The following is a 55,706-nucleotide window of genomic DNA, read 5'->3' on the forward strand; positions in this document are numbered from 1 at the left end:
TGCGGCAACACCTCGGCGATCACATCGCCGGAGTCGATACCGACGGCGCGCGCCACGGCCTCGGCCACCGCCCGGTTGTCCCCGGTCAGCAGGACCGGCCGCAGCCCCAGGGCGCGCAGCTCCCGTATCGCCTCGGCGCTGGTCTCCTTGATCGTGTCGGCGACGGTGAGAACACCGAGGGCCACTCCGTCCCGGGCGACCACGACGGCCGTGCGTCCCTCCGCCTCGGCCGTGTCCTTCGCGCGGGCCACCGCCTCCGGCAGCGCGTCCGGGAACCGGCCCACCGTGACCTCGTGGCCCTCGACCCGTCCGCGCACCCCGAGACCGGGCACGTTCTCGAAGTGCTCCGGCACCGGGAGGGCGCCGGTGCGCTCCTGGGCGCCCGCCGCGACGGCCCGGGCGATCGGGTGCTCGGAGGCGTGTTCCAGGGCTCCTGCGAGCCGCAGAACCTCCTTCTCGTCGGCCTCTTCGACGACGTACACGTCCTGGAGGGCCATCCGGCCGGTGGTGACCGTTCCGGTCTTGTCCAGGACCACGGTGTCGACGCGGCGCGTGGACTCCAGCACCTCGGGGCCCTTGATGAGGATGCCGAGCTGGGCGCCGCGGCCCGTACCCACCATCAGCGCCGTCGGGGTGGCGAGGCCCAGGGCGCAGGGGCAGGCGATGATCAGCACCGCGACGGCCGCGGTGAAGGCGGCGACCGTGTCGCCCGTGACGCCCAGCCACACCCCGAAGGTGCCGAGCGCGATCAGCAGCACGACGGGCACGAAGATCCCGGAGACACGATCGGCGAGGCGCTGCACCTCGGCCTTGCCGTTCTGCGCGTCCTCGACGAGGCGCGCCATCCGCGCGAGCTGGGTGTCGGCGCCCACCCGGGTCGCCTCCACCACCAGCCGGCCCCCGGCGTTCACGGTCGCGCCGGTCACGGCGTCCCCGACGGCCACGTCGACCGGCACCGACTCGCCGGTGAGCATCGACGCGTCGACGGCGGAGGCGCCCTCGACGACGGTCCCGTCCGTGGCGATCTTCTCCCCGGGCCGTACGACGAACCGGTCGCCGACGGCCAGCCGCGCCACCGGGATGCGTACCTCCCGGCCGTCCCGCAGCACCGCCACGTCCTTGGCGCCCAGTTCCAGCAGCGCCTTCAGGGCCGCACCCGCGCGCCGCTTGGAGCGGGCCTCCAGATACCGGCCGAGCAGGATGAACGCGACGACCCCCGCGGCCACTTCCAGATAGATGGCCTCTGATCCGTCCGTACGGGAGACGGTGAGATCGAAGCCGTGGCGCATGCCCGGCATCCCGGCGTCCCCCCAGAACAGCGCCCACAGCGACCAGCCGAAGGCGGCCAGCGTGCCTACCGAGACGAGGGTGTCCATGGTGGCGGCGCCGTGCCGGGCGTTGGTGAACGCCGCCCGGTGGAAGGGCAGCCCGCCCCAGACCACGACGGGCGCGGCGAGGGTCAGCGAGAGCCACTGCCAGTTGTCGAACTGCAGGGCCGGGACCATCGACATCAGGACCACGGGCAGGGCGAGCACGGCGGAGACGGTCAGCCGTGTGCGCAGCGCCGCCGTCTCGGGGTCGTCCTCGGGGGCCCCGGCCCCCTGCGGTCCGGGTTCCTCGGGCCGTGGCGGCGGGGGTGCCTCGGCCGTGTAGCCGGTCTTCACCACGGTGGCGATCAGGTCGGCGACCTCGATGCCGTCGGCGTAGGAGACCTTCGCCTTCTCCGTCGCGTAGTTCACCGTGGCGCTGACGCCGTCCAGGCGGTTGAGCTTCTTCTCCACGCGGGCCGCGCACGAGGCGCAGGTCATGCCGCCGATCGTCAGCTCGACCTCGGAGTGCGCGGCAGGGTCTATCGGGGCTGGTGCTGCGGTAGTGGTCATGTCCGGACTCCAGAAGGGGGACCGGGACGTACGGAGCCGGTATCAGTCGGTCGGTACGGCCCGGTGCGGAGATCGGGGAGGGGTGGATCAGGCCTTGCCGACGAGCTCGAAGCCCGCCTCGTCGACCGCGGCGCGCACGGCCTCGTCGTCGAGGGGTGCGGCGGAGATCACCGTGACCTCGCCGGTGGACGCGACGGCCGTCACCGAGCTGACCCCGGCGATGCCGGAGATCTCACCGGAGACGGAACCCTCGCAGTGTCCGCAGCTCATCCCGCTCACCCGGTAGACGGTCGTCACGGAGGCGGAGATGTCGGTCTGCGCGGTCATGTCGTTACTCCTTGGGAGACGTGTGGGGCCTACGTGCTTCAGATTATACCCCTAGGGGGTATGCCCCCAAGGGGTTCCTCGCAGGGGCCGGGCGGTGGGACGCCTTGGGGGACATGATCGGGCCGGGATCCGCCACCAGCAGGGCGGACCGCACGGTGGCGGCGACCGGTGCGCCCGTCCGGCGGAACGCCCGGCGAAACGGCGTCCGGTGACCGTTCCTCGGCCCGCGTCCCCCTCCTCGGCTAGCGTTCCGCCGGAGAGGCGCCCCCGGGGCCGCCCGGGAGCGCGGGACGAGGGCGGAGGGTGCGGTCGTATGCGTGCGGTGGTGTTCGAGCGGTACGGGGAGCCGGCCGAGGTGCGCGAGGTGCAGGATCCGGAGCCTTCGGAGCACGGGGTGGTGGTACGGGTCGAGGCGACGGGCCTGTGCCGCAGCGACTGGCACGGCTGGATGGGGCACGACCCGGACATCGCGCTCCCGCATGTGCCCGGGCACGAACTCGCCGGCGTCGTCGAGGCGGCGGGTTCCCGGGTGACCCGCTGGCGCCCCGGCGACCGGGTCACGGTCCCGTTCATCTGTGCCTGCGGCGGCTGTCCGTCCTGTGCGGCGGGCGACCAGCAGGTGTGCGAGCGCCAGACCCAGCCGGGGTTCACCCACTGGGGATCCTTCGCCCAGTACGTGGCCCTGGAGCACGCGGACGTGAATCTGGTCGCGGTGCCGAAGGAACTGTCGTTCCGGACGGCCGCGGCACTCGGGTGCCGGTTCGCCACGGCGTTCCGCGCGGTCGTGGGGCAGGGCCGGACGGCGGCGGGGGAGTGGGTCGCCGTGCACGGCTGCGGGGGCGTCGGCCTGTCCGCGGTGATGATCGCGGCGGCCGCGGGGGCGAGGGTCGTGGCCGTCGACGTGTCGCCCCGGGCCCTGGAACTGGCACGGCAGTTCGGGGCGGCGGAGTGCGTGGACGCGACACGCACCGAGGACACGGCGGAAGCGGTCCGGGAACTGACGGACGGCGGCGCCCATGTCTCCCTCGACGCGCTCGGCTCCCCGGCCACCTGTGCGGCATCGGTGAACGGCCTGCGCCGCCGCGGCCGTCATGTCCAGGTCGGCCTGCTGCCGTCGCCCGCCGGCACCACCCCGGTCCCCATGGCCCGGGCGATCGCCCTCGAACTGGAGCTGCTCGGCAGCCACGGCATGGCGGCCCACGCCTATCCGCCTCTGCTGGAGCTGGTCCGCTCGGGCGTCCTGCGCCCCGACCTCCTGGTCACCTCGGCGATCTTGCTGGAGGCGTCCCCGGCGGCCCTGGCCGCCATGGGGACGGCCCCGGGCAGCGGAGTGACCGTCATCGAACCGTGGGCCTGACGCTCCCCCGTGAGCGGCCCGCCCCTCGGCCGGGGACGGGCCGCTCACGGGGAAGGAGGGGTCAGGGCTCCCCGCGGCCGCGGTTGCCGGGCCGGGCGGCGACCCAGGCCCGGACCGTGTCGGCGTACCAGTAGGGTTTTCCGCCCTCCACATGGTCGGGCGGGGGAAGCAGCCCGTGTTTGCGGTACGACCTCACGGTGTCCGGCTGCACCCGGATGTGCGCGGCGATCTCCTTGTACGACCAGAGGTGGCGGTCGGCCATCAATAGCACCTCCCCGCGCGCGCCGCGGTGACGACCGGGGGAGGCCGACGGGGGAGCCGGGCGCTGCGCTGGTGATCACGAACCTGTGCTCCGTCAACGACGGGGGGTCCGAGGCGGGCAGGGCCTGTGAACGGGGTGTGACAGAACAGCGGTCCGCGCGGGACATGTGTGACGCGCCGGAGTTCTTTGTGACACGGCTGACGAACGGGGCCGGTGTGCCGCGTTCCGGGGACGGCGAACGGCCCGGGGGCGGCACCCCTGTCACGGGTGCCGCCCCCGGGCCGTGGACTGCGGAGGACGGGGTGCGGGTGCCGGACGCGGACGCCCGGCACCCGTCGTGCTAGAAGCGGGACGCGACGCGGCCCCGCCGGTACAGGACGAGCCCGCCGGCCAGCATCGCGACGCTGACGGCCGAGGCCGCGATCACGCCTTCGCTGCCGGTCTGGGCCAGGGCCGGCGCCGGGTGCGCGGCGGTGACGGGCGTGCCGGCCGGAGTGACGCCCGGCGCCTGCGGCTCGTGGGGCGTCGTCATCTGCGGCGGCGTCTGCGGGTTCTGCGGAACCGTCTGCGGCGGCGTCTGCGGGTTCTGCGGAACCGTCTGCGGCGGCGTCTGCGGGTTCTGCGGCGGCATCTGCGGCGGCGTCTGCGGGTTCTGCGGCGGCGTCTGCGGCGGCGTCTGCGGGTTCTGCGGAGGCGTCTGCGTACCGTGGTCGCCCGGACCGCCGTTCGAGGTCTGGCCCGAGCCGGTGTCGGGGCCGCACGAGTTGCCGGTGACCTCGTTCAACAGGCCGCCCACGTTGACGCCGTTGCCGCAGGCGTTGACCGGGACGTGCACCGGGACCTGGACGTTGTTGCCCGAGCCGATACCGGGCGAGCCGCTCGTGCTGCCCGTGGCGTGCGCGCCCGTGGAGGAGGCTCCGGTGTCGGAGGCCTCGCCGCAGGAGTTGCCGGACGCCTGGTTCAACAGAGCGGCCACGTTGACGCCGTTGCCGCAGGCGTTGACCGGGACGTGCACCGGGACCTGGACGTTGTTGCCCGAGCCGATACCGGGCGAATCGCTCGTGGCGCCGGTGGCGTGCGCGCCCGTGGAGGAGGCCGGCCCGCCGGAGGCGTGGCCGCAGGCGTTGCCGAACGCGGGGTTCAACGCGGCGATCACGTTGACCGTGTTACCGCAGACGTTGACCGGGACGTGCACCGGGACCTGGAGGCTGTTGCCGGAGGCGACGCCGGGCGATCCGTTCGCAGTGCCGTCGGCGTGCGAGTCCGCGTACACCGGGTTGCCGCACAGGGACAGAATGCCCGTCGCGGCGGCTGCCGCGACCATTCCCCTGCTCAGGGTCTGTCGCAATCTCGTTGTCTTCCTGCTGGTAGAAGTGGGTGAAGTGGGAAGGCCGGCCCTGGAACCGGGAAGAGGAGTCCAAGGCCGGCCGAGACACAGCCGGGCAGCTGATGCATGACGACGTCAGCCGTCGGCGGCCATGGCGTCAGGTGGTCGCGCAGGCGTTGTTGGCGGCCGGGTTGAGCAGCCCGAGGACGCTGGCGGTGTTGCCGCAGGCGTTCACCGGAATGTCCACGGGGACCTGGATGACGTTGCCGGAGGCGATGCCCGGGGAGCCGGTCGAGGAACCCTCGGCACCCGAGTCGGCCATGGCCGGAGCGGCCATGCCGAGCGCCATGATGGCGCCGGCGACAACGGCCGCGCTCTTCTTGTGCTTCACGTATTTTCCCTTCTTTGCGGTCGTGCCCCTGTGACGGCCGAAACCGAGCGAGCACAGCTTGAACGGCTCGCCGCACGACCTGCAGTCTGTGAAACGAGGAATAGACGACCGAAGCAACTCCCGATCGGAGGGCGCCGGGCAATTCACCCGAATGCCATCGTCGAATTCACACCCAAGGCGAATACCGGGTATTGACGCGGGGTACTCAGCCGGCGCTCGCGCGACCGCCCGTCAGAAAGGGCGTGCCTTGGGTGGAAACCGGTACGGCACTGACCACCGAACCGGTGTCGGTCCGCGTCGGCAGACCGGCCCCCAGTCGGTCCAAGGAGCCCTGCACCAGGGAGGATTGGGGACTCGTGCCGTCCCCGGTCGCCTGGTCGGTGAGCGCGCCCTGGACGGTGGCCGAGTCGACGGCCGGGGCGGCTGCCGCCCCGGCGGGCGTGGTGCGCCCGTCGTCGCCGAGGGCAAGCGCCCCAGGTGCGGCCACCGCCGTGGCACCGAGGACGGAAGCGACGACCGCTGCCACGGCCATTGCCTGCTTGAGCATTTTCTCGCGTTCCTTTCCTGGCAGAGACATGTGTTCTGCTCTGCCACCAACCAGGTGTGTCGCCGATGGTTTCGGCGATTCACCCGGTCGGCCGTTCGGGGAACGGCAATTGCGCTCGCAGTGGCCCGGGCGGTTGCCCCGGCGCGGCCCGGCCGCTCAGTTCTCGTACAGTTCCTCGATCTCCCGTGCGAACGCCGTCGTCACCGCCTGGCGCCTGATCTTCAGGGACGGCGTGAGCAGCCCGTTCTCCTCGCTGAACTCGCCCTCGACCAGCCTGAATCTGCGGATGGACTCGGCCCGGGAGACCGCCTGGTTCGCATGGTCGACGGCCTTCTGGACGTCCGCGCGGATCCGGGGGTCACGGACGACCTCCGACAGCGGGGTGTCCGCGGGCAGCCCCCGTACGGCGAGCCAGTGGGCGACCGCCTCGGGATCCAGTGTGATGAGGGCGGCGACATACGGGCGGTTGTCGCCGACGACGATGCACTGGCCGACGGGCGAACGGCTGCGCAGCCGGTCCTCCAGCACGGACGGGGAGACGTTCTTGCCACCCGTGGTGATGAGGATGTCCTTCTTGCGTCCGGTGATGGTGAGATAGCCGTCCTGGTCGAGGGCGCCGAGATCACCCGTGGCGAACCACTCCCCGGCGAGCACGGCGTCCGTGGCGGCCGGATTGTTCCAGTACCCGCCGAAGACCAGTCCTCCCTTGATCAGGACCTCCCCGTCGTCGGCTATGCGGACGGCCGCGCCCGGGACCGGGAGGCCGACCGTGCCGGGGCGGGGGCCGAGGGGCGGGACGAGGGTGGCGGCCGCGGTCGTCTCGGTGAGTCCGTAGCCCTCGTAGACGACGATCCCGGCCGTGTAGAAGAACAGGCTGAGGTCGCGGTCGAGCGGGGAGCCGCCGCTGATGGCGTAGCGCATCCGGCCGCCCAGTTCCTTGCGGACGCGCCGGTACACCAGCAGGTCGTACAGCGCCCACGCCGCGTACAGGCCGGGACCGGGTCCCTTGCCGGTGCCCAGGAACCTGTTCAGATGCGCCTCGCCGAAGCGGACCGCGACCCGGTCGGCGCGGTCGAAGGACGCGCCGCGGCCGATCCTCTCGGCGGTGGCCCGCCCGGTGTCGTGGATCTTCTCGAAGAGATACGGCACGCCGACCAGGAACGTGGGCCGGAACGACCGCAGCGCCGGCCGGAGTTCGTCGGGCCTGACGCTCGGGAAGTGGCCCACCTCGATGCGGGCCAGCAGACAGGCGATCTGCAGGGTGCGGCCCAGGATGTGGGCGAGGGGCAAAAACAGCAGGGTCGAGGCGTCCTGGCCGGTGACCTCCTTGAAGACCGGATGCAGCAGTTCGACCGTGTTGGCGGCCTCCGCGTGCAGGTTGGCGTGGGTGAGGACACAGCCCTTGGGCGCTCCGGTGGTCCCGGAGGTGTAGCAGATCGTCGCGGGTGTGTCCGGGGTGAGTGCGCCACGGCGCTTGGCGACCTCCTCGCCGGGGACGTCCCGGCCCTGTTCGGGGAGCCCGCCGAGGGCGTCCGCGTCCAGGCACCACACCCGCGGGGGCTCGGGGTGGCGGGCCGTCGCCGCGGCGACCGTGGCCGCGTTCCGGGCGGTCTCCACGACCACCAGGCGGACCCCGGCGTCCCGCACGATCCACTCGACCTGCTCGGCGGACGAGGTGGGATAGACGGGAACCGTCTGGCCGCCCGCCGCCCAGATCGCGAAGTCGAGGACCGCCCACTCGTAGCGGGTACGGGACATCACCGCGACCCGGCCGCCCGGCTCCAGACCCGCCGCGATCAGCCCCTTGGCGGTGGCGGTGACATCTGCGGCGAAGTCGCCGGCGGTCACCGGCCGCCAGCCGGTGCCCTCCTGACGGCGCAGTACCACCGCGTCGGGTGCCTCGGCCGCGTTGACGAAGGGCAAATCGGCGGTGCTGCCCGTGCCGGCGGGCGGCACCAGTGGCGCGGTGCGTACCTCGCGGACCGCGCCGGCCGCGTCCCTGACCAGATCGACCGCGGTGCGGGCCGCCAGATCGCTGCGCTGCTGTGCCCGTTTCAGATCCCTGCGTACGCCCATAACGGCTCCGGTCGCGGCTCGGGTGCGGAGATGCGTACTTACTCCAGAGTCAACTTACTCATGAGTCAGGAGAATTCAATGGTGCGCGCCGAGGTTCTTCGACGGTCCGCGCGCGGCGGACCGGTCGATCGGCAGCCGGTCGACGGGCAGCCCGGTCAATCGGCGTCCCGGTCGATCGGGCGTCCCGGTCGGTCGGTGTCCCGGTCAATCGGCGACCCGCAGCCGGGACGCCTGCCGGATCGCCGAGGCCAGCTCGCGTACGTCGGCGTCCCGTGTGCGCGACGCCAGCGCGTCGGTGCGCTCGGCGAGCGCGGGCAGACCGGGGGCGCCGGGGAGCGCGGCCGATTCCGACGCGGACCGGCGCAGGTCGTCCGCGAAGTACGCGGCGGCCGCGGCGACCTGCAGCCCGTACGGGGCGCGCCCCAGGTCGTCGCCGAGGAAGCCGGTCTCGATCTGGCCGGACTCCTCGTGCGGGGCGCGGGTGGCCGGGTCCAGCCAGCGGACGCTCGCCGTGGCGAGATGACCGTCGGCGCCGGGCCGGGTGCGGACCGCGTAGAGCGCGGTGACCGTGTGACCGGGGCCCACCTCGCCGCCGTCCACGCGGTCGTTGCGGAAGTCCCGGTCGGCGACGCGCCGGTCGTCGTAGCCGATGAGGCGGAACTCCCGTACGGTCCGCGGGTCGAAGGCGACCTGTGCCTTGGCGTCCCGGGCCGTCAGCTCGACGTTCTGCGGCAGTTGGTCGCTGAAGACGCGCTGCGCGTCCTCGGGGGTCGAGACGTAGACGGTGTGGCCGTCGCCCCGGTCGGCGAGACGTTCCATCAGCGCGTCGCCGTACTCGCTGCCCACGCCGACCCCGAAGAGAGTGATGCCGTGTTCCCGGCGGGCGTTCGCGATGCGCTCCAGGATGGTGCCGGGTTCGGTGTCACCGGTGTTGGCGAGCCCGTCGGACAGCAGCACGACCCGGTTGGTGGCACCCGGCCGCAGGCCCCGCACGGCGGTGGCGTACCCGGTGCGGACGCCCGCGCCGAGGTTGGTCGAGTCCGTCGGCCGCAGCTCCTCCACCGCGTCGTGCACCCGGGCGCGACGGCCGCCGAGCCGGGTCATCGGCAGCACGGTCCGTGCCTCGTCGCTGAAGGTGACGAGCGCGACCGAGTCGTCGTCGCGGAGCCGGTCCGTCAGCATGCCGAGCGAGTCCCTGACCAGGTCGAGCCGGCCGGGCTCGGCCATGGATCCGGAGACGTCGACGACGAAGGTCAGCGCGGCGGGCGGGCGTTGGGCCTCCGGCTGCGCGGCGCGCGTGGCGAGTCCGACCCGCAGAAGGGACCAGCCGTCGGTCCCGGTGCGGGCGCCGTCGACGGTGACCGTGAAGCCGTTGCCCGCCGGGCGCTCGTAGTGCTGGTCGAAGCTGTTGACGAACTCCTCCGGGCGAACCGTCGTCGGCTCCGGCAGCCGGCCCTCCGCGAGGGTGCGGCGCGTATAGCCGTACGAGGCGGTGTCGACGTCCAGCGCGAAGGTGGACAGATGGCCGGAATCCTTCTCGCGGCCGTCCGGCGCCGAGCTGGGCGCCGACGCGGGGAAGGGGAGCGAGCCGTTCGACGTGCTCGACCTGCCCGACCCGTTCGTTCCGCCCCCCGAGCAGCCGCTGAGCAGCAGTCCGCCCGCGAGTGTGAGCGCGAGCAGCGTGCCGCGAAGTCGTCGTGTTCGGTACTCGCCCATCGGTGCCCCTCCGTCCGTCGACGTCGACGTCTGTGGTCGATGTCTGTGACTGTGACGGCGCAAGGGGCGCCGATGGGCGGTACGGGGCGTTGCGGATGGATCTCGAACCGGCCACGGCGGGCGGCCGCCGACACCGGTAGGAGATCCTCCGTTGACCTAGGAGACGACGTCCTTGCGCGCGAAACCGCGGAAGGCCAGGGCGAACAGCACCAGCGCGTACGTTATGGAAATCGCCGTGCCCTGGATCATGCCGGACCACTCGGGGCGGGGCTGGACGGCGTCCGCCCAGGCGAATTGCCAGTGCGCGGGCAGGAAGTCCCGCCAGTGGCCGAGCGCGGTGACCGCGTCCAGCACGTTCCCGACGATCGTGAGGCCCACCGCGCCGCCCACCGCGCCCAGCGGCGCGTCCGTCCGGGTCGACAGCCAGAACGCCAGCCCGGCGGTGACCAGTTGGGAGACGAAGATGTACGCCACCACGACCACGAGCCGCTGGGCCGCCGTGCCCGCGGAGAGGGCACCGCCGGTCGGCAGCTGAAGCGGACCCCAGCCGTAGGCCGCCGTGCCCACCGCGAGCGCGACGACCGGCAGCAGCACCATGGCCGCGAGGCTCAAGGCCAGTCCGACCGCGAGCTTGGACCACAGCAGACGGGCGCGCGGGACGGGGGCCGCGAGCAGATAGCGCAACGAGGACCAGCTCGCCTCGGAGGCGACCGTGTCCCCGCAGAACAGGGCGACCGGGATCACGAGCAGGAACCCGGCGGAGACGAAGAGGTTCACCGCGGCGAAGTTGGCGCCCGACGCGGTCGCCGTGTCCATGAGCGTGACCTGCCCGTTGCGGGAGCCCGGGTCGCCGCCGATCGCGAAGGCGACGACCAGCACGAACGGCAGCACGGCCAGGACCGCGCCCATGACGAGCGTACGGCGCCTCTTCAACTGCCGGACCAGCTCGACACGGAGCGGGAGCGTCCGCCGCGCCCGGTATCCGTCGGCCGTCTCGGCCCGCTCGGCGAGCGCACTCATGCGGAATCTCCGATCAGGGTGAGGAAGGCGTCCTCGAGCCGGCGGTGGGGCCCGAGCGAGGACACGGGCACATCGAGCCGGACGAGCTCGACGAGCAGCCGGGCCGCGGCCGCGGAACCGGAGACGACCGGCTCGGCGGACCCGCCGGGCAGGACACCGGGGGAGGCCGCGGGGACGCCCGGCTCACCGGGGTTCACGGCCGCCACCGCGGCGGCGACCGGCTCCGGGGAGTCCAGCGGGGAGCCGCCCGGGTCCGTGGCCGGGGCGAGGCGCACCAGCAGTCCGCCCTCCGTCCGTGTCGCCGACGAGACACCGGGCAGCGCGGCCACCTTCTCCACCAGCGGGTCGGCGACCTCGGCCGCCAGCCCCACGAGCAGGGTGTCGCCGGAGCCCACGATCTCGCCCACCGGCCCCGCCTGCACCAGCCGGCCGCGGTCCATGACCACCAGGTGGGTGCAGGACTGTTCGACCTCCGCCAGCAGATGGCTGGAGACGATGACCGTGCGGCCCCCCGCCGCGTACCGGATCATGACCTCGCGCATCTCGCGGATCTGCGGCGGGTCCAGACCGTTGGTCGGTTCGTCGAGGATCAGCAGATCCGGCAGCCCGAGCATCGCCTGCGCGAGGGCGAGCCGTTGGCGCATGCCCTGAGAGTAGGTGCGGACCGCGCGGGACAGCGCGTCGCCGAGCGCCGCGATCTCCAGTGCCTCGTCCAGATGTGCGTCCTCGGGCGGGCGGCCGGTCGCCTGCCAGTACAGCTCCAGGTTCTCCCGGCCCGACAGATGCGGCAGGAAGCCCGCGCCCTCCACGAAGGCGCCGACCCGCGACAGCACCGGTGCGCCCGGGCGGATCGCATGGCCGAAGACCCGGATCTCTCCGCCGTCCGGCTTGATGAGACCCATCAGCATGCGCAGCGTCGTCGTCTTGCCCGCGCCGTTCGGCCCGAGCAGACCCAGCACCTGGCCCTTCTCCACCCGGAAGGACACGTCCCGCACCGCGTACCGGTCGGCGGACTTGGCATAGCGCTTGCTCAGACCCGTGATCTGCAACGGGACATCGGCGAGCGCGGGGTCGGGGGCCGGTGCCGTCGTACGGCGACGGCCCGTCAGGAGCAGGGCCGCCGCGGCCACCGCTCCGGCGAGCGGCAGCCACCACACCCAGGAGGGCAGCGGGGCCGCCGCGGTCGTGACACCCGGGGCCGTCGGCACAGTGAGGCCGCTCTTGAGGAAGACCCGGTAGGTGGCCGGCGCGGCCGGGGACGCATAGCCGAGGTCCGTGGAGGCGAGCACCAGCCGCAGCCGGTGGCCCTTCTGCACCTCGTGGTCGATGGCGGGGAGGGTGAGCGTGACGTCCTTGCCGTTCCTGGCGCCGGACACCCGGACGGGCGCGACCAGTTGCGCGGGCAGCACCTGCCGGCCGTCGCCCGCGCCGACGTCGTACACCTTTCCGAAGAGCACGGCGTCGTCGCTCGTCGACGTCACATGGACGGTCACCGTCGGCGACCCGGTGATCCACAGGTCGTCGCGGATCGGGGCCGAGTCGAAGTGCGCGTACTGCCCGGGGAAGTCGAGCGACACCCCGATGCCCAGGGACGACAGCTGGGACAGGCCGCCGGAGCCGCCGAGGCCGGGGAGCGCGGAGACCGCGGGCGGGCTCGCGCCGGCCGGGTTCGCGAAGCTCTGCTCGCGACCGGTCAGCGGGACCGTCCGCCGTCCGCTCTCCAGACCGGGGTAGGCGTCCGCGCTCGCGCCGCGCAACAGGACGGCGCCGTCCGTGGAGTCGACGCCCCCGGGCCGGGTGATCCGGAACGCGGGCCCGGTGTCGACGTTCCTCTCGTCCTTCAGATAGCGGTCGAACCACGCCGTGACGCGCGCCTGCACCCGGTCGGTCTCCAGGTCGCCGCCGTCGTGCCCGCCCGCGATCCAGTCGACGTCCACGGGTGCGCCGTTCGCCTGGACGGCTCTGGCCGCCGCGTCCGCCTGGCCGAGCGGGAACAGCGAGTCGGTCTGGCCCTGCACGAGAAGCGTGGGCACCTTGATGTCCTTGCCGACGGCGGACGGGGAGCGCGCCTGGAGCAGGGCGCGCGCCTGCGCGTCTGGCGTGCCGGACTCCGCCACCCGGTCGTACATCCGGCACAGCTCGGCGGTGAACTTGGCGCAGCCCCCGCCGGAGTTCAGGAAGACACCCGCCCACAGCTTCTTGAACACGCCGTTCGGGAACAGGGCGTCCGCCAGGTTCCAGTACGTGATCGCCGGCGCGATCGCGTCCACCCGGTGGTCATGACCGGCCGCCAGCAGCGAGATCGCCCCGCCGTACGACGCGCCCGCCATGCCCACGCGCGGGTCGCCGGGCCTGTCGAGCTCGACCTCGGGCCGCTTCGCCAGCCAGTCGATCAGCTTCGAGACGTCGGCGACCTCGCCCCGGGGGTCGTTCAGCCCGATTCTTCCCGTGGACTTTCCGAAGCCGCGCGCCGACCAGGTCAGCACGGCATACCCGTCCCGGGCGAGCTTCTCCGCCTGGCCTCTGACGTCGTCCTTGCTGCCGCCGAAACCGTGGGCGAGCAGGACGGCCGGGCGGCGGCCGGCGGACCCCGCGGTGAAGTACGAGGTGTCGATCCGTACACCCCCGCCCATGTCCATGATCCGGTCGGAGCGGTGCACGGCGGGCGCGTCGTCCGAGGCGACGGCCGACCATGTGCCGAAGCAGGCCAGCACGAGGACGACCGCGGCGACGGCGGCCACGGCCCCTCGGCGCAGCCCCCGGACCGCGGGCAGTCGAAGATCCATGCGTCAACGGTAAGGGCCGCCACCGACAACCGCGGCAGCCGCCGGACGGAACTCCGGCCCCTCCCACAGGCGTACGGACCCGACGCCGCGTACCGCAGCCGTCGTACGGCGGCGCAGCGACCGTCCCGGCCCCAGGGGCCTTCGCCCGTCCCACGCAACTCCCCTTTTCTCCCCGGCCGCAGAAACACCGGGCACAAGGTGTCCGGAAATGCACCTGGGAGCGGAATTCCGCCTCTGCCGTACTGTGCCGCACCCGAGTGCCTGCTGAACGAAAGCGGGAAACAATCGAATGACAGGTGGCACCGTCCTGCCGGGATCAGGTCATCTGGATGACCGTCAGCAGCGCGTACACCGAAGTCCGCTGCTTTTCACCGCGCCCGTCGTCCTGCTCGCCCTGCTGAGTCTCCTGATGGTCTGGGAAATGGTGAGGGAGAACATCTCCCCGGATCTCCAGGAACAGTGGCCGTGGCGTTTTTCCCTGCTCGCGCCCGAGGCGCTGTCCAACCTCTTGGCAGTGTCCCTCGGTTTTGTGTTCGCGCGCGCCCAGTACGCAAGGACGGTACGGCCGATCATCGGCTGGAGCGGCCGTGTGAGTACGAGCGTGCGGGCGATGAACAGCAAGTTCGTCTGGGTGGTCGGACATCAGGAACGGCGGCATGCACAGCGCCATCCTGGAGAGCGCCGACTACTACGTGCAGCCGAAAGGCGAACACATCGCGGCCGCGGAGATCCGCTGGCAGGCATACGAGGATGCCCGTCGCCGCACTCGAGTCACGTCCTTTGCTCTGCGGTCCGGTCGTCCGCACCTTCTGCGACGGAGTAATCCGGCCCCCGCGGCGGAGGGGCGTGACGATGACCGACAGCAGCCTGTCTCGTTCAACTCCTGCATCTGAACAGGACGGCACAGCCGCCCCCGCGCAGTGCGTACGGCAGTTCGTCGTCAAGGTGCACAGCCGCTGCGATCTCGCGTGCGACCACTGCTATGTCTACCGGCACGCCGACCGCAGCTGGCGCGGGCGGCCACCGGTCATGTCCCCCGAGGTGATCCGGCGAACCGCCGGGCGGATCGCCGAACATGCCGCCGCCCATGGGCTGGACGCCGTCCATGTCGTCCTGCACGGCGGTGAACCGCTCCTCGCCGGACCCGCGCGGCTGCGGCAAGTCGCGGAGGAACTCCACCGGGGCCTGGACCGCCACTGCCGGCTGGACCTGCGTATCCAGACGAACGCCCTCCGTCTGGACGAACGATTCTGCGAGCTGTTCCGGGAGTACGACATCAGGGTCGGGGTGTCGCTGGACGGCGACCGCGCGGCGCACGACCGCCACCGCCGTTTCGCCGACGGCCGAGGCAGTCACGACGGCGTGCTGCGGGGGGTGCGGCTGCTCCGGACCCCGCGCTACCGCCATCTGTTCGCGGGTTTGCTGTGCACCGTCGACCGGGAGAACGACCCGCTGCGGGTGTACTCGGCCCTCCTGGAACTGGACCCTCCGAAGATCGATTTCCTGTTGCCCCACGCCACCGGGGACAACCCGCCCAGCCGCCCCGGCGGGCAACGGACCCCGTACGCCGACTGGCTGGCCGTCGTCGCCGACCGATGGCTCGCCGCAGGCCGCCCGGTGCCCGTGCGGATGTTCGACTCGATCCTCAGCCTGCTCGCGGGCGGCCCGAGTCTCGTCGAGTCCCTGGGCACGGACCCGGTCGACCTCGTGGTGGTCGAGACCGACAGCACCTTCGAACAGGCGGACTCGCTGAAGACGGCCTACGACGGCGCGCCCGCGACCGGTATGGACGTCTTCTCGCACAGCCTCGACGAGGTCGCCCGCCACCCCGGTCTGCGGGAACGCAGGCGCGGTCTCGCCGGGCTCTGCGGCACCTGCCGGTCCTGTCCGGTGGTGGAGGTGTGCGGCGGCGGGCTGTACGCCCACCGGTACCGCTCGGGTTCCGGATTCGCCAATCCCTCGGTCTACTGTCGCGACCTGATGGCTCTGATCACCCATGTCAAGGACCGGCTCCCGGACGCCTGACGCGTCCGGGAACGCCGACCCGGAAAGGTCATCCATGCACAAGCTCGACGGACGCCCCCACCGGCCGGCCAAAGGCGAGGAGGTCCTGACCGAGGAGTTCCGCGCGCTCGGCATCCGCCCCGGCGGGGTGCTGCTGGCCCACGCCTCGCTGCGCAGCCTCGGCCCGGTGCACGGCAGGAGCCGCGCGGTCCTGCGGGCGCTGCGTACCGCTCTCGGCCCGGAAGGCACCCTGGTGGTGCCCACCTTCACCCCGGAGAACTCCGACACGTCCCTCGCCTACCGCAGGCGCATCCAAGGCCTGACCGAGCGGCAGGTGGCGGAGGTGCGGAGCACGATGCCCCGTACGACCGCCGGCGTACCCCGGCCGTGTCGACGGGGCGGCTGGCGGAGGAGGTGCGGACCCATCCCGAGGCGCTGCGCAGCGATCATCCGCAGACGTCCTTCGCAGCCGTCGGCCCCCCTGTCCCGGCGGATCGTCTCCGGCCATTCTCCCCGCTGCCATCTAGGGGAGTGCTCCCCGCTGGCCCGGTTGTACGAGGAAGGGTCCCAAGTACTGCTCATCGGCGTGGGGTTCGCCCCCTGCACCGCGTTCCACCTGGCCGTATACCGTATGCCGGAGAAGCCGATGCAGGAGTACCACTGCGTCGTCCGGGTCCGGGGGAGCGGACCTGGTGGAGCTACACGGACGTGACCCTCGACGACAGCGACTTCGCGGTGCTGGGCGCGTCGTTCGAGCAGAGCGGGGCACCCGTGACGGCGGGCCGGGCCTGAAGCGCCGACGCCCGGGTCTTCGGTGTCAGGGACGCCATGGATCACGCGGTGGCGTGGATGGCGTCCCATCGCCGCCCGGGGCGCCGGCAGGGGTAGCCCGTCCCGAGGGGCTCAGGCCTGTGCGTCCTCGGGGATCGACACCAGCCAGCGGGTCTCGCGGCGGGGGCGGAGGTAGAGCGCCCAGTACAGGGTGGCCACCGCCGTGATGCCGCCCGTCCACAGCAGATAGCCGACCTCCTGCCGGCTGAGGATGTAGGCGAGGACCGCGATCAGCAGGAGCGGCATCGCGGGCCACAGCGGCATCCGCCATGCGGGCGTGTGCCGGTGCGCGCCGCGCCGGGCGAGCAGGGCGGCGACCGCCACCAGCAGGTACATGGCGGTCACCGAGACGCCCGTGACGCCGTAGAGGGTGTCGAGGTTGACGAAGCAGAGCAGCGCGCCCGGGACACCGACGACGAGGGTGGCGACCCACGGGGAGCCGAACCGGCCGAGCTTGGCGAGGCCGTTGTTGACCGGCTCGGGCCAGGCCTTGTCGCGGGCGGAGGCGAACAGTACGCGGGAGTTCTGGATGACCATCACGATGCCCGCGTTGATGATGGCGAGCGCCACGCACAGGCTCACGAAGGTGCCGACGGCCGAGTTGGACCAGGCGGTGACCATGCTGCTGATGTCGCCGCTCGTCAGCGCCTTCAGGTCGGAGGCGCCCATGGTGATGGCCACGACCGGCACCAGGATGACGACGGTGGAGATGGCGAGGGTGGCGAGGACCGTGCGGGCGACGTTGCGGCGCGGGTTCTCCAGCTCCTCGGAGAGGTAGACGGCGGTCGAGAAGCCCTGGGTGACGAAGAGGGCGATGGCGAGCCCGGAGACCACCAGCATGGCCGTCACGGTGTCCGTGTGCCCGCCGGAGCCGGCGACCTGCATCGAGACCAGGCTGCCGAGGCCGCGCTGGCTGTGGCTGAAGCCCAGGACGGCGACGACGCCCGCGGCCACCACTTCCAGGACCAGGAAGATGCCGGTGATCCAGGCGTTGGCCCGCAGGTCCAGCAGTCCGGCGAGGGTGGCGAGCAGCATGACACCGGCGCCCGTCATCGACGGGTCGAGATGGACGACCGGTGCGAGGTAGTCCGCGGTGCCCATGGCGATCACCGGCGGGACGATCATGACGACCAGCAGGGACAGTACGAAGACCAGCCAGCCCGCGAGCCGTCCGGCGAGCGTCGACACCATGGCGTACTCGCCGCCGGCGCTGGGGATCAGGGTGCCCAGCTCCGAGTAGCAGAACGCCACGGCGATACAGAGGAGGGAGCCGATGGCGATCGTGAGGGCGGTGGCGGTGCCGAGCGAGCCGAACAGGTCGGGGACGACCACGAAGAGCGTGGAGGCGGGCGTCACGCACGAGAGCGTGAGCAGGGTGCCGCCGACGATGCCGATGGAACGCTTGAGGGTCTGGGGACTGCTCTCAGGTGCCTGGGCGACGGAGTTCTCGACAGGGCGGAGCGTGTCGGTCATGCGGCGGATCCGATCGACTCGTGCGGCAGTGGTTCGGGCGGGAGCGCTATCGCCTCCGGAGGCTGGGTCGTCCTTGCTTGTCGTCTCCCGGTGCGCTGCATTGGACCCCGACGAAAATCAGCACGTCAATGGCCGTTAACCTTCGGATTCCGTACTTGTAAAGCGAGCTGGGTCACGTTGGTTTCCCAGGGCGTGTCGCCTGTCTGTCTCATTAGTCAAGATCTTGCGTGTTTGGACCTTGCTTTCAAAGGTGAAAGCCGGGTTGAGCCTGCGTCACCCGTTTGATGACGCTCGCACGAGAACCGCAGCGAAGGCGTCAAAAAAATGTCAGGCCGTCCGGAATCCGGACGGCCTGACGGGGGCTCACGGCAACGCTCAGTGATTGCGCGGGAACCCGAGGTCGACGCCCGCCGGGGCCTCGGACGGATCGGGCCAGCGGCTGGTGATCACCTTGCCGCGGGTGTAGAAGTGCGTGCCGTCGTTGCCGTAGATGTGGTGGTCGCCGAAGAGCGAGTCCTTCCAGCCGCCGAAGGAGTGGTAGCCCACCGGGACCGGGATCGGCACGTTGACGCCGACCATGCCCGCCTCGATCTCCAGCTGGAAGCGGCGGGCCGCGCCGCCGTCCCGGGTGAAGATCGCGGTGCCGTTGCCGAACGGCGAGGCGTTGATGAGGGCGACGCCCTCCTCGTACGTCTCGGCCCGCAGCACGCACAGCACCGGGCCGAAGATCTCGTCCTGGTACGCCTTGGCCGTGGTCGGCACCTTGTCCAGCAGCGAGATGCCGATCCAGTGGCCGTCCTCGTACCCGTCGACGGTGTGACCGGTGCCGTCCAGGACGACCTCGGAGCCCTCCGCCGCCGCGCCCGCCACATACGACGCCACCTTGTCGCGGTGCGCCTTGGTGATCAGCGGGCCCATCTCGGAGGCCGGGTCGTTGCCCGGACCGATCTTGATCTTCTCGGCGCGCTCGCGGATCTTCTCCACCAGCTCGTCGCCGATGGCGCCGACCGCCACCACGGCGGAGATCGCCATGCAGCGCTCGCCCGCCGAGCCGTACGCCGCTGAGACCGCCGCGTCCGCCGCCGCGTCCAGGTCGGCGTCCGGCAGCACCAGCATGTGGTTCTTGGCGCCGCCCAGGGCCTGCACACGCTTGCCGTTCGCGGAGGCGGTGGTGTGGATGTAGCGGGCGATCGGGGTCGAGCCGACGAAGGACACCGCCTTGACGTCCGGGTGCTCCAGCAGCCGGTCCACGGCCACCTTGTCACCGTGGACGACGTTGAAGACACCGTCCGGCAGGCCCGCTTCCGCCAGCAGCTCGGCGAGGCGGACGGACGCCGACGGGTCCTTCTCGGACGGCTTCAGCACGAAGGTGTTGCCGCACGCGATCGCCATCGGGAACATCCACATCGGGACCATCGCCGGGAAGTTGAACGGCGTGATGCCCGCGACGACGCCCAGCGGCTGCCGGATCGCGGCCACATCCACCCGGCTGGCCACCTGCGTGGACAGCTCGCCCTTCAGCTGTACGTTGATGCCGCAGGCCAGGTCGACGATCTCCAGGCCGCGCGCCACCTCGCCGAGCGCGTCATCGTGCACCTTGCCGTGCTCGGCGGTGATCAGCTCGGCGATCTCGTCACGGTGCGCGTCCAGCAGCGCCCGGAACCTGAAGAGGATGGACGTGCGCTGCGCGAGGGAGGACTGCCCCCACGTCACGAACGCCTCCCTGGCCGCGGCCACGGCCGCGTCCACCTCGTCCACGGTCGCGAAGGCGACCTGGGTGGTGACCGCGCCGGTCGCCGGGTCCGTCACCGGACCGTACGTGCCCGACGCGCCTTCGACGGTCTTCCCGCCGATCCAGTGGTTGACGATCTTCGTCATGCCGAGAGCTCCTTCACAGATGGCGGCGTCGGGTCGAGACGTGCCGGTCGTACTCCTCGCGCGCCTTGACCGCCGACGGGCGTGTCGCGGTCTCGGCCACAGGTACATCCCACCAGGCCTGCGCCGGAGGTGCGCCCGACACAGTGTCTGCGGTTTCGGTCTCCACGTAGACACATGTGGGAGTGTCCGCCGCGCGTGCCTCCGCGAGCGCGGCGCGCAGGTCGCTCACGGTCCGCGCACGCAGCACGCGCATGCCCAGGCTGGCCGCGTTGGCGGCCAGATCCACGGGCAGCGGGGCCCCCGTGTAGGTGCCGTCGGCCGACCGGAAGCGGTAGGCGGTGCCGAACCGCTCCCCGCCCACGGACTCCGACAGGCCGCCGATGGACGCGTAGCCGTGGTTCTGCACGAGCAGGACCTTGATCGCGATCCCCTCCTGCACGGCCGTGACGATCTCCGTCGGCATCATCAGATAGGTGCCGTCGCCGACCAGCGCCCACACCGGCCGGCCGGGTGCCGCCATCTTCACGCCGATCGCGGCCGGGATCTCGTAGCCCATGCACGAGTAGCCGTACTCCAGGTGGTACTGGTCCGGCGAACGCGTGCGCCACAGCTTGTGGAGATCGCCGGGGAGCGAGCCGGCCGCGTTGACGAGGATGTCGGACTCGTCCACCACGGCGTTCAGCGCGCCGATGACCTGCGGCTGCGTCGGCCGGACATCCGGTTCGTCGGCCTCGAAGCAGGCGTCCACGCGGTGCTCCCAGCGCTGCTTGTCCTCCGTGTACTCGGCGACGTACCGGGGATCGACGCGGTACTCGTGCAGTTGCAGCGCCTCGGTCAGTTCCTCCAGGCCACTGCGCGCGTCGGCGATCAGCGGCAGCCCGGAGAGCTTGTGGCCGTCGAACGGGGCGATGTTGAGATTGAGGAAGCGCACGCCCTCCCCGGCGAAGAGGGTGCCGGAGGCCGTGGTGAAGTCGCTGTAGCGGGTGCCGACACCGATCACCAGGTCGGCGGTGCGAGCCAGTTCGTCGGCCGTCGCCGTGCCGGTGTGGCCGATGCCGCCCACGTCCTGCGGGTGGTCCCAGCGCAGCGAGCCCTTGCCGGCCTGAGTGGCGGCGACCGGGATGCCCGTGGCCTCGGCGAACTCCGCGAGTGCCGCCTCGGCCCGGCTGTGGTGGACCCCGCCGCCGGCCACCACGAGCGGGCGCCGGGCGGCCCGGACCGTCTGGACGGCATGGGCGAGCTCGACGGGGTCGGCGCCCGGGCGGCGCACCGTCCAGGTCCGCTCGGCGAAGAAGCCCAGCGGCCAGTCGAAGGCCTCCGCCTGTACGTCCTGCGGCAGCGCGAGCGTGACCGCGCCCGTGTCCACCGGGTCGGTGAGCACCCGCATCGCCTGGAGGGCGGCCGGGATCAGCGCCTCCGGGCGGGTGATCCGGTCGAAGTACCTCGACACCGGCCGCAGACAGTCGTTGACGGACAGATCACCGGCATGGGGGACCTCGAGCTGCTGGAGCACGGGGTCCGCCGGACGGGTGGCGAAGACGTCGCCGGGCAGCAGCAGGACCGGGAGGTGGTTGATCGTGGCGAGGGCGGCGCCCGTGACCAGGTTGGTGGCCCCGGGGCCGATGGACGTCGTCACCGCGTGCGTGGACAGCCGGTTCGACTGCCGCGCGTAGCCGACCGCCGCGTGCACCGTCGACTGCTCGTTGCGGCCCTGGTGGAAGGGCATCATGTCGCCGTACTCGACCAGCGCCTGCCCGAGGCCCGCGACATTCCCGTGGCCGAAGATGCCCCAGGTGGCGCCGATCAGCCGACGGCGCACGCCGTCGCGCTCGGTGTACTGGGCGGTCAGGAAGCGTACGAGCGCCTGAGCGACCGTGAGCCTCGTCGTCGAGGTCATCGGTATCCCTCCGTATGGTCCGGGTGGAAGCAGATCCGCCACCGGCGCTCCTCACCCGGCCCGGCCATGACGTTCAGGTAGTACATGGTGTGCCCGGGCTGGGCGATCGAGGGGCCGTGCCAGCCGTCCGGGACGAGGACGGCGTCGCCGGTGCGGACCTCGGCGAGGACGTCGGACCCGCCCTCACGGGAGGGAAATACGCGCTGGTACCCGAATCCGTTCGGCCCCTCGATCTCGAAGTAGTAGATCTCCTCCAGCTCCGTCTCCTCGCCCGGCCGCGTCTCGTCGTGCTTGTGCGGCGGGTACGAGGACCAGTTGCCACCGGGCGTGATCACCTCGACGGCGATGAGCTTGTCGCACGCGAAGGCGTCGGCCGAGGCGAAGTTGCGCACCTGGCGTGCGCAGCCGCCGCTGCCGCGGTCTTCGACGGGTACCTCCGGCGCGGGGCCGTAGCGGGCGGGGAGTCGGCGCTCGCACTTCGCTCCTGCCAGGGCGAAGCGGCCTCCCGCGCCGGAGGCGATCTGGACCTGGGCGTCCCGGGGCGCGTACGCGAAGTCCGATACCCCCGCGAAGACGTCGTCCCTGCCCAGGAGTTGAAATGTGCTGCCCTCGATCTGCACGGTACAGGTGCCCTGGAGGGGAAGTACGATCCACTCGCTGTCACCGGTGGTGAACAGGCGCGTGTCACCCGGCCGCAGCTCCACGATCCGCAGGCTGCTGTGACTCCAGCCGGCCCGTTCGGGGTCGATGTCGAGGGAGTACTGCGCGTTCGCGGTCGCGCCCCTGGGGACGTACAGCTCTTTGCTCATGCGGCCCTCACAGAAGTCCTACGGCGGTGTCCACGGCCGTGGCGACGTCGCCGTCCGCGGGGTACAGCAGCGAACGGCCGACCACCAGGCCCTTGACGGTGGGCAGTTGGAGCGCTCCGCGCCACTTCTCGTACGCGCCCTCCTGGTCCCCGCCGACGTCGCCGCCGAGCAGGACGGCCGGCAGGGTGGAGGTCTCCATCACCCGGGCCATGCCGTCCGGGTTCTCGGTCACGGGGACCTTGAGCCAGGTGTACGCCGAACTGCCGCCCAGCCCGCTGGCGATGGCGATGGACCTGGTCACGGCCTCGGCGCTGAGGTCGTTGCGGAGCCGGCCCTCGGGGGTACGGCGGCTGATGAACGGCTCGACGAAGACCGGGAGCCGGCGCTCGGCCATCTCGTCGATCGCCCGGGCGGTGGACTCCAGGGTGTTGAGCGACCCCGGGTCGTCGTAGTCGATCCGCAGCAGCAGCTTGCCCGCGTCGAAGCCGAGCCGCTCGATGTCCTGCGGCCGGTGACCGGTGAACCGGTCGTCCAGTTCGAAGGACGCCCCCTGGAGACCGCCGCGGTTCATCGAGCCCATGACGACCTTGTGTTCGAGGACACCGAGCAGCAGCAGGTCGTCGAGGATGTCGGCGGTGGCGAGCACCCCGTCGACACCCGGCCGGGACAGCGCGAGACACAGCCGCTCCAGCAGATCGGCGCGGCTCGCCATGGCCATCGCGCGGTCGCCGACCCCGAGGGCGCCGCGGGCGGGGTGGTCGGCGGCGACGATCAGCAGCCGGCCGCTGTCCCCGAGGAGCGGCCGCCGGGCCCGCCGGGCGGCGGCCTCGGCGACGGCCTCGGGGTGATGGGTGCGGATGCGGACGAGCTCGGAGACGTCCACGCGCGCGGTGGTGCTCTTTTCGTCAGGCACGCGCGTGTGCGGGGTGCCGGCGTCGGTTCCGCCCTCGTGCCGTGTGCCCCCGACGCGTCCCGCCCTCATCGCACCGCTCCCGCCGCGAGCGCGTCCTCGACCTCGGCGGGAGCGGGCATCGCGGACGAGCACTCCAGCCGGGAGGCCACGATCGCCCCCGCGGCGTTCGCGTACCGCATGATCCGCTCCAGGTCCCAGCCGGCGAGCAGCCCGTGGCAGAGCGACCCGCCGAAGGCGTCGCCCGCGCCGAGGCCGTTGAGGACCGTGACCGGGAGCGGGGGTACCTCCGCGGACTCGCCCGTGGCGCTGACCGCGAGCACGCCCTTGGGTCCCTGCTTGACCACCGCGAGGGCGACGCCGGCGTCGAGCAGGGCGCGGGCGGCGGTGTGCGGGTCGCGTTCCCCGGTGGCGATCTCCACCTCGTCGATGTTGCCGACGGCGACCGTGGTGTGCCGCAGGGCCTCGGCGTAGAACGGGCGCGCGGAGTCGGCGTCACGCCAGAACATGGGGCGCCAGTCGAGGTCGAAGACCGTCGTACCGGTCGTGGCCCGATGGGCGAGGGCGGCGAGCGTCGCGGTGCGGCTCGGCTCCTCGCTCAGGCCTGTGCCGGTCATCCAGAAGATGCGCGCGGCGCGGATCGCGTCCAGGTCCAGCTGGTGCGCGTCGATCTCCAGATCCGGCGCCTTGGGCAGCCGGTAGAAGTACAGCGGGAAGTCGTCCGGCGGGAAGATCTCGCAGAACGTGACCGGGGTGGGCAGCCCCGCGACGGGGGTCACCCAGCGGTCGTCCACGCCGAAGCCGCGCAGCGCCTCGTGGAGGTAGGTGCCGAAGGGGTCGTCGCCCGTGCGCGTGATCACCGCCGTACGGCGTCCGAGGCGGGCAGCGGCGACCGCGACGTTCGTCGCCGATCCGCCCAGGAACTTCCCGAAGGCCGTCACCTGGGGCAGGGGCACGCCTGTCTGCAGCGGATAGAGATCCACGCCGATCCGGCCCATGGTGATCAGGTCGTACGGGGCACCGGCGCCGTGCGGGCCCCACTCCTCGGACTCCTCCATCGAGATCCCTTCGCCTCGGCTGACCCCAGGTCTAGCCGCGCGGAGGGAGCCCTGTCAATGCTTTGTCCAGACATTCGGACGACAGCTTGACATGCTGCGAGGGCGGACTCCGGGCGGGTGGCCCGGCGGGGGCGAGGTCGATGTGACTGACCGGCCGGCAGGGGCCGCGAAGTCGTGAACTCCGGCAATTTGGGAGATCACCCCATCGGGGGCGCAACCAGGACGGGGGCCTCGCAGTTGACTCAACGTCGGGCATTCCGCCCGGTTGTTGTGACGACTTCCAAGGAGCATCTCTCCATGTCGCGTATCGCGAAGGGCCTGGCCCTGACCACCGTTGCCGCTGCGGCCGTGGCGGGCACCGCCGGTATCGCCGCCGCCGACAGTGGCGCCAGCGCCGCCGCCGACACCTCCCCGGGCATCGTCTCGGGCAACGTTGCGGAGGCCCCGGTCCACGTCCCGGCCAACGTCTGCGGGGTCACGGCCACCGTCATCGGTCTGCTGAACCCGACGGCGACGAACAACTGCGCCACCAACTGACGTCCGAGTGGACCCTCTGGCCGGCCGTTCTCCCTCGGGAAGCGGCCGGTCGGCGTATGTCCGGGGAGCCCACCCGTTCCGCCGAACGGGTGGTGTGCGTTTCGATCACTCCGCAGGCCGTCCCACCAGGCACGATGTGGGTGGCGACGTCACTCTGTCCAGCTACGCCGTGCGGCCGAACGGTTGCAGTCCGCTATGTCCCCTTTCACGGTGAATCTCAGGCACCAAGCCACACGACGAAGGGAACATCATGCGTGTTCTGCCCGCGCGGCGCTTTGCCTCCTCAGCTCTCTGCGCCATGCTGCTCATCGGAATCACCGGACCGACCGCTGTGGCGGCCGACCACGCATCGGCGCGTGGCCGCGTCCCCGCGGAGACGGCACCCCTCCCGCCGAGCGCCGACGTTCTGGTGCGCCCGGTCACCGATCTGCTGAACGCCGTACTCAAGGCGAACCACGGCCGGATCCCGGCCGACCAGGCGGTCAGGCTCGGCAAGGCGGTGGACGACGCCATCGCCAAGGTGAGCATGACCTCGCCGTCCGTCAACGCCCCGGACGCCGGCGAGGACGACGCCGTCGCCGATCTGCGGCAGTCGACCGACAAGCTGCTCGCGGCCGCCACCTCCGACGACACGAGCCAGGTCGCGCCGACGGCCACGACGGTGCTGAACGATCTCGTCAAGGTCCTCGCCGCGGGCTTCGTCACCGGCGAGCTGCTGCCGCTCCCCAACCCCTCCGACCTGTCGGCTCCGCCCAGCCTTCCGGCGGTGCCCTCGCCGAAGCCCTCCGCGTCGATCATGCCGGCGCCCATGCCCTCGCACTCGGCCTTGACGGCGCCCATGCCCTCGCACTCGGCCTTGACGGCGCCCATGCCCTCGCACTCGGCCTTGACGGCACCCATGCCGTCGCACTCGACGAGCTGACCGCTCCGCGGTCCGCGGCGACCCGGGTCCCCGGCACACGGCGCCCCGAGCCGCAGCGACGCGCACCCCGCACAGCCGCCGGCCGGCCGTCAGGCCCGTCGACGGCTGTCGGCGTACTCCGGCGCTCCGCGGTGCCCGGGCCCGGGCCCGGTCAGCCGAGGCGGCGTACCGGCTCCCCGGCCAGGTAGGCCTGGATGTCCTCGACGGCCTCGCCGTAGTACGTCGCGTAGTTGGCGCGGGAGACGTACCCGAGGTGCGGTGTGGCGAGCAGCCGCGGTGCGGTGCGCATCGGATGGCCGGCCGGGAGCGGCTCCACGTCGAAGACATCGACGCCCGCGCCCGCGACACGGCCCTCGTGCAGGGCGGCGAGCAGGGCGTCCTGGTCCACGATGGCGGCGCGCGAGGTGTTGACCAGATAGGCGGTCGGCTTCAGCAGCGCGAGCTCACGGGCGCCGATCAGTCCGCGGGTACGGTCGCCGAGCGCGAGATGCACCGAGACGAAGTCGCTGCTCGTCAGCAACTCCTCCAGCGAGGCGGCGCGTTCGACGCCCACCTCGTCCGCACGCTCCTGGGTGAGGTTCCGGCTCCAGGCGGTGACCTCCATGCCGAAGGCGAGCCCGACCTGGGCCACCCGGCCGCCGATCTTCCCGAGTCCGAGCAGCCCGAGCCGCCGTCCGTACAGATCCGCACCCACCGTGCTCTGCCAGGGACCGCCCTGCCCCAGGGTGTTGCTCTCCGCCACGATCTCGCGCGCGAGCCCGAGCAGCAGCGCCCAGGTGAGCTCGACGGGCGGGGTGGAGGAGCTGGCGGTGCCGCAGACGGTCACGCCGTGCGCCTCGGCGGCCGCGTAGTCGATGACGGAGTTCCGCATCCCGGAGGCGATGAGCAGCTTCAGCCGGGGCAGTCGGGCCAGCAGGGGGCCGGGGAAGGGCACGCGTTCGCGCAGGGTGACGACGATGTCGAACCCGGCGAGCGCCTCGGCCAGGGCGTCCTCGTCGGCGAGGTGCTCGGGGAAGGACACCACCTCCACCCGGTCCGCCACGGGCGACCAGTCCGCGACGGAGGTCGCGATCCGCTGGAAGTCGTCGAGCACGGCACACCGAAGCCGCATATCAACCCCCTTGATCAACGGGGGGACCCTATCGAACCGGCGTACGGGGGTCAGTTGTTGCCGCGGGTGCCCCAGACGGTGACGCCGTCGCCGGTGCGCAGCAGGGACCACAGGGCCTTGGCGTCCTCGTAGCGAAGGTTCACACAGCCGTGGGAGCCCGGGTCCTCGAAGATGGGGCGGTAGCTGGCGTGCAGGGCCTGGCCGCGGTCGAAGAACTGGCTGAACGGCATGGCGGCGTCGTACAGACCGGACCAGAACTTCTCCACCCGCCGGTAGATCTTGTGCGACCCGTTGCGGGTGCGATGGCCGGCCATCCCGGTGCGTGCGGGGACCGGGCCGAAGACGATCTTCCGGTTCTGCTGTACCCAGAGCAACTGGTGTGTCTGGTCCACACAGACCAGGCGCTTCGACCGCCCGGAACAACCGGTGAGCGACGCCCTGTGGCGGGTGGCCCAGTCCGCCATGGCGGCCCGGTGGCTCACCAGGCCGGCGTAGCCGTCCGCCGGGCTGATGCCGTACGCGTTCTGGAGCTTGCGGATCGCCGTGCAGTCCTGCTCCGACTGCTTTCCGTCCTGCGGCAGGCCCAGATCCTTCTCCACCTGGCGTTGATAGGGCCCGGCGGCGAGGCGGCACGTCGGGGTGTCGCCGTCTCCCCGGGGACGCGCTCCCCGCGCTTCCGAGGCCGATGCCCCCGGCACGCCGGCCATCACCAGGGACCCCACCATGACGGCCAGGGCGACGAGGCGACGGTGTCCGCAGCGGACGCATGACCTCTGTGTCATCGGTTCCTCCTGGTGCCCTTGGCCCGCTCTCGTGCGAGGCCCTCCGATGTGTCCCACGGAACGGTTGACGTTCTCTCTTCATACAAAACGAAGTCGCCGGGGCTCTCACCCCAATGCGAGTCATTCACACCAGATGTGACGGAACGTCATAGAGGCGGTGGGTATGCGTGCGAGTGCCGGACATGACGGTGCCCCGGGCCTGACACACGGCCCGGGGCAAGCGTCATCCGTACGTCACCGGCGAGCGGCGCGCGGCCTGTCCGCCGCGACGGTGTGGTGCGCCGTGGCCCGGTTGGTGTCCTTGTCCCGGACGTGGACGAGGCCGAGCGTCCGGCATTCCCTGGCGGTGTCGGCCGTGGGGCAGTTGCTGCCCGGGTCGGCGGAGCTCACCCCGTTCTGCAGCCGCAGGTCGCCGAAGTCCCGGCGGTTGACGGTGACCGAGTACCGGATGACCGCCGTGTCACCACGGTGGAGCGGGCCCGTCCAGCTGAGCCGCGGCGCGGCGTAGCCGACCACGCCGACGTTGGCGACGCCGTCGTCGTTGAACCGGGCGTCGTCCAGCACACCGGTCAGATCGTCCGTGAAGTGCGCCGGGTTGGCACCCACGAAGTCCGTGTCCCCGGTGTTGTGGACCCTGACCGTGTACCGGACGGTGTCACCCTGCCTGATCGTCCGGGGCGCCTCCATGGTCTTGGTGATCCTGAGGACGGCTCGGCCGCCCCGGTTGGTGTCCGTGTTGTTGCCCAGGCTGGGGTCGAAGTCGTTGCCCCTGACCGTCGCCGTGTTCCGGACGCCGTTGAAGTCCGGACCGGCGAAGCCGGTCACGGTGACCGTGGCGGAGGCGCCCGAAGCCAGCGGGCCTCCGGTGCAGGTCAGCAGGTTGGAGCCGTTGACGCTGCAGCCCGCCGACGTGGTGTACGGACCGTGCAGAGCCGACGGAAGCTGGTCGGTGATGATCCAGCCGCTCGAGGCGTCCGGGCCGTTGTTCGTCACCCTGAGGGTGTAGGTCACCTGACCGTTGTTGGGTGCCGACGTCGGGCCCGACTTGGACAGCGCGAGGTCCACACGCCGCTGCGCGATTCCGGTGCGCACGGCGGCGGCGTTGTTGCTGAAGTCCGGGTCCGCTTCGACGCCCTCCACGGTGACGATGTTGTGGAGGTCGGTGTAGCCCTGGCCGGCCGTGCCGTTCAGGGTGATCGTGGCGCTGGCGTGGGCCGCGAGCGCACCGTGGGTGCAGGTCAGCAGACCCGGAGCGGGGATGGTGCAACCGGCCGGAGGCACGACGCCGCGGATACCCGTCGGAAGGTAGTCGGTGACGGTGTAACCGCTGGAGGGGCCGGAGCTGTTGTTCGTCACCGTGATGACGTAGGTGACAGCGTCGCCCTCGTTCGCGGAGGCCGGACCCGTTTTCGTCACCGCGAGGTCGACGCCGACCTGTCGCGTCTGCGCCAGGGAATGCACCCCCTTCACCTTGCTGGCGGAGTGGCTGGGGGCGGCGACCGCGGTGGAGGAAGCCATGCCCGCAGTCAGCGCCGTCATGATGCCCACGACGGTGAGCGCCGACACTGCGCGGGCGCGTCGAGCGCCGGGGCGCATGCCGTTACCTTGACTCACGAGGATTGACCCTTCATGCAGGAGGCCGGTGCAGCCGGAGCCGAGGCGTCCGCTGCCGAAAGCGGCCTGTCGGAAGATTTCAGTTGAAGAAGAGCACATGGGACATTTATCAGGCTGTTCTGGCGCGGTATTTCAGGATTTTTTAGTCCCAATGGAGCATTCCTCGGCGCGGTGTGTGGACGTGTGACGCCGCGCGGGATGGTCGATGATTTACCGACGATTAAATGCGAGCCGAATTGGGAACACCTGCGCGCGCCCTATGGCTCGGAGGATGGCCGCGGGCGGTTGTGCCTGCTCAGATGGGGTGGCGATTCCAGGGCGTGCAATTTCACAAAGGGGGATCGAGGTGAAGAAATCAGCCCATCGAGTCCTTTTTGGCTCTTCGGGTTCACGTCACCCGGAGAATGCATTACGGGAAAAAATCCCCGATCGCAAGTGGAACGTCATCCTGAAGGCCGCCAGAGGGATGACCCGGGAGTGAACCAGGCGGGCGTTTTCAGGGAGCGCCGACTTCCGTGGGACGGCCGAGCGCTGTCCCCAGGGCCATGTTCCACCGCCTGGCACGGCCGGTGAACTCTGTTGCGGTCAACGGGGGGATGTCGATCCGCCAGAAGGCCGAGTCCGGTGCCGCGAGCACCCGCACCACGACGGCCCGTACGATCTCCGGCTCCACGACGGCGACCGTGCGACCCGAGACCTGCGCGGTCTCCTCCAGCCACGTGCCGACCCGCGCGCACAACGCGTGCACCGACTCCCCGCCGTGCGGAGCGGACGAAGGATCGGCGAGCCACAGCATCACGGCCTCCGGCTCGTCGACGCTGACCTCATCCAGCGTCCGGCCGCACCACCGGCCCATGTCCAGTCCGGCCGGTGCGGGACCGGCGGCCACGTCGAGGCCGAGCGCCGACGCCGTCTCCCGGCAGCGCACGGTGGGGGAGACCAGCACCCGGCCGGCCGCGGGAAGCGAACCCGCCGCGGACCGGGCGCGCGCCGCGCCGGCCGCTTCGAGCGAACACCCGTCGTCGAAGCGGGCCTGCCGCAGCGCCGCGTTCATGGCGGGCGAGATCAACGTCACACGGCTCGTCATCGGCTCACTCCAGCACTCAACTCCCTTGCCGCAGACGGGCATCTGGCGCGGTCGCGCCACTGTAAGCCCGACGGACACCGTCGACGGGAGCTCCCTCCCCCTCGCGGCGGATCACTTGGACGGTGTTCGCGATCCCTTGGCCTTTCCGTGCACGGAATCCTTGTCGGCGGGCCCGGTGTGCGGCTTCCCGGTCTCCTTGCCCGCGTTCTCTGCGTTGCGTGCACCATCTGCGCCATCTGCGCCATCCGCGTTCTCTGCGCTATCGGTGTTGTCCGTCTTGGTCGGCGACAGATGAACGGCGCAGAAGGCCGCCACATGGTCCTCGCCTCCGGCGGCGGTGAGGAACCGCTGCCAGGCCACGGAGTTCAGTGCGTTGCCCCGGCCTTTCACCGACGGGTACGCGCGGCAGTGGGCCTGGATGTCCTTGGCCGTCGGCGGGCGGCTCGGGGATACGGCACCGGCGGCCTTGGAGGGGGCGGTGTTGTCCGGCGCCCGCGTCGCGCTCCCCGGGGCGGATGACGAGGGATGCCGTCGCCCGGGGGCGTCGCCCTGTGTGCTTCCGGCGGATCTGGGCGAGCCGATCGCGGCGATCGCCACACCGCCCAGCGCGAGGCTGCCCACGAACACGGCGACGGCGGTCTTCGCCGAGCGCCGGGCCACCGTGCGCCGCGGCTGCCAGTCGTCCCGCCTCCGCGTCCGCGCCTGCTCCTGCGTGCCTGCCTCGCGGGCGGCGCGGAAGGCGGCCACGGCCTGCTGCTCGGCCGAGTCGTCAAGGGCGTTGGCGCGCAACGCGCGACCGAGCGCCAGCTCCAGCACGGTGGTGTCGGCCGGACCGTCGGCACCGGGCATGCGGCCGTCTGTGCCGACGCGTCGGCGTGCCGTGTCTCCGTCCTCACTGTGTCGGTCGCCCATACCTGTGTCCGTCTCTGTGCGTCTGTTACTCATAGCCTTAACGGACCTGACGCCGTCGCTTCTCATTTCGACTGCCTCAGCGTGCGGGACCGCTCTCCCGTCACACCCGTCGCGTCGAGCCGGCGGGCCAGGCCCTTCAGCCCTCGGTGGGCGGCCGTGCGCACCGCGCCCGGACGCTTGCCGAGGACCCGTGCGGCAGCGGGGCCGTCGAGGCCGACCACGACGCGCAGCAGCACCGCCTCGGCCTGGTCACGGGGCAGGCTGCGCACCAGATGGAGGGCGTGCTCGGTCGAGAGGGCCTCCAAGGCCTGGTCGTGGGTGTTGTACGACGCCGGAATCTCCGTGAGATCGAGTTCGAAGGCGGCTGCCGCCGGCCGGGTGCGTCGTCGGCGCAGCAGATCGAGGGCCCGGTGGCGGGCGATGGTCGCGCTCCAGCCGCGAAAGCCCGCCCCGTCCCCTTGGAACCGGCCCAGGTCCCGTGCGATCTCCAGCCACGCCTCCGACGCCACGTCCTCGGCGTCCTGGCCGACCAACCCGCGCACATAACCGAGGAGTCCGGGCTGCACGATCCGGTACACGACTGCGAAGGCGGCCTCGTCGCCTTTCTGGGCCCGGGCGACGGCGGCGCCCAACTCCGCGTCGCGTGTCTGCGCGCGATCGGGTCGTTCTCCCTGGCCCAAGACCTGTCCTCGCCGTCGGCCGCGCTTTACCCTTCCTTGATCCTCAGCGGCAGGTCACACAGATGTGTCACAGCAGTGCCGGTCGTCGGCGTCATGGCCGTACTCGTACGCGTGGTCGCGGGCGCGACAGGCGGTACGTCGGTCCCCGACCGGTGCCCCGGTGAGCGTCGTGGCGGAGACGGCCGCCACCAAGTCCGGCGGCTGGACCACCCGCTCCTCCACCGGTCACCTCGGCGGCAAGTCCTACTCCGGCGGCTCCAGGGCGCCGGCCATCAAGTGACTCCCGAGTGTGCGCCGCGCGTCAGTCATCGCATCGAGCGCCTCGCATCGCCCGGCGCACACCCGCAAAACGACGCCGGCCTTCACGATTCCCCAGGTCGCGAAGGCCGGCGTGCGCGGCTTCTCTGCTCCTCAGGCATCACCTGATGCCCACGGTCGGTCAGTGGTGGCGGTGCGGGCCACCCCAGGAGACGGCGTCGACGAGGCGGCTGTGGTCGTTGCGCAGGGTGGCGGTGTCGGAGTGGTTGTCCCACACATAGTGCCGGCGGTCCTGGAACAGGTCGGCGCGCCTGTCCACGCCGACGCCCGTGTGGATCCGGACGGTCGCGCGACCCGCCAGGCGGTAGTGGTGGAAGGTGTAGGTCTGGCCGTCCTTGTTCGACAGCGTCCAGTGGTCGAGGTTGACTTCGCGGCGGGTGGTGTTGGTGATCTCCACCCACTCCGCGTTCAGGGAGCGGTTGGAGCGGTCTTCCGGGCCCGGGGAGTCGTACTGCACGCGGCCGATCTGGACGGCCGACCGGGGTGCACGGTGGTCGGCTGCGGACGCCGGCACCGTCAGTGCCCCGACCAGGGCACCCGCCGTGAGAGCGGCGGCGGTCAGACGACGAGCGGTCACGTTGGCGGAAGCGGACACAGGTCCCCCTGTATGTGCGGGCACACCTCGTATACGGAGTCAGCCGTACCCGTAGGTGTGCGGTGTGCTGGTGGCGACCGGTCGGCCGCGCATTCACACCATGTCCCCAAGGCGGGCGGGATGTGGGCGAGACGTGCACCGTGTTACGTGTTGGCCATAATTCCGTGACTCTCGGCTGCTATGTCCATTTACGCGAGGCACGCACCAGGTTGACGGCCCGGCGGCACCGGTTCCCTTGCGGGAGTTGAGCCGCGGCGGAAACTCGCCACGATGCGCCACCCCGGCGGCGCCGAGGCTGTCACCCGAAAGTGAGTAACGACCGGATGCCGTGCTTCCGCGCCCGTGACCAGGAACGGACATGACAATGGACTGGGTGTGAGGGCGCGGAGCGCACGACGCGCGACCGAGGCCGACCGTCAGGAAGGCCGGGCCGCCTCAGTCGACCAGCACGCCCAGCAGGCCGACCAGTGCGGCTATCGCCGTCATGGCGAAGGCGGTGTTGAACACAAGGGTGAAGAGCCGTCGGCGGGTGGTGCGGATCTGCCAGGGCGTGTGGAGCGTCACCCCGGGCCAGTGGGTGCCGCACCGCTCGTACACGACACGAAGCCCGTGAGTGAACTGCACCTCCAGTGGCCGGTTCTCGGCCCACCCTCGGCCGAACGGAACAAGACGGGGCGTCCAGTCCTCGTCGAAGTGGACGGCGCCGCGGAAAGCGGTCCGCACCGTCGCCCGCCCGTCCGGCCAGGCGGGCAGCGGCTTGGCGCCGAACAGATCCGCGGTCACCCTGCGGAAGGAGTCATAGGCGTCGGGATCGAGCGTCACGACAAGGACGAGTCGTTCCGGGGGCAGTGTCTCCCGGGCCTTCTCCAACTCCCAGAGCACACCTGCGTTGAAGCCTGTTCCCACGACGACCAGTCGTGCGCGGCCCATCAGATCGAGGACGACCTGCTGCCAGTCGTCGCCGACGTACATACGGGCCGCGCCCAGTCGTGGAAGCCGCTCCTTCGGGTCACCGACGGCGACCACCGGGCCGATCGGACGCAGGGCTCTCGCCAGTTGTTCCTCGCCGGTGACCACCTGTTGGTCCTGGGCGAAGATCTCCGACGACGGGTCGGAGAAGGCCGGAGAGGAAAAGGGGTCGTGCGACGCAGCGGCGACCGCGTCCGTCCCGAATGTGCGAAGGTACAGCACGGGTGGACGCCGGTCGGAGGCTGTGAGGTCGGCGACATCGCGGGTCAGCAACTGCCTGCCGACGATGCGAAGTCGACGCCCCAGCCGCCCCGTCAGAAACCATGCGAAGGGGAAGGCCAGTGCCAGCAGCCAGCTCTGCCAGCCGTGGAAGAGCCACCCCGGCAGGTGATGGGCGGACAGTGCCGAGCCGTGGCCCGGCTCCTGGAGAGATTTGACCAGGATCAGCAGGCCGAGGGCGGCGACCAGGAGAGCCCAGCCCGCCACCAGAACTGCCAGACCGAGAACGGCGCGTACGGCGCCGATGGCGCCTGACTGTCGGGGTCGAGCGGGCCGTCTCGCCGTACGGGTGCCCGAGGTCCGATGCTCGCCAAAGGCGCGCACTTCCACGTGGCCGTCGCTGCCGCAGACGAAGATCCTTGCTTCGCGTCCGTCACCCACGGCGGCGAGATTAGGGGAGGCCGACCGGGCCCAGGGCGACTTTGTCGTAGCTCGTGGAGCGGAGGGGCGACGGTTCCGGGTGCGGTGAGCGCCACGCGGTGGCAGATCCACTTCCGAAATGAGGATGTTCGCGGGCCGTGCGACGGCCTCGTCCTCCAGGCGGTGAACATGTTCGACGCGGCCGTAGAGGAACACGTCCGAGCTCTCCACGAACCTCGGTCGTGGGTGGTGAAAGCGCTTGGTCTAGGAGCGGTGGCGTCCGGGGCACAAGCGAGCCTCACCGACGTCTTCGCAGGTGAGGCGGCGTTTGCGCCCCCGGCAGGACTCGAACCTGCGGCCAAGCGCTTAGAAGGCGCTTAGCGGGTCGCGTATCGCACCCTTACTGACCTGCTTCTCTTCCCGTGCTCGGCGTCTCATAGACCAGCCTTCGACACGCATTCGACTGGCGGCGGCCAAGTATCCGGTAGAGGCCGGATCGAGGAATCAAGATCACAAAAGGCCTCGTATGTGAGGCTGACTTCTCCTCTCGTGGCGCGCACTGTAGCTGTAGCGAGGCTGGGCGTCAGTACCACAGTTGGTACTGCCTTACCGGAGTGTCATGGACCACACTGGGACTCATATCGATCGGCAGGGCCGAACGCGTGGATACGACCACTCGGGCACTGACTCCGGCGCTCGTGCGCGAAATCCTGACGGAGCCACAGGGGTGCGGGAGGTGTGATGGATAGTCACTGGGAGCGCAACGGCCCAGAACCGTCATCGATTGATCGGAATCTCGTAGACGATCTCGCAGTGAGCGGCGGGCACCACGATGTCCGCCGTCTCCACGGGCCGCCCCTGGTCGCTGTAGTACGTCCGCCGGATGTGCGTGACGAGCGCGGCCTTCTGGATGCCCAGGAGTGACGCCTCCTCGGCGGTCGCCTGCCTGGGCTCAGGCTGCTCCACGGCGTGGCTGACGGTGACACCGATCGCGGCCATGCGGTTCACGACCCCCGCCCCGGCGTGCGGCCCTCCCTCCGGGAGAACAACGAGAGTGCCGGCGGTGAGGTCGTACGGCTCCCAGCTCGTCGACAGCTGCACGGGCCTGCCGTCGGCCAGGAACTCGTACGTCGTCCGGACGCACAGGTCGCCCTCGGCGATGCCGAGCCGCGTCGCGATGTCCACCGGGGCCGGCACCTTGGCCTCAGTCCGGCTCTCCCAGTCCCCTTGCCTGCCCACGGCCTTCATGTCCGCCCGGAACGGAGACCCGTCGGGCCGCTCACGCGCGGACGAACGGACCACCCGTACCCGCTGCCGGGGCTCGGCGACGTACGTGCCCGAACCGGCGCGGCCCTCCAGCACACCCTGGGAAATCAGCAGCTCCTGAGCCCGGCGGACCACGTTCTCGCCGACCTCATACTCCTGGCCGATCTGGGCGCGGGACGGCAGACGGTCCCCGGGCTCCCATACGTGCTCCGCGATCCGGCGCCGGAGTTCGTCGGCGATGCGGAGATAGGGCGGCTGCTCAGGCATATGGAAAATCTAGTCCACTAGCTCTAATCTAGTTAACTAACTTCACTGAAAGTGATCGTCGGTGACGGAGGCTGCCCTGTGCCCGCTTCGGGAGTTCGCGCGGCAGGCATCGCTGCCCGGCTGTCCGCCGTCGGGCTCTCTGCACGTCTGGAGGAGCACGCCGAATACACGTCGGTCGAAGCGGAGTTACCGGAATCGCTCTCCGCCGAGTCATGGCGGGAGGTCCTGGAAGTGGTGGCTGAGGCCGATCGGTTCGGGCTCCTCGCCACCAACCTGAACGGCCGCACCCTCTGGGCGGTCGTACACAAAGCGGTCCCCACGACGGGCGATGTCGGGGGACCGAGCCATCAGCGATAGGAGCTGAGCAGCGTGCTCAACCGTATCCGCCGTGCCGCCTCGCTCACCAGAGCGCGGTACTTCCCCAAGGGCAGGCATCGCCGGCCCTCAGCGCCCTCCCGGCCGACAGCCACCCCTGCCTTCTCGGCGGCGTCTGCCGACGCGTCGACGGTCATCCTGAGCCGGGCTTCCGAAACCGCGAACCACCGACACCCGCTCGCGGGGGAGGACAACGCACTCGTCCGCCCGTACGTGCTGGCTTGGGAGGAACGAGTACGGCCGCGCCCGGTGCTCGTCGCTTCCCATCTGCCGGCTGAAGCCTGGTCGGCCTTCGCGGGGGTTCGCTGATGCCTCGTCGCCAACAGCTTCACGTCACCGACGCCTCGGCCGTCCCCTACCGGTCGACCGCCTGTCGCATCGGCACGCACCTTGCCTGTGCGGAGTCCTCCCCTGTCCCCGCACCGATTGACCTACCCGTTGTCTACGAGACGTGCGCCTGCCTCTGTCACTCGGCGTCCGACCGGTCCGCGCTCGTGGAGGTGGAGCGGTGAGCGGCTGGGCACCCGGCGGTGCGCTGGTGTCCACCATCGAGGTCACCGCGACCACCGTGCAGCGTGGCGACGTCATCCAACTCGGCGGCCGGGCCTGCCGGGTGACAGACCTCTTCCAACTCCCTCAAGGCGCCAAGCAACTCCTCTTCGAGTCGGGTGAGCTGCTGACCATACACACGCGATCCCGGCTCACAGCCGTTCGCGTGCTGAGAAGGCGGTGACCCGGTCTGTGTCATCACGCCACCACGACATCGCCGAAGATCTCCGGCACCAGATCACAACCGGCCGCATCAAACCCGGCGAACGCCTACCGTCCGAGGCCTGCCTCGCCGACCGATACAAGGTCAGCACGGTGACACTGCGCAGCGCCCTCGCGGTCCTCCAGGGCGAAGGCCTCGTCGAGAAGATCCACGGCAAAGGTAACTTCGTCCGCCGCCCACTCCGCAAGATCGTGTACGTCGGCGGATGGGGGACGTTGGACCCGTGGACCGCTGCTGAAGCAGCTCTGCGCGTCACCGTGCGCACCACGACGGTCCAGGCAGACGGGCACCTGACGACATTGCTGAAGGTGCCGACGGGCAGCCCCCTCGCCGAATTCTTCTGCATCAGCCACGAGGGAGAGTCACCGCACGGACTGGCCCGCATCTACATCCCGCGCGACCTGGTCCCGGCCGGAGTGCTGAACGGCGAACCCTCCTGGCAGGAGACCGCCATACGGCTTGCCGTTCTGGGCTCGCCGCCGGCAACCGTCCGGGAGACGGTATGTGCCCGCCCACCAACACCGGACGAAGCATCGGCCCTCCGGACCGGCTCCTCCAAGGCAGTCCTCGCGATCACGCGCGTCGCGACCGACACCGCCGGGCGAGTCGTCGAGGCCGCCCTTCTGGCGTTCCCGGGGGATCGCGTCGACGCGGTCTTCACCACCCATCACATGACCGATGAGAGGCAGACGCAAGGATGACGGCACCGAACGAACTGCGCCTCCTCCCGTGGTCGGGGCCGGAGGGCAAACCCTGCTACCTGAACACCGACGACACGGGCGGCTACATGTCCCGCCTGGCGGACAACATCGAAGCGGTGCAACTGGGAACGGCGGCCGACTTGCTGGAGCATGCCTCGGACAACCTCGACGACCAGGACGCCGACCCGGAGGACCTGCGACGTTTGGCGAAGGAACTGACCGGGGCGTTGCGGGACGTGCTCCGCGTCGCGACCAGCCGCGGTCACCTCCTGGGGGCAAGCGACCCGCATCGCTCCTGAGGCGGGCGGCTGCGTTTAGCGCCTCCCGACGGCGACCTTCCGTTCCACCCCGGCGGGGAGAGGTACCCGGATGCGAGCCCGGGCCCCTCTCCCCGTCCCTATGCGTGACGCCCGAACCCCGCAACGGCTCCGGAGGGCCTGTCGGTCCCAGACGTGTGCGCAGGTCACAGGCTCACGGCCAGTGGGTGGGCGATCGCTCGTCCACAGATAGTCCACGACGCACCTCACCGCGGTGCTAGGTCGTGCGGCAGCCCGAGTCGCCCGGTGTCTCTCTGCGTGTGGAAGCCGCCGGCGTGACCTGGCTCCACAACGTGCATACGTCGCCGACCACTTGATGTTCTCCTTAACTGCTGACACTCTAAGGAGAGTCAAGCGAATGTGTGGAGCGGCCGCACAGACCAAGGGGGACCCATGCCCACGTTCAGCATCCACTTCGAACCCGAGATCCTCGCCCACCTGGCCAAGGCTGGGCTGGACGAGACGATTCACGTCACCCTCACGCTTGGGGGCGAAGGCGAGCGTCCAGATGCGGCCCCGGTCCTGCCTAGGGGACCCCTAGCGGAGATCATGAAAGCGGGTCTACTCGATGCTGGGACGGTCTTGACGTTCCATCAGCGCCGTGCAAACCGTCGAGGACGTGCCGTAGTCACTGCTGATGGACAGCTGATCGTCGATGGCCACTCGACAGCGTTCCCATCGCCATCCAAGGCAGCAGGGGCAGTCACCGGCAACTTCATCAACGGTTGGACCTTGTGGCACTTGCCTGACGGTCGGACGCTGGATGAGTTGAGGCGCGCACTGGAGCAGCGCGGCAACGAGTAGCTCAGGGGGCAAGACGGGGTCGAGCAACACTCTTGGCTACACGGTGCGTTGGGGATCTTTTTCTGGCAAGCTCTCCCCATGGCCAGGACTGCCGCATCTCCAAGCAAGCCCAATCAGCTCTACTACGGCGACAACTTGGGCATCATGCGTCGTAACCTGGCAGATGACAGCGTCGACTTGGTCTACCTCGACCCCCCGTTCAACTCCAACAGGTCTTACAACGTCCTGTTCAAGGAGAGGAACGGTGACGACTCACCTGCTCAGATCGAGGCCTTCGGCGACACCTGGGTGTGGAGCTATGAAACGGAAACTCTCTTTCAGGAGTTGCTGGAGAGTGACGCCTCAACGGCCGTAAAAGATGCCCTCGAAGCTATCCGGAAGCTCGTCGGGGAGAACGATGTTCTAGCGTACCTGACAATGATGGTGGCTCGGCTGATCGAGTTGCATAGGGTGCTGAAGGACACAGGGTCTCTATTTTTGCACTGTGACCCGACGGCCAGCCACTACCTCAAGATCCTGCTTGATGCCATCTTCGGGCCAACTAACTTCCGCAACGAGATCATTTGGCGGCGTACACAGGCCAAGTCTCTAATGAGCCGGCGTCTTCCCTCGAACCATGACGTGATCTTGGCTTATGGGAAAACCGAAGATGCTCTCTGGAATGATGACCGCCTGTTCCAGCCGTACAAAGAAGACGAGCTAGACGAGAAGACTCTAGCGAAGTACTCGCAACTTGATTCCGGCGGTCGTCGTTACCAACTCACGAGCCTCATTAATCCTAGCCCGGACCGCCCGAACCTCACTTACGAGTTTTTGGGCGTTACGAGGGTGTGGCGCTGGACCAAGGAGCGTATGCAGGCTGCATACGATGCTGGGTTGGTGGTGCAAACAGCTCCAGGACGTGTGCCGCGCTTGAAGCGTTACCTCGATGAGCAGCGCGGTAAGCCGCTAGGTGATGTTTGGACTGAGATTTCTCCGCTGAACTCGCGGGCGGCGGAAAGGCTTGGCTACCCGACTCAAAAGCCCGTGGAGTTGCTGCGTCGTATCATTGAATTTGCCTCTTCTCCTGGGGATGTAATTCTCGATCCGTTCGCGGGATGCGGAACTACCATCGATGCTGCCCAAAGTCTCGGGCGACGGTGGATCGGGATAGACATCACCACTCTGGCTATCGATTTGATCGACGCACGCCTTCGTCACACCTATGGTGAGTCAATAACTGAGAACTATGACATTCTCGGGATTCCCTTCGATATTGATGGCGCGCAGAAGCTATTTCAGAAGTCGCCATTCGAGTTCGAGCGCTGGTGTGTGATGCTTGTTGACGGCCAACCGAATGAGAAGCAGGTTGGCGATAGAGGCATCGACGGTGTTATTCGCATCCCTGTAGATAAGCGGGGTACCAGTGAGCGTGTCCTGGTGTCGGTGAAAGGAGGAGCCACAGGCCCCAGCCATGTGCGAGATCTGATTGGAACCGTAGAGTCCAACAAGGCTGCGATGGGGGTGTTCATCACCTTGAAGGAGCCCACTCCTGCTATGCGGGAGGCGGCAAATCATTCGGGAATATATGTCTACCCGGTTAACGGGCAGAAGTATCCAAAGGTTCAGCTCGTTAGCGTAGCCGAACTCCTCTCTGGTGTGCGCCCGAACGTGCCTACGAGTCTCCTTCCGTACTATCAGGCGCGACGTCGCCCTAAGGTAGAAGCGGAGCAGATGACCCTTGGTTAGTGGTGCTGCGGACGGCGGTTACTAGTACAAGCCTGGGTGGGGGCGTGGGGATCAGTTTCGACCGAACGAAGTTTGAAAAACTTCACGGCCCTTTCAATGAGTGGCCGAGACTTCTCTGTCCACAATGCGGAGAAATCACGCTGGAGCCAAGGATTGAGAAGTTCGAAAGCTTCGCCAGCCTCGAACTGCGTGAGACGGCCGCATCCGTCGACCCGGATGTGGAGGAGTCGGACCCTTTCGGATTCTTCTATGGCGAGTTGAAGTGTCCCCGCCTCCCGTGTGGAAACAGGCACATTGTCGTAGGTGAGTGGGACCTCGACTGGGGTCCTGCAAGCGTAAAGGGGTCTGAAGACGATCCCTACCTTGTCGGCTATTCGGTCAAGCATATACTTCCCGAACTCCCACTGATAGAACTCCCTGAGGGGACGCCTGAGGATTTGCAGGCTACGATCGCTTCAGCGTCGCGGGTCCTGTTGTCAGATTCGAATGCCGCAGCTAACAGGATTCGGTCGGCAATCGAGTGTCTGCTGACCCATAAGCGGGTGAAAAAGTTTGGCATAAACAAGAAGGGTAAGAGGGTGCGGCTTTCGGCACATGACCGCATCGAACTATTCAAACAAGTGAATGAGCCGGCAGGGGTTCAGCTCATGGCCATGAAGTGGATCGGAAATGCCGGAAGCCATGAAAGTGAATTCATTCCACTCGATCACGCCTTGAATGGGATCGAGCATTTCGCTCGCGCCTTGGAGTTAGTGTACGACCCTCGTGAGCGTGAATTGCAGAGAAGGGCCGCGCAAATCATCAAGGCAAAGGGCAAGGCCCCGAAGAGCCTAGAAGGGAAATGAGAATGGTGCGTAGGGATGTCGTCGAGGGTGCATCCATCACAGGCGTTGACCTTCTGCCCATTTTGCTGTCCGTGTCATAGCGCGTACCTCTGCCAGACCGCCCCCGCCTCCCATCCAGTCCGCCGTCGACCCACACACCGTGGAGCAGGCGTGGTTCATGGCGTCCAGGTGGAGCGCGCCACTGTACGAACGACCAGGAACAGCAGCCGCAGGAACAGACATATCAGGGCGGGAAGGCTGCGACCTGACCCGTCAGCGGTCCTTGCCGAGGGTGGGAAGGCCGCCACGGAACGGGCGGTACGCGGAGCCGTTCGCGCGAGGTGTGATGCCGAGCTTCTTCTTCAGCGTGGCCAGGTGTTCCGCGTCCGCGGCCGCCTGCTTGGCCTCGTCCTCGGCGGCCCGTAGCCGTGCGGCCTCCGCGTCGGAGACGATCCGCTTGGCTTTCCCTGTGTCGATGTTTTCTGTCGCCATGAGGAACCCGAGACCCCACAGCCGGTACCGTTCGGCGGCCTCGCTGTCGCCACGCTCGAGGGCTTCACGCTGTTGCGCTTCGAACCGTCGAGCCATGTCGATGCAGAGAGCATGCCGGCTTCTACCGATCCACGTCTTCCCGGACATGGTGTTGTCGCTGGCTCCCATGGTCCCCCCTCGTCGCCTGTGTGACGGATCGTAGGCGCCTCACGGTGAGAGTGGGAGACTTTCGCGGCGCTGCGTAAAGCAAGCTTGGGTGGGCGGGGTCTCGTTCGGGCTATCAGCGACGGCGGACGCCCTTACGCACCCGCAGATGACGGTAGCGGACTACGGACACACCCTTCGTGCCCCGACGGGAAGGGCGCCCTTCCGTCCCACACTCCACCGCGGGACGCTGGACGCCATGACCGACGACACCGCGGCGTTCCCGTCGCTCTACGAGTACGCGCTCGCACGACGATGCACCCGCTGCGGGGCAGAGCCCGGACTCCCCTGCAACGCTCCGCGGAAACATGATGAGATCGCGGCCCGCAACCGCATCCGGTCGGCTGTCCGACGACCACCGGTCGGGCTGAACCTGCTGCATCTACTGCATCTCGTGAGGATCGATGCTGGCAGTCGGCACCGCGATCGGGACGTTGCAGCCGCGCCATGGCCGGAGGATCGGGAGTCTGAGTGGCGATATGACACGCTGGACCAACTACGTGAGGAGCGTCCGTCCTCCGCCTGACGGCCGTTGCGGCGTCCTTGAACACGCAGAAGCTCCGCATGGGGAGCTGGCCAGCGAGTAGCAGGTGGGATCCGTCACGCCGCCACTGCCACCGGCCAGTGTTCGGCGCCGTACCGACCGCGCTCAGTTCAGCCACAACTGATCACTGGCGGCCGTGACCTGCGGCCGCCTTATCGATCCACGCTCTGACCTGCTGCTGAGCTGTCGGTAGTTGTCGACGTTGGTCACCATTGAGCGCCCTTCCACGGCCCCAGGACGGCCCGGCAGGGCGCTCGTGCGTGAGCACCGCATTAGGAGTTCGATCAGCAACCGCTCCGCTGGCTGCTGTCCTCTGACGCGACCGTCGGGCAGAGATGCTGATGTACGCCGCCGTCCGGCCTCGTTGATGTCAGCCGTGGATGTCAGAAGTCGCCCGGTGAGCGTCGGCCGGCGTCGGTGGCGTCGCCGCCTTCCAGCAGCGCTTTCAATGCTGCCAGGTCCTTGACGTTCGCTCGCCGCACAGCCGCGGCCATCATCGGAGCGCTCACTTTGGCAAAGCCCGATGGCTCGCCGCGGTTGCGCAGCGTCATCCGGGTATGGTCGGCGTCCACTGGCTGCCAGGTGTAGGTCGTTTCCATGGGAAACGGCCCCTGCTCGGTGCGCATCACGAGTCGTTCGGGGGAGTACTCGACGATTTCGTACGTGTAGGTCAGGGTGCGCCCCAGGAACCGGGCGACGAAGTCGAGCTTCGAGCCCACGGCGAGCGGCGGCGAGGTCCGCCAACGAACCGAGACGATGTTGGCGTACCAGTGCGGTGCATTGGTCGGATCCCCGGCATAGGCGGCGACCTCCGCGCAGGGACGGGCGATCACGGTCTCGGTGAGGACGTCGACAGCCATAACCTCAACGCTAGTCCGGCCACTCATTCTCGGGAGCTCGACACACGTGCGGCCCGCTCAGCCAGCACGCCGCGACGGTCGACCCGTGACAACGGTGCCGGGGCCCTCAGCTTGGGAAGCTGCGGTCATCTGGGGCCCGTTCGGGCGCTCACCTCGGCGGATGGCTGTAAAGCCGTCTCATCGGGCCTGAGTGCTTTCACCCTGGTTCCCGCTGTATCTGGTGCGCTTGTGGTGCAGGCGCTCGGCCCATCGCCGGGGAACACCGCTGCGGCCGACGGAGCTTGCTGGCCCCGGATGCTTGCGAGGGGCGGCGGGAGCAACGGGGGCTCACCTGCCCTGCGCCGCCGGAATGCCTCGAACTGCATGGGGAGGGCGTATACGTAGTTCAAGATTGCTTCTGTGAGCAGCAGAGCATCATGTGCATCCTGCCTCTGTACCGGTATGCCGTTGTGGTGCGCTCCGTGGTTACCGAGACCTCGCAGCTCCTGGGCCCACTCAAGCAGGCGACCATCAAGCTTCCCGTCGGCCGCGAGTTGCTTGAGTGCATTTATCAGTGGCTTCGCGGTCGCTCCTTGGTCGAGGCAGAGACCTTCGAGGACCCGTCGGACCATGACAGCCGTCGCAGTGAAGGCCTTGCTGGTGAAGCAACGGCGAGCTTCTTCACACTCGTCGCGCAGCTTGCTCGGAACGCTGAAACTGAGCTGATCACCCGTAGGTGGGTAGACCCGTATGGGGTCAGACCAGCACCCTTCGAGGTCGTCACCCTGGGTCACGACCAGGGCCCTTCCGCACTCAGTGCACTGCGCAAGAGTGACGAGATCGCCGGGTCCCCACATGTCTGTGTCCGGTTCCAGTACGCGCCCAGCGGCAGCGGCGATCACTGGCTTATCGCACTCAGGGCAATGGACGACGACCGGTGCCGTCGGATGAGGCAGCTCAAGAGTCACACACCGAAGCTAGCGGAGGCGCTACTCACCAACCGTGAGTTTGGCGTAACAGGCGCTGACGAATATTCGACAGCCGCCCAGCCGAGAGGACTGAATGGGCGCTCAACGGGTCGCTGAGATCCAGAGCTTGAGGACGACGGCTCACGTCGGTCAGTTCGATCACGCAACGTCTTCGGGGTCGGCCCACCCGCTGTGTGCCCCCGACGACCTTGGACAAATGCCAGATCTCCGGGTGCTGGCATAACACGTCCAGTGTGGCAGATCATCGCCGGGACCCCAGGCCACAGCGGGGTGGGGGTGGTCACCCGTGGGTGCCGACTGTCAGCGTTGGTCGGCCTCGGACGGCCCAGGGACGGCCCAGCGGTCGCTGTATGCGCCGGACAGGCTCACAGATCGATACGCTCTCTCACCACATCATCGGCAGGCTCTCCGTAGCGCAGCACGACGTACGCCGGCCGAAACGGGAGCGCGCGCAGGCCTGGCTCCATGACCCGGTACAGGGCTTCCGCATCAGGTCCGTAGGCGAAGATCACTACCTCGCCGCCACCGAACTCGTTGCCGTCGACTTCACCGACATCTGCGGCTTCGACCGCGGCCGTCATCGACCGCTCGGCTTCAAAGACCAGCGCCCACTGATCGGACTCGCCGAGGTCGCCGCCGCCCAGGTGGAACCGAGCGATCACAGCGTGCTCCGGAGGTATCTCCGGCAAATCAAAGAGTGCGTCCTGCATGGCAGCACACTCCCACCCGGCTCTGACAGTCATCCCCTGCCAGGATCCGAGCATGCGGCTCTCGATCGACATCCGCCTTGTAAGGGCGGGGATGAGGAAGGACCCTGGTGTGCAGGTCACCCCAGCTCTGAAGAGCTCGCAGGTCACCGGCACATCTAAGCTGATGCGAGCCGCTGTTGACCGTGGTTGACCGCTCTATCTGGCACGGCTGTGGCACGCGCCGTGAGACCAGGCGCTTCGAAGATGCGGGCATACTCGGACGGCCCGGCGGCACCCTGTCGCTACCGTGCCGCCCAGCGCCGCTGACGTCCGTCGTCGTTGCCATCAACGCTGCCTTCACTGCCGTCAGTAGTTTGGGCGAAGACGACCGGCCAGCCGTGGCGCTCGCACTGCTACCTCCTGCAGTGCTGGCAGGCTGTGAGCCCCTGTTCCTTTGCCTCGTCCTCCGATATCGAATCCTGCCCCATGTAGGTGTCCTGCTTCCCGTTCAGCGACGGACAGCCAGCGTCAGTGTGGTATTTGGTCCGGTGGTCTCCGATGCGTACGTGAACAGTGCTCATGAGGTCTCCCGAGCTGGTCGCCTGACGATGTGTAAGCCGGAGATGGTGAGAAACACCCCATCTTGCCGTACCGCCAGGCGTAGGCGGAAACCCGTTAGGTCGAGGGGGTGTGACCTGGGCTTTTGCCGGTCACGGCTGGGGAACGTCTGTCACTGCCGGTCGCCGCTGGTCGGCCCCGGGCGGCCTCGCACGGCCCAGAGACGGCCCGGCAGATCGACGGGTCCAGTGGGCCAAAAGCCTGCGCGACGGCGTCCGACTCTGCTGGGATCCTTCCCGTGACTGACTCACTACTTTCCGCGATCATGACAGCGATCACGGCTTTCGCTGGATCCTCGCTGGCGCTCTGGGGCATCCGTCACCAGGTGGCGGCCCAACTAGAAGTAGCCGGAAACGACAGGGTCGAGCGCCGAGCTGCTGAGAGTCGGGCTGCGCAAAAAGCCGCTTGCGCTCAGTTCATCGACACCGCTATCCGCTGTGCCGCTCTGGTGCAAGAGATCAGACAACCCGGCATCGCGGACAACGAGTACCAAGATCGCGTAGCTTCGGCACGAAGCGCACTATCCGACCTGGTTCGCGCGCAAGCCGTCCTCAGCGTCGAGGGGCCCGGCAGCGTGGCCGCTGCTGCGACTCAAGCGCGCTGGAGCGTCGATCAGGAGTTCTCGGCGGCCCGCGCTGAACGCACCGGCTCCATTTCCACCGAATCCGTCAATGCCAGGGGCGACTCCAGGCGCCAAGCTGTGGGCCGCGTAGGCCAAGCCGCGAGGCGAGCCTTTGGGAGCGACGACGGACCTCCCCTGGCTGCTCCTTGCGTAGGCGGCATGGCCTAAAGGCGACCAGTTCGGCGAGGTCTGAGCGAGTGCCATGCGCGCCCATAGGCCTGGCCGTTTACACGGTTACACAACGCGGATCCTCAGCCCGGTTCCGTCGCTGCCGACTGAGACGGCCTGGCGCTGGGCACTGATCGCAGTTGCTCCAGCCGGAACTGATGACCACGAACCGCGGAGTCGGTGAGCTCTCCTGAGGTAGGCACTGACCCTCCCTTCACGGAGATTTTCATACATCCCCTTTTCGACCCCTCTGAAGATTTCGAGAGATGCACCGTTGGGGAGTGGCATGGAATACTCGACACCGACGAACGGGTGTGAATCAATGTCGAACTCGGAACTGACTGTAAAGGTCTGCCAATCCGGGGCTTGATCATCTATGGGTAAGCGCTGATACGCCGCGGTGCTTGGCGTGGAGAATCTCGATGCCGCAGTGTTGTCGCCCGCAAAACGTAGAACAGAGTGAGCGGCGCTCCTTGCGAGGACGCGGAATAACCACTTCTTTCCGTCCTCAGGAACCTGGAAGACGACAGGGAGCTCGCTTAGGCTCGCCTCGTACTCTGCGTGCGCGGCCTGCAAGTCTGCTTCGCTAGGCTGGAAATCTTCAGCTCCGAGAAGCCCTCTCTGCCGCGCATAAAACTGTTCGAAGGTGGGCTTGCCCGACGTCCATTGCTGGGGACCGGGATCCTCGGATATTAACGCATCGAACTCTTCAGATCCGCCACCCCACAGGTCGTCGTCTCCAGGGGGATCGAGCACATCTATAGAAACGCCTGCCGTGGACAGGCGGGAGGCAATGATGAGGCTTGGCAAGGTACGAGACCCTACTTCGATGGAACCCACTTGAAGGGAAGCAGTGGCCAGCTGGCGTTTTGAATGGTACGCGTTTCCGTGGGTTCCCTTGCATTCCAAGACGTACACTTTGCACCCTGAATTACCGCCTCCGGCACGACGGCCGACCAAAAAGTAATCGGGGCGCATTGCCGCCTTATTTTTCTGCCGGACCAGGCCTACTCCTTCGATGAAGCCAGCTTCCAGCGCCACATCCACATCAACGCTCGAAAAGAGCCAACCGGGATACTTTCGCTCAAGGATCCGTTTAGCCACCACGAGAGCTAAGCCAATACCGAGTTGCTCTGACTGTGCCACTTTGTGGTGATGCACTATATCAGAGCCCGCCTGAGTCAGAGCCAGGACTTGTTTTCTGTTACTCCTAAGAGTAGCGCAGTAACGTACATGCGCCCAATGGCGGGCGATATCAGCAAAGGGCGAAGCCGTAATGAAAGTGGTAGCCAACCCTAACTCGCGCAGCACCTCCGCAGGACTGGACTGGATTCCGCTAAATAGCTTGGAGGGAATCGAATAAACAGGCTTGCGGTATAGGTAGGAAGCACCGCGCTTTGGCCCGACGCGCTCTCGAGCCTCCTTTTCGACCTCTTCTGCTAGTTCTGGCGTCGAACTGACAACGAGCTTGGAAGGTGTCCCCAGCTCCCGCACTAAGGCGCTGAAGTCAAGATGCACGTTTCCCCCCAACACAGCTGCTTGAGCAGGTCGACCGTAGATGCGGACGCGAGCAGGCACAAGACCGCATGTCGTGATCGCGGGCGACATGCTGGAGGTGGGTTCCCACGTTGGGGGGACGTCGGCCGCTTCCAGCAGGCCCGGGTCGCCGAGATGCAGCGAAGTGAGCGCGAGCGGGGGCCGGCCGTCTCGAGGATGGGCGGCAAGATCCTGCACAGCTACAACTGATCAGCCGCGGCCGTGGCCTGCGGGCCTAACCGATCGGCGCTCTGACCTGCTGCTGAGCTGTCGGCAGTTGTCGAGGCTGGTCAACATTGAGCGCCCTTCCACGGCCCGAGGATGTCCCGGGAGGGCGCTCGCACCTTCCTCAACTGGCCTGCTGGGTGTGGGAGTTCGACACCATTCGTGATCTAATTAGCCTCAGTTAGCGACAGTGGGGGTAACTTAATGAACGATACAGCCAAGATCCGGCGCTCCGTGAAGTTGGGACAGGTGTTCACTCCGAGTGCTCCCGTTGCAAGCCGGGACTTCTTTGCGGGGCGCGTTGATCAGATCATGGATGTTTCGAACGCGATCTTGCAGCCAGGAAAGCATGTCATGCTTTACGGCGAACGTGGCGTCGGAAAGACCTCGCTTGCAAATATCCTCTGGGATTTGCTGTCCCCACTCTCGGGGGTCAAGGGTAGCTCCGTGAGGGTCAACTGCTCGACTCAGGACAACTTCCGAAGCATTTGGACGAAGGTGCTGCGACAGGCGAACTGTGAGGTGCCGGAGGCTTGGGCTTACGCTACGCCAGATCCTGATGAGATCCGGCATCTCTTGGGGCAAATCCCAGGGGATAACATCGTGATTCTCGACGAGTACGACCGGATAGAGGATGATGACTCCCTTTCTCTAATGGCGGACCTCATTAAGGCGCTGTCCGATCATCTTGTCAGGACCAAGCTTGTAATTGTGGGAGTCGCCGACTCTATTGATCACCTATTCGGTGAGCATGAATCGATCCAGCGAGCCATCGAGGAAGTACAGATGCCTCGGATGTCGCAGGATGAACTAATCAGCATCATCGATAACGGTCTGACGGCAGTAGAAATGACAATCTCGCCCGAGGCGCGACAGCGGATCGGGCGACTCGCTGAGGGGTTCCCGCACTACGTGCACCTATTGTCGCTCAGTGCAGCAAAGAGGGCAGTTGCGGATGACCGCGATAACGTGACGGTTGAAGATGTCGCCGAAGCTGTTAACAGAGCGGTCGAGAAACACTCACTCCTAAAAGAATATCAGGCTGCAATTCAGAGCCCGCGCCCAGGAACGCTATTCTCTAGAGTTCTGGCTGCCTGTGCACTGGCGGAGAAGAATCGGCTCGGGCAATTTACGGCTGGCGCGGTCCGCGAACCTTTGAGTCGCATAATGGTTAAGCCCTACGAGATCCCAGCCTTCGCGCCTCACCTCAAGGCGTTCACGGGTGACGAACGCGGTTCAGTCCTCAAGCGCGAAGGGCCTGAACGTCGGTATACATATCGATTCCGCAACCCGCTAATGCAGCCCTTTGCGATTCTGACGTCTCTCGCGGAAGGAGAGATCCCCGAAGAGTATTCAGCTGAGATTCTCAGCTAGGGACATGCGCCTCCTTATGGTAGGGCGGCGGAGCGGCTTTGGGCTGGAGCTGCTTTGGCGCGAGTGATCATGGCCCCGTAAGCTTTCCGCGCGTCGGGCAGTCTGTGGACCTGCCCGGTAAAGCACGACGTTGGGGCCATGATCTTCGAGGCTCGCGCCAAAGTGGCTGCCTAAAGCCGTGGAGCCGACCGCCTCAGCCACAGAGGGTGTCTCGCCACTCATGCCCGCAGCCGCGAGCGCGCCGCCGGGCGCGGCCAGCCGGGGCGGAGACAGGAGGCAGGCCGCGCCGCAGAGGCGGCGCGCGCCCGCGCCGTGCGCGGGCCTTGATGAAGGAGAGAAGGTTTTATCCCGCTGGGATGAGGCGCTTGCCGTCGTGGCTGCGTACGTGGGGGCCGTTGTCGTCCAAGGCGTCGAGGAGTCGGACTGCGAAAACCTCGGCCATGCGCTCGCTGACCTCGTCGGGTGTGAGCCAGGAGACGGCCGTCGACTCGCTTGAGGTGCGTTCGATGCCGCCGGAGGGCTTGCAGCGGAAGACCAGGGCCACGATGCCGCGGGTGAGGTTCTTGTAGACACCGGTCAGTTCGTCCACCTCGACGTGGATGCCGGTCTCCTCCAGGACCTCGCGGGCGACGCCGGCCTCTGGGGTCTCGTTCAGTTCGAGGATGCCTCCGGGAAGCTCCCAGGTGCCGTTGTCGGCTCGGCGGATCGCCAGGAGGCGGCCGTCATCGCGCACCACCACTCCGGCCACGGATACGGAGTGCAGGGGAGACGGCGTCGCTTCCTGTGCTTGACTCATGTAGAGGAGCATAGGAGGCAGAGAAGGACTATGGGAACTGCGGCTGGAGGGGTCGGGTCCGGACCTCGGTACGTGCAGATCGCGGACGAGATCGTGCAGCAGATCCGGGCGGGGGTTCTCAAGCCTGGCGACATGGTGCCGAGTGAGTCTGAGCTGGTGGAGCGCTACGGCGTGTCCGGCGGGACGATCCGTAAGGCCATGGTTGAGGTGCGAGCGAGTGGGCTGGTCGAGACCCGGCACGGCAAGGGCTCGATCGTGAAGAACCGGCCTCCTGTGCGGCACCGCTCCTCCGATCGCTTCCGGCGCTCGCTCCGGCAGGGCGGACAGGCGGCCTACCTTGCGGAGTCCGCCCAGTCCGGCGCCACCGCCAAAGTCAGCGTTCTCTACATCGGGCCCATGGAGGCGCCCGAGGATGCGGCCCAGCGACTGGGCGTCCCCGTCGGTACTCAGGTGCTGGCCCGCCGGCGCCTCTACTTCCGTAACGGCACCCCGGTCGAGACCGCGACGTCGTACCTGCCCTGGGACGTCGTGAAGGACATCCCGGAGTTGTTCGCCGAGAACCCCGGCGGCGGTGGCATCTACGCGCGACTCGAAGACCACGGGCATGAGTTCGCGGAGTTCGTCGAGACGCTGCAAGCGCGGCCAGCCTCCAAGGCGGAAGCCTCGGAGCTGGCGCTGAGTCCGGGTGCGCCCGTGGTTCATCTGATCCGTGAGGCCCGTACGACGGCGGGCCTCGTGGTCGAGGTGTGCGACACCCTCATGGCCGCTGACCAGTTCGTTTTCGAGTACCGGATCCCTGCCGTCGACTGACGCACACTCAACTCTCCGCAACCCGTCGCGAGTTCCTCTTCGTGGCGGGGTTGACTCATGTACAGGAGTGAGGCACTCTTCTTCACGTCACTCATGTACATGAGTGACAGAGTTCAGCATCTATAGAGGAGTGATCTCTGTGCGTCAGATTCCCGTCGACACCGCCGGCGCCGTCGTGATGGTCGCCAAGGCCCCGCAGGTCAAGGTCCGTGACCGCCGCACCGGCGAGATCGCCACCGACGCCGAGACCGGGGCCAAGCTGATGACGGTTGACGTGATGTTCGCGGCGAACGAGGAGGTGGAGATCCTCTCCATCACCGTCCCGGAGCCCGGCATCACTGGCGAGCTGGCCATGGGCACGCCGGTCGCGCTCACCGGGCTGATCGCCCGGCCCTGGGAGAACGACTTCAACGGCCAGAAGCGGCACGGCATCGCGTTCCGCGCGGTCGCGGTCACCTCGCTCGCCGACGCGGCCGCAAGGCCCAAGGCGGCCTGATCATGACCGGCTTCACGGTCGCCCTGGTGCTGGTCGTCGCCGCCGCGGGTCTCCTGCGGTGGCGGCGCCCCGCCTGGTACTGGTTGACGTTCGGGGTCACGCTGGCCGTGGTGCGGGTCCTGGTCCGGTACGGCTCCGTCATGGACGCGTGCGGGTTAACCGTTCCGCCCGCGCGGTGGCGCCTCGCCCTCGCCCGTGCCACCAACCGGCCCATACCGGGGCCACGTGCCCCGCGCATCCTGCGGCTGCGGCCCACTCGTACCGGCCTGGTCCTGCGGCTCAAGCTCCGGCCCGGGCAGGACGCCTTCGACGTCGCCGCCGCCTCGGACCGGCTCCGACACTCGTTCGCGATGTACGGCGTGACCTCGCGGGAACTGCGCTCCGGCGTCGTAGAGGTGCGGATGACCGGCTACGACGTGCTCAAGCGGGTGCAGATGCCGGCCAAGACCGAGACCCAGACTATGCGGGTACCGGTCGCCCTGCGACAGGACGGCTCGGTGCACTACCGCGACTACCGGGCGATACCCCACGCCCTCACCCTCGGGGCCACGGAGTCCGGCAAGTCCGTCTACCAACGCAACCTGGTCGCCGGGCTCGCCCCGATGGACGTTGCCCTCGTCGGCATCGACTGCAAACAGGGGGTTGAACTGTTCCCGCTGGCCCGCCGGTTCTCCGCGCTGGCCGACGATCCCGACACCGCCGCCGACGTGCTCGACGCACTCGTGGTCCGGATGGAGCGCACCTATCAGGTCATCCGGGCTCAGCAGCGGATCGCCGCTGACGTGCCGGACGCCGAGATCGCTGCCGACATCTGGGATCTGCCCGATCACCTGCGTCCGGTCCCGGTCGTGGTCCTGGTCGACGAGGTCGCCGAACTCGCCCTCTACGCCAACAAGGAGGAGGAGAAGCGCCGGGACCGCATCATCACCGCCCTGGTCCGCCTCGCCCAGCTCGGCCGCGCGGCCGGCATCTACCTCGAAATCTGCGGACAGCGCTTCGGCTCCGAACTCGGCAAGGGCATCACCATGCTCCGCGCCCAGCTCACCGGCCGTACCGCCCACCGCGTCAACGACGAGACATCCGCCAACATGGCCTTCGGCGACATCGCCCCGGACGCCGTACTCGCTGCCATCCAGATCCCGGCCGAAATGCGGGGGCTCGCCATCGCGGGCGACTCCTCCGGAGGATGGCACCGCATCCGTGCCCCGCACACCTCGCTCCGCCAGGCCGTGAACATATGCAACCGGCACGCCGACCGGACCCCGGACCTGCCTGAGCTGGCACCGTTCCGGCCCGCCCTCTCCGCCTCCGCTGCCGCTCCCGTGTCGCTGGCCAAGGCTTCCTCAGCCGCCGTCTGATCTCTCTCTGATCCCCACCGGTCGGCGCGACCGCCACCGCGCCAAGTCCCTACCCCCGCCATGCCCAAAGAAGGGAGACCCCGCCGTGTGCCCGAACTGCGAGGACTTCGCCCGGACCGTGCTCCTGCTCGGCCAACTCGCCCTGTACGCCGACATGGCCGGCGCCGACCTCGACTTCGTGGAAGCCGTCAGCGCGTCCCTCGCCGTCTCGCTGCCCGAGCCCCCGCCCGGCGCGTTCCCGCCCGGCTACGACCCCGACGGCGGCCCCGCCTACCCCGGTGACTCCTGATGGCTGCCCGTCACGGCCTCCGCGTCGACGCGGTCCTGGTTCAGGCCGTCATCGCAGGTGCCCTGTCCTTCGCCCACCTGCACGACCTGGCCTCCGCTGCCGGTCAGAACGGGTGGAAGGCCTGGGCCTACCCGGTCAGTGTCGACCTGCTCCTGGTCGCCGCCTGGCGGCGCCTGCGCAGTGAGGGCCCGTCCCGGCTGGCCTGGTGCTGGTTCCTCGTCGCGCTCGTCGCCTCGCTCGGCGCCAACGTCGCCACGGCCGGGTTCCTCGACCTGGCCGACCCGCCCGCCCTGCTCCGCCTCGGCATCGCCGGATGGCCCGCGCTCGCCTTCCTCGGCGGCACCCTCCTCGCGCACTCGTCGGCTGCGGAGTTGGGGCCGGTGACGCCCGCATCCGTCGCGGACGTGGAGGAGGTCGTGTCTCCGGTCGAGCAGCCGGTCCCGGACGCCGAACGCGCATCGGCACCTGAGCCGGTGCCCGAGCCTGACGCGGCCCCCGCTTCTGCGGCCCCGGCTCCCGCTCCTCCGGTCCCCGCCGTCCTCGTTGACCACGCCCGCAAGGTCGCCGACGAGTACCGCGCCCGCACCGGTGCCCCGATCGACACGGACACCCTGCGCTCCCGCCTCGGCGTACCGCCCCACCTCGCCGACGCCATCGCCGCCCACCTCACCTGACCAGCAAGAGGAGGAAGACCGATGACCCGTGACCCGGCCGATCTGACCGCCTCCGACTATCTCGACGGTGCACGCGAGATGACCGCCGCCAACCGGCCCTTCCTCGCCCACCTGCTCGCCGAGGAAGCCGCCCGCCTCACCGCCGACCCGGCCACTGCCGCCGGCATCCGCGCCAGCTTCCCCGCCCCGACCACGGCCCGAGAGGAGACCGACTGACATGCCCGCCCGCGACCACTTCCACTCCGTGATGCGCATCGGCCCGGTGCAGATCGGCACACACCGCGACCGCCACGGCCAGACCAAGCACGCCGCCGTGTGCACCTCCGACGACTGCGGCTGGTCCGCCGACTACTCCAGCCAGTCCGCGGCCCAGCTCGCCGCCCGCACCCACCGCTGCCGCGTCCGCTAGGAGACCCACCGCCATGCAGGTCCCGCTCTGGTTCGCCCTGCTCGTCGTCGGCTACCTCGGCGTCAAGCTCATCCGCCCGCCGGCCTGGCTCATCGCCGTACTCCTGCTCGGCGGCTTCCTCCTCGCCGACAGCGTCCTCGCCCCGGCCATCAACGCCCTCGTCAAGTAGCCCGCCCGCGAGAGGAGATCACCAATGTTCCGCCCGAAGATCCCCACCATGCCGATGCCGACGGGCCTCACCACCCCGCTCGCCGTCGTCGAGCCGACCACCGTCACCCGGCACGCAGAGACTCCGCTGGCCGTCCCGCCGACTCCGACGCCATCCCGGCCCACGGTCCAGCTCACCCCCGGCACCGCCCTCGCCCTCGTCGGCGGCGGCACGGCCGTCGTCCTGGTCCTCGGCGCCGTCCTGGTCTCCCTGCTCCTGGCGGTCGCCATCACCGGCGCCTCGGTCGCCGTCTGCGCGGTCGTCCTGCGCTCCCTGCTCGCCTCCGACACCAAGCGTCGCTGACCGGCACCCGGGCGGCCTCGATACCGCCAAGCATCCGCCGCCCGGGCGCCGTCCCTGTCCGACTCGCAACCGGAAGGAACACCAAGCATGGCCCACCGCGCCTCACCCGCGACACCGAGTGCGCCCATGCCCGACACATTGCTCGACCCGATCACCCTCGGGGACGTGCTCCGGGTGGCTTCGGCCTCCGACTACACCCGCTGGGAGGACCAGATCCGCCGCACCGGCGGCTGCTCCGACCCGATCCACCTCACTGGCTGGGTCCTCCACAAGGACAAGACCAGCGGCGAGACC

At 68.9% G+C, this 55,706-nt stretch carries 55 protein-coding genes and 2 pseudogenes (2 of these 57 only partly in view); 25 read left to right on the top strand and 32 right to left on the bottom strand.

Annotation, left to right across the window (positions count from 1 at the left end; all coding sequences use genetic code 11):
• Together AB0L95_RS14385 and AB0L95_RS14390 are read right to left on the bottom strand one after the other, a co-directional pair.
• Positions 1 to 1,880, bottom strand: partial view of a heavy metal translocating P-type ATPase gene (locus tag AB0L95_RS14385; protein WP_365161679.1) — the 5' portion only. 379 nt of this gene lie to the left of the window's left edge; the window shows 1,880 of its 2,259 coding nt (coding positions 1-1,880); the start codon lies at positions 1,878 to 1,880; its stop codon lies off the left edge, out of view.
• Between the two features lie 87 nt (positions 1,881 to 1,967).
• Positions 1,968 to 2,207, bottom strand: a complete 240-nt coding sequence (locus AB0L95_RS14390) for a heavy-metal-associated domain-containing protein (protein WP_365161681.1) — start codon at positions 2,205 to 2,207, stop codon at positions 1,968 to 1,970.
• Between the two features lie 313 nt (positions 2,208 to 2,520).
• Here AB0L95_RS14390 and AB0L95_RS14395 point away from each other — a divergent pair, with 313 nt between their 5' ends.
• Positions 2,521 to 3,564, top strand: a complete 1,044-nt coding sequence (locus AB0L95_RS14395) for a zinc-dependent alcohol dehydrogenase family protein (protein ID WP_365161683.1) — start codon at positions 2,521 to 2,523, stop codon at positions 3,562 to 3,564.
• 61 nt (positions 3,565 to 3,625) lie between these two features.
• Here the strand turns inward: AB0L95_RS14395 and AB0L95_RS14400 are convergent, their stop codons facing one another.
• From AB0L95_RS14400 to AB0L95_RS14440, 9 genes are all read right to left on the bottom strand, one after another.
• Positions 3,626 to 3,826, bottom strand: a complete 201-nt coding sequence (locus AB0L95_RS14400) for a MerR family transcriptional regulator (protein ID WP_365161685.1) — start codon at positions 3,824 to 3,826, stop codon at positions 3,626 to 3,628.
• A gap of 340 nt (positions 3,827 to 4,166) precedes the next feature.
• Positions 4,167 to 5,174: a chaplin family protein gene (locus AB0L95_RS14405; protein ID WP_365161687.1), complete on the bottom strand. Its 1,008-nt coding sequence runs from the start codon at positions 5,172 to 5,174 to the stop codon at positions 4,167 to 4,169.
• A gap of 136 nt (positions 5,175 to 5,310) precedes the next feature.
• A complete protein-coding gene (locus tag AB0L95_RS14410; RefSeq protein WP_365161908.1) occupies positions 5,311 to 5,502 on the bottom strand; it encodes a chaplin in 192 nt (63 codons plus the stop codon).
• Between the two features lie 247 nt (positions 5,503 to 5,749).
• On the bottom strand, positions 5,750 to 6,091 hold the full coding sequence (locus tag AB0L95_RS14415) for an RdlA protein (protein ID WP_365161689.1): 342 nt from the start codon (positions 6,089 to 6,091) through the stop codon (positions 5,750 to 5,752).
• 156 nt (positions 6,092 to 6,247) lie between these two features.
• Complete coding sequence (locus AB0L95_RS14420) at positions 6,248 to 8,167, bottom strand: AMP-binding protein (protein WP_365161691.1); 1,920 nt, start codon at positions 8,165 to 8,167, stop codon at positions 6,248 to 6,250.
• 204 nt (positions 8,168 to 8,371) lie between these two features.
• Positions 8,372 to 9,883: a von Willebrand factor type A domain-containing protein gene (locus AB0L95_RS14425; protein ID WP_365161692.1), complete on the bottom strand. Its 1,512-nt coding sequence runs from the start codon at positions 9,881 to 9,883 to the stop codon at positions 8,372 to 8,374.
• 156 nt (positions 9,884 to 10,039) lie between these two features.
• Complete coding sequence (locus AB0L95_RS14430) at positions 10,040 to 10,903, bottom strand: ABC transporter permease (protein WP_365161694.1); 864 nt, start codon at positions 10,901 to 10,903, stop codon at positions 10,040 to 10,042.
• Positions 10,900 to 13,689, bottom strand: coding sequence for an alpha/beta fold hydrolase (locus AB0L95_RS14435; RefSeq protein ID WP_365161696.1), 2,790 nt, complete (start codon positions 13,687 to 13,689; stop codon positions 10,900 to 10,902). Before AB0L95_RS14435 ends, AB0L95_RS14430 begins: the two co-directional genes overlap by 4 nt.
• 316 nt (positions 13,690 to 14,005) lie before the next feature.
• Positions 14,006 to 14,347: a hypothetical protein gene (locus tag AB0L95_RS14440; RefSeq protein WP_365161698.1), complete on the bottom strand. Its 342-nt coding sequence runs from the start codon at positions 14,345 to 14,347 to the stop codon at positions 14,006 to 14,008.
• A 209-nt stretch (positions 14,348 to 14,556) separates the two neighbouring features.
• Here AB0L95_RS14440 and AB0L95_RS14445 point away from each other — a divergent pair.
• The 3 genes and pseudogenes from AB0L95_RS14445 to AB0L95_RS14455 all read left to right on the top strand — a co-directional run.
• A pseudogene (locus AB0L95_RS14445) lies at positions 14,557 to 15,699 on the top strand (FxsB family cyclophane-forming radical SAM/SPASM peptide maturase); the annotation flags it as partial.
• Positions 15,700 to 15,748: 49 nt separating this feature from the next.
• Positions 15,749 to 16,113: pseudogene (locus tag AB0L95_RS14450) on the top strand (AAC(3) family N-acetyltransferase); the annotation flags it as partial.
• Positions 16,049 to 16,405, top strand: a complete 357-nt coding sequence (locus AB0L95_RS14455; protein ID WP_365161910.1) for an AAC(3) family N-acetyltransferase — start codon at positions 16,049 to 16,051, stop codon at positions 16,403 to 16,405. The pseudogene AB0L95_RS14450 and the gene AB0L95_RS14455, both read left to right, overlap by 65 nt.
• A 191-nt stretch (positions 16,406 to 16,596) precedes the next feature.
• On the opposite strand, the gene AB0L95_RS14460 is transcribed toward AB0L95_RS14455, so the two are convergent.
• From AB0L95_RS14460 to iolC, 6 genes are all read right to left on the bottom strand, one after another.
• Positions 16,597 to 17,997, bottom strand: coding sequence for an APC family permease (locus tag AB0L95_RS14460; RefSeq protein WP_365161699.1), 1,401 nt, complete (start codon positions 17,995 to 17,997; stop codon positions 16,597 to 16,599).
• Positions 17,998 to 18,372: 375 nt separating this feature from the next.
• A complete protein-coding gene (gene mmsA, locus AB0L95_RS14465) occupies positions 18,373 to 19,875 on the bottom strand; it encodes a CoA-acylating methylmalonate-semialdehyde dehydrogenase (RefSeq protein WP_365161701.1) in 1,503 nt (500 codons plus the stop codon).
• A gap of 13 nt (positions 19,876 to 19,888) precedes the next feature.
• A complete protein-coding gene (gene iolD / locus AB0L95_RS14470; RefSeq protein ID WP_365161703.1) occupies positions 19,889 to 21,772 on the bottom strand; it encodes a 3D-(3,5/4)-trihydroxycyclohexane-1,2-dione acylhydrolase (decyclizing) in 1,884 nt (627 codons plus the stop codon).
• On the bottom strand, positions 21,769 to 22,581 hold the full coding sequence (gene iolB / locus AB0L95_RS14475; protein ID WP_365161705.1) for a 5-deoxy-glucuronate isomerase: 813 nt from the start codon (positions 22,579 to 22,581) through the stop codon (positions 21,769 to 21,771). The genes iolD and iolB overlap by 4 nt, the downstream gene beginning before the upstream one ends.
• A 7-nt stretch (positions 22,582 to 22,588) precedes the next feature.
• Complete coding sequence (locus AB0L95_RS14480) at positions 22,589 to 23,563, bottom strand: deoxyribose-phosphate aldolase (RefSeq protein WP_365161706.1); 975 nt, start codon at positions 23,561 to 23,563, stop codon at positions 22,589 to 22,591.
• Positions 23,560 to 24,549, bottom strand: coding sequence for a 5-dehydro-2-deoxygluconokinase (gene iolC, locus AB0L95_RS14485; RefSeq protein WP_365161708.1), 990 nt, complete (start codon positions 24,547 to 24,549; stop codon positions 23,560 to 23,562). The genes AB0L95_RS14480 and iolC overlap by 4 nt, the downstream gene beginning before the upstream one ends.
• Positions 24,550 to 24,846: 297 nt before the next feature.
• Here iolC and AB0L95_RS14490 point away from each other — a divergent pair, with 297 nt between their 5' ends.
• Positions 24,847 to 25,086 (top strand): chaplin, encoded by a 240-nt coding sequence (locus AB0L95_RS14490; protein WP_365161710.1) that lies wholly within the window; start codon positions 24,847 to 24,849, stop codon positions 25,084 to 25,086.
• Between the two features lie 250 nt (positions 25,087 to 25,336).
• Positions 25,337 to 26,008 carry a hypothetical protein gene (locus AB0L95_RS14495; protein WP_365161712.1) on the top strand — a complete coding sequence of 224 codons (672 nt, stop codon included), beginning with the start codon at positions 25,337 to 25,339 and terminating at the stop codon, positions 26,006 to 26,008.
• A 151-nt stretch (positions 26,009 to 26,159) separates the two neighbouring features.
• Here the strand turns inward: AB0L95_RS14495 and AB0L95_RS14500 are convergent, their stop codons facing one another.
• The 9 genes from AB0L95_RS14500 to AB0L95_RS14540 all read right to left on the bottom strand — a co-directional run bounded on the left by AB0L95_RS14500 (position 26,160) and on the right by AB0L95_RS14540 (position 36,248).
• Positions 26,160 to 27,119 carry a D-2-hydroxyacid dehydrogenase family protein gene (locus AB0L95_RS14500; RefSeq protein ID WP_365161714.1) on the bottom strand — a complete coding sequence of 320 codons (960 nt, stop codon included), beginning with the start codon at positions 27,117 to 27,119 and terminating at the stop codon, positions 26,160 to 26,162.
• Between the two features lie 50 nt (positions 27,120 to 27,169).
• Positions 27,170 to 27,901 (bottom strand): L,D-transpeptidase, encoded by a 732-nt coding sequence (locus AB0L95_RS14505; protein WP_365161716.1) that lies wholly within the window; start codon positions 27,899 to 27,901, stop codon positions 27,170 to 27,172.
• Between the two features lie 234 nt (positions 27,902 to 28,135).
• Entirely contained in the window at positions 28,136 to 29,440 is a 1,305-nt protein-coding gene (locus AB0L95_RS14510; RefSeq protein ID WP_365161718.1) for a DUF11 domain-containing protein, read from the bottom strand.
• 571 nt (positions 29,441 to 30,011) lie between these two features.
• A complete protein-coding gene (locus tag AB0L95_RS14515) occupies positions 30,012 to 30,602 on the bottom strand; it encodes a histidine phosphatase family protein (RefSeq protein WP_365161720.1) in 591 nt (196 codons plus the stop codon).
• 111 nt (positions 30,603 to 30,713) lie between these two features.
• Complete coding sequence (locus AB0L95_RS14520; protein ID WP_365161721.1) at positions 30,714 to 31,451, bottom strand: hypothetical protein; 738 nt, start codon at positions 31,449 to 31,451, stop codon at positions 30,714 to 30,716.
• A gap of 125 nt (positions 31,452 to 31,576) precedes the next feature.
• Positions 31,577 to 32,194: an RNA polymerase sigma factor gene (locus AB0L95_RS14525; protein ID WP_365161723.1), complete on the bottom strand. Its 618-nt coding sequence runs from the start codon at positions 32,192 to 32,194 to the stop codon at positions 31,577 to 31,579.
• A 439-nt stretch (positions 32,195 to 32,633) separates the two neighbouring features.
• Positions 32,634 to 33,107, bottom strand: a complete 474-nt coding sequence (locus AB0L95_RS14530) for a lamin tail domain-containing protein (RefSeq protein ID WP_365161724.1) — start codon at positions 33,105 to 33,107, stop codon at positions 32,634 to 32,636.
• 435 nt (positions 33,108 to 33,542) lie between these two features.
• Complete coding sequence (locus tag AB0L95_RS14535; protein ID WP_365161726.1) at positions 33,543 to 34,736, bottom strand: hypothetical protein; 1,194 nt, start codon at positions 34,734 to 34,736, stop codon at positions 33,543 to 33,545.
• 756 nt (positions 34,737 to 35,492) lie between these two features.
• Complete coding sequence (locus AB0L95_RS14540) at positions 35,493 to 36,248, bottom strand: GntR family transcriptional regulator (RefSeq protein WP_365161728.1); 756 nt, start codon at positions 36,246 to 36,248, stop codon at positions 35,493 to 35,495.
• 78 nt (positions 36,249 to 36,326) lie between these two features.
• On the opposite strand from AB0L95_RS14540, the gene AB0L95_RS14545 reads away from it, so the two are divergent.
• The 7 genes from AB0L95_RS14545 (at position 36,327) to AB0L95_RS14575 (ending at position 41,790) form a co-directional block, all read left to right on the top strand.
• Positions 36,327 to 36,605 carry a hypothetical protein gene (locus tag AB0L95_RS14545; protein ID WP_361976428.1) on the top strand — a complete coding sequence of 93 codons (279 nt, stop codon included), beginning with the start codon at positions 36,327 to 36,329 and terminating at the stop codon, positions 36,603 to 36,605.
• A 526-nt stretch (positions 36,606 to 37,131) separates the two neighbouring features.
• A complete protein-coding gene (locus AB0L95_RS14550) occupies positions 37,132 to 37,356 on the top strand; it encodes a hypothetical protein (RefSeq protein WP_097254562.1) in 225 nt (74 codons plus the stop codon).
• Positions 37,353 to 38,096: a GntR family transcriptional regulator gene (locus AB0L95_RS14555; RefSeq protein ID WP_365161729.1), complete on the top strand. Its 744-nt coding sequence runs from the start codon at positions 37,353 to 37,355 to the stop codon at positions 38,094 to 38,096. The genes AB0L95_RS14550 and AB0L95_RS14555 overlap by 4 nt, the downstream gene beginning before the upstream one ends.
• Positions 38,093 to 38,395 carry a hypothetical protein gene (locus AB0L95_RS14560; protein ID WP_116129677.1) on the top strand — a complete coding sequence of 101 codons (303 nt, stop codon included), beginning with the start codon at positions 38,093 to 38,095 and terminating at the stop codon, positions 38,393 to 38,395. Before AB0L95_RS14555 ends, AB0L95_RS14560 begins: the two co-directional genes overlap by 4 nt.
• 411 nt (positions 38,396 to 38,806) lie before the next feature.
• On the top strand, positions 38,807 to 39,217 hold the full coding sequence (locus tag AB0L95_RS14565; RefSeq protein ID WP_365161731.1) for a DUF4357 domain-containing protein: 411 nt from the start codon (positions 38,807 to 38,809) through the stop codon (positions 39,215 to 39,217).
• Between the two features lie 78 nt (positions 39,218 to 39,295).
• The gene (locus tag AB0L95_RS14570) at positions 39,296 to 40,945 is read left to right on the top strand and encodes a DNA methyltransferase (RefSeq protein WP_365161733.1); all 1,650 of its coding nucleotides are present in this window, start codon (positions 39,296 to 39,298) and stop codon (positions 40,943 to 40,945) included.
• 44 nt (positions 40,946 to 40,989) lie between these two features.
• A complete protein-coding gene (locus AB0L95_RS14575; RefSeq protein ID WP_365161735.1) occupies positions 40,990 to 41,790 on the top strand; it encodes a DUF4145 domain-containing protein in 801 nt (266 codons plus the stop codon).
• A gap of 252 nt (positions 41,791 to 42,042) precedes the next feature.
• Here the strand turns inward: AB0L95_RS14575 and AB0L95_RS14580 are convergent, their stop codons facing one another.
• Positions 42,043 to 42,429: a hypothetical protein gene (locus AB0L95_RS14580; RefSeq protein WP_365161737.1), complete on the bottom strand. Its 387-nt coding sequence runs from the start codon at positions 42,427 to 42,429 to the stop codon at positions 42,043 to 42,045.
• A 235-nt stretch (positions 42,430 to 42,664) separates the two neighbouring features.
• Here AB0L95_RS14580 and AB0L95_RS14585 point away from each other — a divergent pair, with 235 nt between their 5' ends.
• Positions 42,665 to 42,991, top strand: coding sequence for a hypothetical protein (locus AB0L95_RS14585; RefSeq protein WP_365161739.1), 327 nt, complete (start codon positions 42,665 to 42,667; stop codon positions 42,989 to 42,991).
• A 401-nt stretch (positions 42,992 to 43,392) separates the two neighbouring features.
• On the opposite strand, the gene AB0L95_RS14590 is transcribed toward AB0L95_RS14585, so the two are convergent.
• The 4 genes from AB0L95_RS14590 to AB0L95_RS14605 form a co-directional block, all read right to left on the bottom strand.
• On the bottom strand, positions 43,393 to 43,869 hold the full coding sequence (locus tag AB0L95_RS14590; protein WP_365161740.1) for an SRPBCC family protein: 477 nt from the start codon (positions 43,867 to 43,869) through the stop codon (positions 43,393 to 43,395).
• Between the two features lie 125 nt (positions 43,870 to 43,994).
• The gene (locus AB0L95_RS14595; RefSeq protein ID WP_365161911.1) at positions 43,995 to 44,705 is read right to left on the bottom strand and encodes a DUF4145 domain-containing protein; all 711 of its coding nucleotides are present in this window, start codon (positions 44,703 to 44,705) and stop codon (positions 43,995 to 43,997) included.
• Positions 44,706 to 45,202: 497 nt separating this feature from the next.
• Entirely contained in the window at positions 45,203 to 45,547 is a 345-nt protein-coding gene (locus AB0L95_RS14600; protein ID WP_266586192.1) for a hypothetical protein, read from the bottom strand.
• 1,453 nt (positions 45,548 to 47,000) lie between these two features.
• Positions 47,001 to 48,452, bottom strand: a complete 1,452-nt coding sequence (locus AB0L95_RS14605) for a hypothetical protein (protein ID WP_365161741.1) — start codon at positions 48,450 to 48,452, stop codon at positions 47,001 to 47,003.
• A gap of 447 nt (positions 48,453 to 48,899) precedes the next feature.
• On the opposite strand from AB0L95_RS14605, the gene AB0L95_RS14610 reads away from it, so the two are divergent.
• Entirely contained in the window at positions 48,900 to 50,069 is a 1,170-nt protein-coding gene (locus AB0L95_RS14610) for an AAA family ATPase (protein WP_365161743.1), read from the top strand.
• 343 nt (positions 50,070 to 50,412) lie between these two features.
• On the opposite strand, the gene AB0L95_RS14615 is transcribed toward AB0L95_RS14610, so the two are convergent.
• On the bottom strand, positions 50,413 to 50,877 hold the full coding sequence (locus AB0L95_RS14615; RefSeq protein ID WP_361981548.1) for an NUDIX domain-containing protein: 465 nt from the start codon (positions 50,875 to 50,877) through the stop codon (positions 50,413 to 50,415).
• 18 nt (positions 50,878 to 50,895) lie between these two features.
• Between AB0L95_RS14615 and AB0L95_RS14620 the strand changes: the two genes are divergently transcribed.
• The 10 genes from AB0L95_RS14620 to repSA form a co-directional block, all read left to right on the top strand.
• Positions 50,896 to 51,675, top strand: a complete 780-nt coding sequence (locus AB0L95_RS14620) for a GntR family transcriptional regulator (protein WP_361981545.1) — start codon at positions 50,896 to 50,898, stop codon at positions 51,673 to 51,675.
• A 139-nt stretch (positions 51,676 to 51,814) separates the two neighbouring features.
• Complete coding sequence (locus AB0L95_RS14625) at positions 51,815 to 52,171, top strand: hypothetical protein (protein ID WP_365161745.1); 357 nt, start codon at positions 51,815 to 51,817, stop codon at positions 52,169 to 52,171.
• A 2-nt stretch (positions 52,172 to 52,173) separates the two neighbouring features.
• Entirely contained in the window at positions 52,174 to 53,529 is a 1,356-nt protein-coding gene (locus tag AB0L95_RS14630; RefSeq protein ID WP_361981540.1) for an FtsK/SpoIIIE domain-containing protein, read from the top strand.
• A gap of 85 nt (positions 53,530 to 53,614) precedes the next feature.
• A complete protein-coding gene (locus AB0L95_RS14635; RefSeq protein WP_361981537.1) occupies positions 53,615 to 53,818 on the top strand; it encodes a hypothetical protein in 204 nt (67 codons plus the stop codon).
• A complete protein-coding gene (locus AB0L95_RS14640) occupies positions 53,818 to 54,492 on the top strand; it encodes a DUF2637 domain-containing protein (RefSeq protein ID WP_365161747.1) in 675 nt (224 codons plus the stop codon). Before AB0L95_RS14635 ends, AB0L95_RS14640 begins: the two co-directional genes overlap by 1 nt.
• 21 nt (positions 54,493 to 54,513) lie before the next feature.
• Positions 54,514 to 54,708 (top strand): hypothetical protein, encoded by a 195-nt coding sequence (locus AB0L95_RS14645; protein ID WP_365161749.1) that lies wholly within the window; start codon positions 54,514 to 54,516, stop codon positions 54,706 to 54,708.
• A gap of 1 nt (position 54,709) precedes the next feature.
• On the top strand, positions 54,710 to 54,901 hold the full coding sequence (locus tag AB0L95_RS14650) for a mobile element transfer protein (protein ID WP_356161029.1): 192 nt from the start codon (positions 54,710 to 54,712) through the stop codon (positions 54,899 to 54,901).
• A 13-nt stretch (positions 54,902 to 54,914) separates the two neighbouring features.
• Complete coding sequence (locus AB0L95_RS14655) at positions 54,915 to 55,070, top strand: hypothetical protein (protein ID WP_107069211.1); 156 nt, start codon at positions 54,915 to 54,917, stop codon at positions 55,068 to 55,070.
• A 24-nt stretch (positions 55,071 to 55,094) separates the two neighbouring features.
• Positions 55,095 to 55,412, top strand: coding sequence for a SpdD-like protein (locus tag AB0L95_RS14660; protein WP_365161751.1), 318 nt, complete (start codon positions 55,095 to 55,097; stop codon positions 55,410 to 55,412).
• A 126-nt stretch (positions 55,413 to 55,538) separates the two neighbouring features.
• Positions 55,539 to 55,706, top strand: partial view of a replication initiator protein RepSA gene (repSA, locus tag AB0L95_RS14665; protein ID WP_365161753.1) — the start only. The gene runs 1,200 nt beyond the window's last position; only the first 168 of its 1,368 coding nucleotides appear in the window; the start codon lies at positions 55,539 to 55,541; the stop codon falls past the right edge of the window.

It is taken from the genome of Streptomyces sp. NPDC052036 (genome assembly GCF_040680495.1).
Lineage (GTDB): Bacteria > Actinomycetota > Actinomycetes > Streptomycetales > Streptomycetaceae > Streptomyces.

What these genes read in the sequence shown, in the direction of transcription:
- AB0L95_RS14390 (WP_365161681.1), bottom strand. Translation starts at nt 2,207, where the DNA reads ATGACCGCGCAGACCGACATCTCCGCCTCCGTGACGACCGTCTACCGG.
- AB0L95_RS14395 (WP_365161683.1), top strand. Translation starts at nt 2,521, where the DNA reads ATGCGTGCGGTGGTGTTCGAGCGGTACGGGGAGCCGGCCGAGGTGCGC.
- AB0L95_RS14400 (WP_365161685.1), bottom strand. Translation starts at nt 3,826, where the DNA reads ATGGCCGACCGCCACCTCTGGTCGTACAAGGAGATCGCCGCGCACATC.
- AB0L95_RS14410 (WP_365161908.1), bottom strand. Translation starts at nt 5,502, where the DNA reads ATGGCGCTCGGCATGGCCGCTCCGGCCATGGCCGACTCGGGTGCCGAG.
- AB0L95_RS14415 (WP_365161689.1), bottom strand. Translation starts at nt 6,091, where the DNA reads ATGCTCAAGCAGGCAATGGCCGTGGCAGCGGTCGTCGCTTCCGTCCTC.
- AB0L95_RS14420 (WP_365161691.1), bottom strand. Translation starts at nt 8,167, where the DNA reads ATGGGCGTACGCAGGGATCTGAAACGGGCACAGCAGCGCAGCGATCTG.
- AB0L95_RS14425 (WP_365161692.1), bottom strand. Translation starts at nt 9,883, where the DNA reads ATGGGCGAGTACCGAACACGACGACTTCGCGGCACGCTGCTCGCGCTC.
- AB0L95_RS14430 (WP_365161694.1), bottom strand. Translation starts at nt 10,903, where the DNA reads ATGAGTGCGCTCGCCGAGCGGGCCGAGACGGCCGACGGATACCGGGCG.
- AB0L95_RS14435 (WP_365161696.1), bottom strand. Translation starts at nt 13,689, where the DNA reads ATGGATCTTCGACTGCCCGCGGTCCGGGGGCTGCGCCGAGGGGCCGTG.
- AB0L95_RS14440 (WP_365161698.1), bottom strand. Translation starts at nt 14,347, where the DNA reads ATGCCGCCGTTCCTGATGTCCGACCACCCAGACGAACTTGCTGTTCAT.
- AB0L95_RS14455 (WP_365161910.1), top strand. Translation starts at nt 16,049, where the DNA reads ATGCCCCGTACGACCGCCGGCGTACCCCGGCCGTGTCGACGGGGCGGC.
- AB0L95_RS14460 (WP_365161699.1), bottom strand. Translation starts at nt 17,997, where the DNA reads ATGACCGACACGCTCCGCCCTGTCGAGAACTCCGTCGCCCAGGCACCT.
- mmsA (WP_365161701.1), bottom strand. Translation starts at nt 19,875, where the DNA reads ATGACGAAGATCGTCAACCACTGGATCGGCGGGAAGACCGTCGAAGGC.
- iolD (WP_365161703.1), bottom strand. Translation starts at nt 21,772, where the DNA reads ATGACCTCGACGACGAGGCTCACGGTCGCTCAGGCGCTCGTACGCTTC.
- iolB (WP_365161705.1), bottom strand. Translation starts at nt 22,581, where the DNA reads ATGAGCAAAGAGCTGTACGTCCCCAGGGGCGCGACCGCGAACGCGCAG.
- AB0L95_RS14480 (WP_365161706.1), bottom strand. Translation starts at nt 23,563, where the DNA reads ATGAGGGCGGGACGCGTCGGGGGCACACGGCACGAGGGCGGAACCGAC.
- iolC (WP_365161708.1), bottom strand. Translation starts at nt 24,549, where the DNA reads ATGGAGGAGTCCGAGGAGTGGGGCCCGCACGGCGCCGGTGCCCCGTAC.
- AB0L95_RS14490 (WP_365161710.1), top strand. Translation starts at nt 24,847, where the DNA reads ATGTCGCGTATCGCGAAGGGCCTGGCCCTGACCACCGTTGCCGCTGCG.
- AB0L95_RS14495 (WP_365161712.1), top strand. Translation starts at nt 25,337, where the DNA reads ATGCGTGTTCTGCCCGCGCGGCGCTTTGCCTCCTCAGCTCTCTGCGCC.
- AB0L95_RS14500 (WP_365161714.1), bottom strand. Translation starts at nt 27,119, where the DNA reads ATGCGGCTTCGGTGTGCCGTGCTCGACGACTTCCAGCGGATCGCGACC.
- AB0L95_RS14505 (WP_365161716.1), bottom strand. Translation starts at nt 27,901, where the DNA reads ATGACACAGAGGTCATGCGTCCGCTGCGGACACCGTCGCCTCGTCGCC.
- AB0L95_RS14510 (WP_365161718.1), bottom strand. Translation starts at nt 29,440, where the DNA reads ATGACGGCGCTGACTGCGGGCATGGCTTCCTCCACCGCGGTCGCCGCC.
- AB0L95_RS14515 (WP_365161720.1), bottom strand. Translation starts at nt 30,602, where the DNA reads ATGACGAGCCGTGTGACGTTGATCTCGCCCGCCATGAACGCGGCGCTG.
- AB0L95_RS14520 (WP_365161721.1), bottom strand. Translation starts at nt 31,451, where the DNA reads ATGCCCGGTGCCGACGGTCCGGCCGACACCACCGTGCTGGAGCTGGCG.
- AB0L95_RS14540 (WP_365161728.1), bottom strand. Translation starts at nt 36,248, where the DNA reads ATGCCTGAGCAGCCGCCCTATCTCCGCATCGCCGACGAACTCCGGCGC.
- AB0L95_RS14560 (WP_116129677.1), top strand. Translation starts at nt 38,093, where the DNA reads ATGACGGCACCGAACGAACTGCGCCTCCTCCCGTGGTCGGGGCCGGAG.
- AB0L95_RS14565 (WP_365161731.1), top strand. Translation starts at nt 38,807, where the DNA reads ATGCCCACGTTCAGCATCCACTTCGAACCCGAGATCCTCGCCCACCTG.
- AB0L95_RS14570 (WP_365161733.1), top strand. Translation starts at nt 39,296, where the DNA reads ATGGCCAGGACTGCCGCATCTCCAAGCAAGCCCAATCAGCTCTACTAC.
- AB0L95_RS14580 (WP_365161737.1), bottom strand. Translation starts at nt 42,429, where the DNA reads ATGGGAGCCAGCGACAACACCATGTCCGGGAAGACGTGGATCGGTAGA.
- AB0L95_RS14585 (WP_365161739.1), top strand. Translation starts at nt 42,665, where the DNA reads ATGACCGACGACACCGCGGCGTTCCCGTCGCTCTACGAGTACGCGCTC.
- AB0L95_RS14590 (WP_365161740.1), bottom strand. Translation starts at nt 43,869, where the DNA reads ATGGCTGTCGACGTCCTCACCGAGACCGTGATCGCCCGTCCCTGCGCG.
- AB0L95_RS14595 (WP_365161911.1), bottom strand. Translation starts at nt 44,705, where the DNA reads ATGTGGGGACCCGGCGATCTCGTCACTCTTGCGCAGTGCACTGAGTGC.
- AB0L95_RS14600 (WP_266586192.1), bottom strand. Translation starts at nt 45,547, where the DNA reads ATGCAGGACGCACTCTTTGATTTGCCGGAGATACCTCCGGAGCACGCT.
- AB0L95_RS14610 (WP_365161743.1), top strand. Translation starts at nt 48,900, where the DNA reads ATGAACGATACAGCCAAGATCCGGCGCTCCGTGAAGTTGGGACAGGTG.
- AB0L95_RS14615 (WP_361981548.1), bottom strand. Translation starts at nt 50,877, where the DNA reads ATGCTCCTCTACATGAGTCAAGCACAGGAAGCGACGCCGTCTCCCCTG.
- AB0L95_RS14620 (WP_361981545.1), top strand. Translation starts at nt 50,896, where the DNA reads ATGGGAACTGCGGCTGGAGGGGTCGGGTCCGGACCTCGGTACGTGCAG.
- AB0L95_RS14630 (WP_361981540.1), top strand. Translation starts at nt 52,174, where the DNA reads ATGACCGGCTTCACGGTCGCCCTGGTGCTGGTCGTCGCCGCCGCGGGT.
- AB0L95_RS14640 (WP_365161747.1), top strand. Translation starts at nt 53,818, where the DNA reads ATGGCTGCCCGTCACGGCCTCCGCGTCGACGCGGTCCTGGTTCAGGCC.
- AB0L95_RS14645 (WP_365161749.1), top strand. Translation starts at nt 54,514, where the DNA reads ATGACCCGTGACCCGGCCGATCTGACCGCCTCCGACTATCTCGACGGT.
- AB0L95_RS14650 (WP_356161029.1), top strand. Translation starts at nt 54,710, where the DNA reads ATGCCCGCCCGCGACCACTTCCACTCCGTGATGCGCATCGGCCCGGTG.
- AB0L95_RS14655 (WP_107069211.1), top strand. Translation starts at nt 54,915, where the DNA reads ATGCAGGTCCCGCTCTGGTTCGCCCTGCTCGTCGTCGGCTACCTCGGC.
- AB0L95_RS14660 (WP_365161751.1), top strand. Translation starts at nt 55,095, where the DNA reads ATGTTCCGCCCGAAGATCCCCACCATGCCGATGCCGACGGGCCTCACC.